General features: G+C 72.2%; 59 protein-coding genes (2 of these 59 running past the window's edge). 38 read left to right on the top strand and 21 right to left on the bottom strand.

Annotated features, from left to right (window positions below):
* From F0U47_RS16805 to nagB, 7 genes are all read left to right on the top strand, one after another.
* A protein-coding gene (locus tag F0U47_RS16805) for an extracellular solute-binding protein (RefSeq protein WP_149751613.1) crosses the window boundary here: on the top strand, positions 1-447 show its 3' end. It extends 828 nt beyond the left edge of the window; 447 of the gene's 1,275 nt are visible here — the last part of the coding sequence; its start codon lies off the left edge, out of view; the stop codon is at positions 445-447.
* Between the two features lie 77 nt (positions 448-524).
* On the top strand, positions 525-1,427 hold the full coding sequence (locus F0U47_RS16810; RefSeq protein WP_149751614.1) for a carbohydrate ABC transporter permease: 903 nt from the start codon (positions 525-527) through the stop codon (positions 1,425-1,427).
* Positions 1,427-2,272 carry a carbohydrate ABC transporter permease gene (locus F0U47_RS16815; protein WP_149751615.1) on the top strand — a complete coding sequence of 282 codons (846 nt, stop codon included), beginning with the start codon at positions 1,427-1,429 and terminating at the stop codon, positions 2,270-2,272. The genes F0U47_RS16810 and F0U47_RS16815 overlap by 1 nt, the downstream gene beginning before the upstream one ends.
* A complete protein-coding gene (locus F0U47_RS16820) occupies positions 2,269-3,651 on the top strand; it encodes a glycoside hydrolase family 3 N-terminal domain-containing protein (protein ID WP_149751616.1) in 1,383 nt (460 codons plus the stop codon). The genes F0U47_RS16815 and F0U47_RS16820 overlap by 4 nt, the downstream gene beginning before the upstream one ends.
* Positions 3,639-4,559 carry an ROK family protein gene (locus tag F0U47_RS16825; protein ID WP_149751617.1) on the top strand — a complete coding sequence of 307 codons (921 nt, stop codon included), beginning with the start codon at positions 3,639-3,641 and terminating at the stop codon, positions 4,557-4,559. Before F0U47_RS16820 ends, F0U47_RS16825 begins: the two co-directional genes overlap by 13 nt.
* Complete coding sequence (gene nagA / locus F0U47_RS16830; protein ID WP_149751618.1) at positions 4,556-5,674, top strand: N-acetylglucosamine-6-phosphate deacetylase; 1,119 nt, start codon at positions 4,556-4,558, stop codon at positions 5,672-5,674. The genes F0U47_RS16825 and nagA overlap by 4 nt, the downstream gene beginning before the upstream one ends.
* Positions 5,674-6,459 carry a glucosamine-6-phosphate deaminase gene (gene nagB, locus F0U47_RS16835; protein WP_149751619.1) on the top strand — a complete coding sequence of 262 codons (786 nt, stop codon included), beginning with the start codon at positions 5,674-5,676 and terminating at the stop codon, positions 6,457-6,459. Before nagA ends, nagB begins: the two co-directional genes overlap by 1 nt.
* A gap of 7 nt (positions 6,460-6,466) precedes the next feature.
* Here nagB and F0U47_RS16840 read toward each other — a convergent pair whose 3' ends face one another.
* On the bottom strand, positions 6,467-7,138 hold the full coding sequence (locus F0U47_RS16840) for a hypothetical protein (RefSeq protein WP_149751620.1): 672 nt from the start codon (positions 7,136-7,138) through the stop codon (positions 6,467-6,469).
* 193 nt (positions 7,139-7,331) lie between these two features.
* Here F0U47_RS16840 and F0U47_RS16845 point away from each other — a divergent pair, with 193 nt between their 5' ends.
* Both F0U47_RS16845 and F0U47_RS16850 read left to right on the top strand, forming a co-directional pair.
* Complete coding sequence (locus tag F0U47_RS16845; protein WP_149751621.1) at positions 7,332-7,862, top strand: CsbD family protein; 531 nt, start codon at positions 7,332-7,334, stop codon at positions 7,860-7,862.
* An 8-nt stretch (positions 7,863-7,870) separates the two neighbouring features.
* Positions 7,871-8,527 (top strand): hypothetical protein, encoded by a 657-nt coding sequence (locus F0U47_RS16850; protein WP_149751622.1) that lies wholly within the window; start codon positions 7,871-7,873, stop codon positions 8,525-8,527.
* Positions 8,528-8,554: 27 nt separating this feature from the next.
* On the opposite strand, the gene F0U47_RS16855 is transcribed toward F0U47_RS16850, so the two are convergent.
* Positions 8,555-9,340: an exodeoxyribonuclease III gene (locus tag F0U47_RS16855; RefSeq protein ID WP_149751623.1), complete on the bottom strand. Its 786-nt coding sequence runs from the start codon at positions 9,338-9,340 to the stop codon at positions 8,555-8,557.
* A gap of 135 nt (positions 9,341-9,475) precedes the next feature.
* Between F0U47_RS16855 and F0U47_RS16860 the strand changes: the two genes are divergently transcribed.
* Positions 9,476-10,291: a M57 family metalloprotease gene (locus F0U47_RS16860; RefSeq protein WP_149751624.1), complete on the top strand. Its 816-nt coding sequence runs from the start codon at positions 9,476-9,478 to the stop codon at positions 10,289-10,291.
* A gap of 66 nt (positions 10,292-10,357) precedes the next feature.
* Here F0U47_RS16860 and F0U47_RS16865 read toward each other — a convergent pair whose 3' ends face one another.
* Positions 10,358-10,768 (bottom strand): VOC family protein, encoded by a 411-nt coding sequence (locus F0U47_RS16865; protein WP_149751625.1) that lies wholly within the window; start codon positions 10,766-10,768, stop codon positions 10,358-10,360.
* A 95-nt stretch (positions 10,769-10,863) separates the two neighbouring features.
* Here F0U47_RS16865 and F0U47_RS16870 point away from each other — a divergent pair, with 95 nt between their 5' ends.
* Positions 10,864-11,085, top strand: a complete 222-nt coding sequence (locus F0U47_RS16870; protein ID WP_149751626.1) for a hypothetical protein — start codon at positions 10,864-10,866, stop codon at positions 11,083-11,085.
* Positions 11,086-11,149: 64 nt separating this feature from the next.
* Positions 11,150-12,223, top strand: a complete 1,074-nt coding sequence (ychF, locus tag F0U47_RS16875) for a redox-regulated ATPase YchF (protein WP_149751627.1) — start codon at positions 11,150-11,152, stop codon at positions 12,221-12,223.
* Between the two features lie 34 nt (positions 12,224-12,257).
* Here ychF and F0U47_RS16880 read toward each other — a convergent pair whose 3' ends face one another.
* The 3 genes from F0U47_RS16880 to F0U47_RS16890 are packed head-to-tail and all read right to left on the bottom strand — an operon-like array spanning position 12,258 to position 15,533.
* Positions 12,258-13,223, bottom strand: a complete 966-nt coding sequence (locus F0U47_RS16880; protein ID WP_149751628.1) for an ABC transporter ATP-binding protein — start codon at positions 13,221-13,223, stop codon at positions 12,258-12,260.
* Entirely contained in the window at positions 13,223-14,278 is a 1,056-nt protein-coding gene (locus tag F0U47_RS16885) for an ABC transporter permease (RefSeq protein WP_149751629.1), read from the bottom strand. The genes F0U47_RS16880 and F0U47_RS16885 overlap by 1 nt, the downstream gene beginning before the upstream one ends.
* A 22-nt stretch (positions 14,279-14,300) precedes the next feature.
* Entirely contained in the window at positions 14,301-15,533 is a 1,233-nt protein-coding gene (locus F0U47_RS16890; protein WP_149751630.1) for a TolB family protein, read from the bottom strand.
* Between the two features lie 195 nt (positions 15,534-15,728).
* Here F0U47_RS16890 and F0U47_RS16895 point away from each other — a divergent pair, with 195 nt between their 5' ends.
* From F0U47_RS16895 to F0U47_RS16905, 4 genes are all read left to right on the top strand, one after another.
* Entirely contained in the window at positions 15,729-16,655 is a 927-nt protein-coding gene (locus F0U47_RS16895) for an EamA family transporter (protein ID WP_149751631.1), read from the top strand.
* 91 nt (positions 16,656-16,746) lie between these two features.
* Positions 16,747-17,439 (top strand): GAF and ANTAR domain-containing protein, encoded by a 693-nt coding sequence (locus F0U47_RS16900; protein WP_149751632.1) that lies wholly within the window; start codon positions 16,747-16,749, stop codon positions 17,437-17,439.
* Positions 17,440-17,555: 116 nt separating this feature from the next.
* On the top strand, positions 17,556-17,723 hold the full coding sequence (locus tag F0U47_RS21320; RefSeq protein ID WP_188111393.1) for a hypothetical protein: 168 nt from the start codon (positions 17,556-17,558) through the stop codon (positions 17,721-17,723).
* A gap of 112 nt (positions 17,724-17,835) precedes the next feature.
* The gene (locus F0U47_RS16905) at positions 17,836-20,550 is read left to right on the top strand and encodes an FG-GAP-like repeat-containing protein (RefSeq protein ID WP_149751633.1); all 2,715 of its coding nucleotides are present in this window, start codon (positions 17,836-17,838) and stop codon (positions 20,548-20,550) included.
* 4 nt (positions 20,551-20,554) lie between these two features.
* Here the strand turns inward: F0U47_RS16905 and F0U47_RS16910 are convergent, their stop codons facing one another.
* The gene (locus tag F0U47_RS16910) at positions 20,555-20,911 is read right to left on the bottom strand and encodes a nuclear transport factor 2 family protein (RefSeq protein ID WP_188111394.1); all 357 of its coding nucleotides are present in this window, start codon (positions 20,909-20,911) and stop codon (positions 20,555-20,557) included.
* Between the two features lie 62 nt (positions 20,912-20,973).
* Positions 20,974-21,453: an SRPBCC family protein gene (locus tag F0U47_RS16915; protein WP_149751635.1), complete on the bottom strand. Its 480-nt coding sequence runs from the start codon at positions 21,451-21,453 to the stop codon at positions 20,974-20,976.
* 116 nt (positions 21,454-21,569) lie between these two features.
* Between F0U47_RS16915 and F0U47_RS16920 the strand changes: the two genes are divergently transcribed.
* From F0U47_RS16920 to F0U47_RS16950, 7 genes are all read left to right on the top strand, one after another.
* Entirely contained in the window at positions 21,570-23,753 is a 2,184-nt protein-coding gene (locus F0U47_RS16920; protein WP_149751636.1) for a malate synthase G, read from the top strand.
* 43 nt (positions 23,754-23,796) lie between these two features.
* Positions 23,797-25,608 carry a CocE/NonD family hydrolase gene (locus F0U47_RS16925; RefSeq protein ID WP_149751637.1) on the top strand — a complete coding sequence of 604 codons (1,812 nt, stop codon included), beginning with the start codon at positions 23,797-23,799 and terminating at the stop codon, positions 25,606-25,608.
* Positions 25,609-25,629: 21 nt separating this feature from the next.
* On the top strand, positions 25,630-26,082 hold the full coding sequence (locus F0U47_RS16930) for a methyltransferase family protein (protein WP_149751638.1): 453 nt from the start codon (positions 25,630-25,632) through the stop codon (positions 26,080-26,082).
* A gap of 255 nt (positions 26,083-26,337) precedes the next feature.
* Complete coding sequence (locus F0U47_RS16935; protein ID WP_149751639.1) at positions 26,338-27,720, top strand: xanthine dehydrogenase small subunit; 1,383 nt, start codon at positions 26,338-26,340, stop codon at positions 27,718-27,720.
* Entirely contained in the window at positions 27,717-29,960 is a 2,244-nt protein-coding gene (gene xdhB / locus F0U47_RS16940; RefSeq protein ID WP_149751640.1) for a xanthine dehydrogenase molybdopterin binding subunit, read from the top strand. Before F0U47_RS16935 ends, xdhB begins: the two co-directional genes overlap by 4 nt.
* Positions 29,960-30,802, top strand: coding sequence for a xanthine dehydrogenase accessory protein XdhC (gene xdhC / locus F0U47_RS16945; RefSeq protein WP_149751641.1), 843 nt, complete (start codon positions 29,960-29,962; stop codon positions 30,800-30,802). Before xdhB ends, xdhC begins: the two co-directional genes overlap by 1 nt.
* Positions 30,799-31,656 (top strand): thioesterase family protein, encoded by an 858-nt coding sequence (locus F0U47_RS16950; protein ID WP_246159673.1) that lies wholly within the window; start codon positions 30,799-30,801, stop codon positions 31,654-31,656. Before xdhC ends, F0U47_RS16950 begins: the two co-directional genes overlap by 4 nt.
* Positions 31,657-31,666: 10 nt before the next feature.
* Here F0U47_RS16950 and F0U47_RS16955 read toward each other — a convergent pair whose 3' ends face one another.
* From F0U47_RS16955 to F0U47_RS16980, 6 genes are all read right to left on the bottom strand, one after another.
* Positions 31,667-32,143, bottom strand: a complete 477-nt coding sequence (locus F0U47_RS16955; RefSeq protein WP_149751642.1) for a nucleoside deaminase — start codon at positions 32,141-32,143, stop codon at positions 31,667-31,669.
* The gene (locus tag F0U47_RS16960; RefSeq protein ID WP_149751643.1) at positions 32,143-32,949 is read right to left on the bottom strand and encodes a MurR/RpiR family transcriptional regulator; all 807 of its coding nucleotides are present in this window, start codon (positions 32,947-32,949) and stop codon (positions 32,143-32,145) included. Before F0U47_RS16960 ends, F0U47_RS16955 begins: the two co-directional genes overlap by 1 nt.
* A 43-nt stretch (positions 32,950-32,992) precedes the next feature.
* Positions 32,993-33,901 (bottom strand): factor-independent urate hydroxylase, encoded by a 909-nt coding sequence (gene pucL / locus F0U47_RS16965; RefSeq protein ID WP_149751644.1) that lies wholly within the window; start codon positions 33,899-33,901, stop codon positions 32,993-32,995.
* A complete protein-coding gene (uraH, locus tag F0U47_RS16970) occupies positions 33,901-34,218 on the bottom strand; it encodes a hydroxyisourate hydrolase (protein WP_149751645.1) in 318 nt (105 codons plus the stop codon). Before uraH ends, pucL begins: the two co-directional genes overlap by 1 nt.
* Entirely contained in the window at positions 34,215-34,727 is a 513-nt protein-coding gene (gene uraD / locus F0U47_RS16975; protein WP_149751646.1) for a 2-oxo-4-hydroxy-4-carboxy-5-ureidoimidazoline decarboxylase, read from the bottom strand. The genes uraH and uraD overlap by 4 nt, the downstream gene beginning before the upstream one ends.
* 66 nt (positions 34,728-34,793) lie before the next feature.
* Complete coding sequence (locus F0U47_RS16980; RefSeq protein WP_149751647.1) at positions 34,794-35,876, bottom strand: hypothetical protein; 1,083 nt, start codon at positions 35,874-35,876, stop codon at positions 34,794-34,796.
* A 27-nt stretch (positions 35,877-35,903) separates the two neighbouring features.
* On the opposite strand from F0U47_RS16980, the gene F0U47_RS16985 reads away from it, so the two are divergent.
* Positions 35,904-36,176 carry a hypothetical protein gene (locus tag F0U47_RS16985; protein ID WP_149751648.1) on the top strand — a complete coding sequence of 91 codons (273 nt, stop codon included), beginning with the start codon at positions 35,904-35,906 and terminating at the stop codon, positions 36,174-36,176.
* On the opposite strand, the gene F0U47_RS16990 is transcribed toward F0U47_RS16985, so the two are convergent.
* On the bottom strand, positions 36,177-37,283 hold the full coding sequence (locus F0U47_RS16990) for a hypothetical protein (RefSeq protein WP_149751649.1): 1,107 nt from the start codon (positions 37,281-37,283) through the stop codon (positions 36,177-36,179). It lies immediately after the preceding gene.
* A gap of 25 nt (positions 37,284-37,308) precedes the next feature.
* Here F0U47_RS16990 and mshB point away from each other — a divergent pair, with 25 nt between their 5' ends.
* The 6 genes from mshB to F0U47_RS17020 all read left to right on the top strand — a co-directional run bounded on the left by mshB (position 37,309) and on the right by F0U47_RS17020 (position 42,704).
* Positions 37,309-38,229 (top strand): N-acetyl-1-D-myo-inositol-2-amino-2-deoxy-alpha-D-glucopyranoside deacetylase, encoded by a 921-nt coding sequence (gene mshB / locus F0U47_RS16995; protein ID WP_149751650.1) that lies wholly within the window; start codon positions 37,309-37,311, stop codon positions 38,227-38,229.
* Complete coding sequence (locus tag F0U47_RS17000) at positions 38,226-38,600, top strand: hypothetical protein (RefSeq protein WP_149751651.1); 375 nt, start codon at positions 38,226-38,228, stop codon at positions 38,598-38,600. The genes mshB and F0U47_RS17000 overlap by 4 nt, the downstream gene beginning before the upstream one ends.
* A gap of 9 nt (positions 38,601-38,609) precedes the next feature.
* Positions 38,610-40,364 (top strand): VanW family protein, encoded by a 1,755-nt coding sequence (locus F0U47_RS17005; protein WP_149751652.1) that lies wholly within the window; start codon positions 38,610-38,612, stop codon positions 40,362-40,364.
* Between the two features lie 104 nt (positions 40,365-40,468).
* Positions 40,469-41,011, top strand: coding sequence for a 2'-5' RNA ligase family protein (locus F0U47_RS17010; RefSeq protein WP_149751653.1), 543 nt, complete (start codon positions 40,469-40,471; stop codon positions 41,009-41,011).
* Between the two features lie 71 nt (positions 41,012-41,082).
* Complete coding sequence (locus F0U47_RS17015; protein ID WP_149751654.1) at positions 41,083-41,520, top strand: Zn-ribbon domain-containing OB-fold protein; 438 nt, start codon at positions 41,083-41,085, stop codon at positions 41,518-41,520.
* A complete protein-coding gene (locus F0U47_RS17020) occupies positions 41,502-42,704 on the top strand; it encodes a lipid-transfer protein (RefSeq protein WP_246159674.1) in 1,203 nt (400 codons plus the stop codon). The genes F0U47_RS17015 and F0U47_RS17020 overlap by 19 nt, the downstream gene beginning before the upstream one ends.
* Before the next feature lie 107 nt (positions 42,705-42,811).
* On the opposite strand, the gene F0U47_RS17025 is transcribed toward F0U47_RS17020, so the two are convergent.
* A complete protein-coding gene (locus F0U47_RS17025) occupies positions 42,812-43,639 on the bottom strand; it encodes an adenylate/guanylate cyclase domain-containing protein (protein ID WP_149751655.1) in 828 nt (275 codons plus the stop codon).
* 92 nt (positions 43,640-43,731) lie between these two features.
* Between F0U47_RS17025 and F0U47_RS17030 the strand changes: the two genes are divergently transcribed.
* The 5 genes from F0U47_RS17030 to F0U47_RS17050 are packed head-to-tail and all read left to right on the top strand — an operon-like array spanning position 43,732 to position 48,442.
* Positions 43,732-45,141 (top strand): MoxR family ATPase, encoded by a 1,410-nt coding sequence (locus F0U47_RS17030; RefSeq protein ID WP_149751656.1) that lies wholly within the window; start codon positions 43,732-43,734, stop codon positions 45,139-45,141.
* Positions 45,134-45,523, top strand: a complete 390-nt coding sequence (locus F0U47_RS17035; RefSeq protein ID WP_149751657.1) for an OsmC family protein — start codon at positions 45,134-45,136, stop codon at positions 45,521-45,523. Before F0U47_RS17030 ends, F0U47_RS17035 begins: the two co-directional genes overlap by 8 nt.
* Positions 45,520-47,523 carry a vWA domain-containing protein gene (locus tag F0U47_RS17040; protein ID WP_149751658.1) on the top strand — a complete coding sequence of 668 codons (2,004 nt, stop codon included), beginning with the start codon at positions 45,520-45,522 and terminating at the stop codon, positions 47,521-47,523. Before F0U47_RS17035 ends, F0U47_RS17040 begins: the two co-directional genes overlap by 4 nt.
* 25 nt (positions 47,524-47,548) lie before the next feature.
* A complete protein-coding gene (locus tag F0U47_RS17045) occupies positions 47,549-48,004 on the top strand; it encodes a helix-turn-helix transcriptional regulator (protein ID WP_149751659.1) in 456 nt (151 codons plus the stop codon).
* A 9-nt stretch (positions 48,005-48,013) separates the two neighbouring features.
* Positions 48,014-48,442 carry a VOC family protein gene (locus tag F0U47_RS17050; protein WP_149751660.1) on the top strand — a complete coding sequence of 143 codons (429 nt, stop codon included), beginning with the start codon at positions 48,014-48,016 and terminating at the stop codon, positions 48,440-48,442.
* Between the two features lie 7 nt (positions 48,443-48,449).
* On the opposite strand, the gene F0U47_RS17055 is transcribed toward F0U47_RS17050, so the two are convergent.
* A complete protein-coding gene (locus tag F0U47_RS17055) occupies positions 48,450-49,298 on the bottom strand; it encodes a cobalamin-binding protein (protein ID WP_149751661.1) in 849 nt (282 codons plus the stop codon).
* Between the two features lie 19 nt (positions 49,299-49,317).
* On the opposite strand from F0U47_RS17055, the gene F0U47_RS17060 reads away from it, so the two are divergent.
* From F0U47_RS17060 to F0U47_RS17070, 3 genes are read left to right on the top strand one after another with little or no spacing between them, the layout of a single operon-like run.
* Positions 49,318-50,097 carry a TSUP family transporter gene (locus F0U47_RS17060; RefSeq protein ID WP_149751662.1) on the top strand — a complete coding sequence of 260 codons (780 nt, stop codon included), beginning with the start codon at positions 49,318-49,320 and terminating at the stop codon, positions 50,095-50,097.
* A gap of 25 nt (positions 50,098-50,122) precedes the next feature.
* Entirely contained in the window at positions 50,123-50,866 is a 744-nt protein-coding gene (locus F0U47_RS17065; protein ID WP_149751663.1) for a VOC family protein, read from the top strand.
* A gap of 26 nt (positions 50,867-50,892) precedes the next feature.
* Positions 50,893-51,429, top strand: coding sequence for a DinB family protein (locus F0U47_RS17070; RefSeq protein ID WP_188111395.1), 537 nt, complete (start codon positions 50,893-50,895; stop codon positions 51,427-51,429).
* Here the strand turns inward: F0U47_RS17070 and F0U47_RS17075 are convergent, their stop codons facing one another.
* From F0U47_RS17075 to F0U47_RS17090, 4 genes are all read right to left on the bottom strand, one after another.
* The gene (locus F0U47_RS17075; protein WP_149751665.1) at positions 51,430-52,779 is read right to left on the bottom strand and encodes an ABC1 kinase family protein; all 1,350 of its coding nucleotides are present in this window, start codon (positions 52,777-52,779) and stop codon (positions 51,430-51,432) included.
* 137 nt (positions 52,780-52,916) lie between these two features.
* A complete protein-coding gene (locus F0U47_RS17080) occupies positions 52,917-53,144 on the bottom strand; it encodes a YiaA/YiaB family inner membrane protein (RefSeq protein WP_149751666.1) in 228 nt (75 codons plus the stop codon).
* A 70-nt stretch (positions 53,145-53,214) separates the two neighbouring features.
* On the bottom strand, positions 53,215-53,946 hold the full coding sequence (locus F0U47_RS17085; RefSeq protein WP_149751667.1) for a hypothetical protein: 732 nt from the start codon (positions 53,944-53,946) through the stop codon (positions 53,215-53,217).
* Between the two features lie 72 nt (positions 53,947-54,018).
* Positions 54,019-54,415 carry the final stretch of a YihY/virulence factor BrkB family protein gene (locus tag F0U47_RS17090; RefSeq protein ID WP_149751668.1) on the bottom strand. Its footprint extends 575 nt past the window's final position, so 397 of the gene's 972 nt are visible here — the last part of the coding sequence; the start codon falls outside the window, past its right edge; the stop codon is at positions 54,019-54,021.

Genomic DNA, 54,415 nt, shown 5'->3' on the forward strand with positions numbered 1-54,415 from the left:
GTCATGGGCCTGCTGACCGACCCCGAGGCCGGTTGCCCGGACCTCGCGGAGAAGGTCGGCGTCTTCGCGCTGCCGGGCTCCGACGGTGAGCCGGCGCCGGTGCTGCTCGGCGGCTCGGACATCGCGGTCGCCGCGCAGACGCCCAACCAGGACCTGGCGCGGGACATCGTGGCGCTCATGCTGAGCGACGAGTACCAGGGGATCCTCGCCGAGAACGGCCTGACTCCCGCACGGCAGTCGCTGACGTCGCTCCTCGGCGACGACGAGTTCGCCCAGGCCACCATCGAGGCAGCCTCGAACGCCAAGCTCACCCCGGCCGCCGCGAACTGGGCGACCGTCGAGGGCACCCGGATCCTGGAGGACCTCTTCAGCCAGATCGCCCAGGGCGGCGACGTCGAGGAGCTCGCGGCCGAGGCCGACGAGCGGATCACCGCAGAGCTCAACTGAGCCAGTACGACGACAGCGGGGCGGTGCGTTCGCGCCGCCCCGCTGTGCGCCGAGCCACGAGGGAAGGAGAATCACGCATGGCCCGTCGTCGTACGGCCCGGCAGCCAGCGCTGCCGACCGTCCTGGTGCTGCCTGCCGCGGCGCTCCTCCTGCTCGCGCTCGGCTACCCGCTCGCCCGCCAGGTGGTGCTGTCGCTGCAGGAGTTCGGCCTCGCGCAGCAGTTCGGCCGGCCGCCCGAGTGGGTCGGGCTCGGCAACTACCGCGCCCTGGTCGGCGACTCGTACCTCTGGGCAGTTGTGCTCCGGACGGTCGCGTTCTGCTTCGTCAACGCCGCACTCACCATGGGCATCGGCGTCGGCATCGCGCTCCTGATGACGCGGATGAGCCGGTGGGTCCGGATCGCCGTCCAGAGCGGGCTGCTGCTCACCTGGGCGACGCCGGTGGTGGCCGCGATGATCGTGTGGCAGTTCCTCTTCGACACCCAGTACGGCGTGGTGAACTCCCTGCTCACGACCCTCGGCGCCGACTACGACGGCCACGCGTGGCTGGCCGAGCCGCTGTCGTTCTTCACGGTGGCCACCATGGTCGTGGTCTGGATGAGCGTGCCGTTCGTGGTGTTCACGACCTACGCCGCACTCACCCAGGTCTCCGACGACGTGGTGGAGGCGGCCGAGATCGACGGCGCCGGTGCGTGGCAGCGGTTCGTCCACGTGGTGCTGCCGACGGTCCGGCCGGTCCTGCTCGTCGTCCTGCTGCTGCAGGTGATCTGGGACCTGCGGGTGTTCACCCAGATCTACACGCTCCAGAAGGCGGGCGGCATCACCCGTGACACCAACCTGCTCGGCACCTACATCTACACGCTCGGCATCAAGGGCGGCGACTTCGGCACCGCGGCCGCAGCCGCGATGTTCATGCTCCTGCTCACCGTGGTGCTGACGGCGCCCTACATCCGGATCATGTTCCGCCAGGAGGAGACCTGATGGCCGCCCGCGCCCCCCGCCTGCCGGCACGGCTGGTCGCCAACGCGGTCGGCCTCCTCATCCTGCTCGTGACCGTGTTCCCGGTCTACTGGATGATCAGCCGGTCGTTCCTGCCCCGCAACCGGATCCGCAGCGACGAGCAGACGTGGCTCCCGGTCGACGGCACGTTGGGCAACTACGACCGGATCCTCACCGGCGACGGGTTCCGCAACGCGCTGGTCACCAGCCTCTCGGTCACGCTGCTGACCGTTGCCGTGGCGCTGCTCTTCGCGTTCCTCGCCGCCGTCGCGGTCAGCCGGTTCCGGTTCCGCGGGCGCACGTCGTTCATCCTCACCCTGCTGCTGATCCAGATGATCCCGGCCGAGGGTCTCTTCATCAGCCAGTACAAGATGCTCGAGGGCGTGAACCTCCTGAACTCGGTGCTCGGCCTCACGTTCGTGTACGTCGCCAGCGTGCTGCCGTTCACCGTCTGGACCCTGCGCGGGTTCGTCGACGGGGTGCCGCGCGAGCTCGAGGAGGCGGCGATGATGGACGGCTGCTCGCGGGTGCAGGCGTTCTTCACGGTGACCCTGCCGCTGCTGGCGCCGGGACTCGTCGCGACCGGGCTGTTCGGGTTCATCCAGGCGTGGAACGAGTTCACCCTCGCCCTCGTCGTGATGACCGACCCGGCGAAGGAGACCCTCCCGGTGTGGCTGGTCGGGTTCTCCGAGTCGCGGAGCCGGGGCGTCGACTGGGGCGCGATCATGGCCGCGTCCACGCTGATCACCCTCCCCGTCATCGTCTTCTTCCTGATCGTCCAGCGGCGGATGGTCGCCGGGCTGACCGCAGGCGCGGTGAAGGGATGAGCCTCGAGTCGCTCGCGCTCCGCGTCCTGCTGCCGTCGTTCCGCGGGCCCGACCTGCCACCGGAGTGGGCCGGCCTGCTCGAGGAAGGGCTGGGCGGGGTGTGCCTGTTCGGCTCGAACGTGACCGGCGACCTCGGCGACGCCCGCGCACTGACGGATGCCGTACGACGCGCTCGGGCCGATGCGCTGGTCGCGGTCGACGAGGAGGGCGGCGACGTCACCCGGCTGCACGTCCGCACCGGGAGCCCCGTGCTCGGGGCGGCGCAGCTCGGCGGGGTCGACGACCTCGACCTGACGGCGGCCGCGGGGCGCGCCGTCGCGGCGGACCTGGCCGCGGCGGGGATCGACCTCGACCTCGGCCCGGTCGCGGACGTCAACAGCAACCCCGACAACCCGGTGATCGGGACCCGCAGCTTCGGGTCCGACCCCGGCCTCGTGGGTCGGCACGTGTCGGCCTGGGTCGGCGGTCTCCAGGACGGCGGCGTCGCGGCCTGCGTCAAGCACTTCCCGGGCCACGGTGGCACCGGGCAGGACAGCCACCTCACGGTGCCCGTGCTCGAGGCGCCTGCCGCGACCATCCGCGAGCGCGACCTGCCGCCGTTCGCGGCGGCCGTCGAAGCGGGCGTGACGGCCGTGATGACCTCCCACATCGCGGTGCCGGCACTCGATCCCGACCTGCCCGCGACCTTCAGCCGGCCGATCCTCTCGATGCTGCGCGCCGACCTCGGGTTCGCCGGCGCGATCGTCAGCGACGCCCTCGACATGGCCGGGGCGTCGGCGGGCCGCGGGATCCCCGAGGCCGCGGTGCTCGCGCTGCTCGCCGGTGCCGACCTGCTGTGCGTCGGCCCGGACAAGGACGCGCGGCTGGTCCGCGAGATCCAGGCGGCGATCGTCGACGCGGTCCGCGCAGGGCGGCTGCTCGAGGAGCGGCTCGCGGACGCGGCCGGGCGGGTGGCGGAGATCCGGAGGGGCTCAGTCGTCAGCGGCCTCGCGCCTCCGCCGCCGGACCGTGCGCTGGTCCGCAGGGCGCTCGTGGTCGAGGGATCTCTCCCGGACCTCGCAGGCGCGCAGGTCGTCAGCATCGGCACGCCGGCCAACATCGCGGTCGGCGAGGGCGCGTGGGGCATCCGGCCGGACGTCGTGGTCGCCCCCGGCGACCCGCTGCCGGCCGGCCCGCTCGTCGTACAGGTCCGGGACGCGCACCGCCACCCGGAGGTGGGCGGGACGCTCGCGACGTTGTCGACCGCTGCGCTGGTCGTCGAGTGGGGCTGGCCGGGACCGTGGGACCGCGCCACGGCGCGGATCTGCACCCGGGGCAGCTCGCAGCCGATGGTGGCTGCGGTGGAGGAGATCGTGCGGAAGGCGGGATGGCACAGGTGACGGCGGCGGAGGCCCGGGTCGGGCTCGACATCGGGGCGACCAAGATCCACGGCGTCGCCGCCACCGCCGACGGGGCGGTGCTCGCCGAGGTCCTGGCGACCACCCCGACCGGCGGCGACGACGTGGTCACCGCCGCGGCCGGCGTCGTCGACGACCTGCGGACCCGGCTCGGCGAGGCGCTCGACGGTGTCGTCGGCGTCGGCGTCCCCGGTCTCGTCGACGCCGCCCGCGGTGCCGTGAAGCACGCGGTGAACCTCGGCGTCGACGACTGGTTCCCCATCGCTGCCCGGCTCGCGGACCGCACCGGCACCCGGGTCGTCGTCGACAACGACGTCAACGCGGCGGCGCTCGGCGCTGCGCAGGTGACCGGCCACCCCGACCTCGTCTACCTCAGCCTCGGCACCGGCCTCGCAGCCGCGTCCATCCTCGACGGCCGGCTGCGCCGCGGGTTCCGCAGCGCGGCCGGGGAGATCGGCCACGTCCCGGTCGACCCGCGCGGCCGACGCTGCCAGTGCGGCCAGGTGGGCTGCCTGGAGACCGAGGCCTCGGGCTCCGCGGTCGCGGAGGCGTGGCCCGTCTCGGGTGTCCCGCCGGCGCAGGCGCTGTTCGACGCCGCCGCGGCGGGCGACCTGCGCGCGGTCGGGATCCGCGACCACTTCGCCGCCCGCGTCGCGGACGCGGTCCGGCTGGTCTGCCTCACGGTCGACCCGGAGTACGTCGTCCTCGGCGGGGGTGTCGCCCAGGTCGGCGAGCGGCTGCAGGTCGCGGTCGCGCACGCGCTCGCCGAGCAGGCTGCCACGTCGCCGTTCCTGCGGTCGCTCGACCTGCCGGGGCGGGTGCTGCTGGTGCCCGGCGACGTCCCGGTCGCGGCCCTGGGCGCCGCGCTCCTCGCGAGGGCCGAGTCATGAGCTCGCTCGTGGTGCGCGGCGGAACCGCGGCCGACGGGGCGTCGTACGACGTGGCGATCGCGGATGGCCGCGTCGTCGAGCACGCCGACGGACCGGTGTACGACGCCTCCGGGCTGACCGTGCTGCCCGGACTGGTCGACCTCCAGGTCAACGGCGTCGGCGGCATCGACATCACCCTCGAGCCGGAGCGGCTGTGGGAGGCGGCGACGCTGCTGCCGGCGTACGGCGTGGCGGCCTTCCTCCCCACCGTGATCACCGCGGCGCCCGAGGCCAGGGACCGTGCGCTGGCTGCCTTCCGCGCGGGACCGCCGGCCGGTTGGACGGGAGCGGTCCCGCTCGGCCTGCACTTCGAGGGGCCGATGATCACCGGGTCGCGGAAGGGGGCGCACCCGGAGGGGTGGCTGCGGTCGCCGTCCGAGGAGCTCGTCGCGGACTGGTCCCGCGAGGCGGGAGTGGTGATGGCGACGGTCGCCCCCGAGCTCCCCGGCGCCCTGGAGGTGATCTCCTCCCTCGTCGCGCGCGGCGTCGTGGTCGCGATCGGGCACACCGAGGCGACGGCCGGCCAGGTCGCGGCCGCCGCCGACCGGGGCGCCCGCGTGGTCACCCACCTCGGCAACGCCATGCCACCGATGACCGCCCGGGAGCCCGGCGTCTTCGGCGCCGCGCTCGCGGACCGACGACTGGTCGCCGGCGTGATCGCGGACGGTCACCACCTCGACCCGGTCACGCTCGCGGCCGTCTGGCAGGCACTCGGCCCGGCGAGGCTGCTCGCGGTGACGGACTGCACGGCGGCGCTCGGCCTGCCGGTCGGTCCGACGCGGCTGGGCGACCAGCACGTCGTCCTCCGGGACGGGACGGTCCGCCTGTCCGACGGGACCCTCGCCGGCTCGGCGGCCTCGCTGCCGGAGTGCCTGCGGACCCTGCGGGACGCGACGGGTTGCTCGCTGGCGGAGGCGGTGGCGACCTGCACCTCGACCGCCGCGCAGGTGATCGGCGACGAGGAGCGCGGCCGGTTGTCACCGGGCTCGCGGGGCGACCTCACCCTGGTCGACCCTGACCTCCAGGTGGTCGCGACCGTGGTGGGCGGGCGCCTCGTGCACGGGGAGTGGCGCTGATGGAGGTCGTCCCGCTCGAGAGCTCCGACGAGGTCGCCCGGCTCGCGGCCGACACCATCGAGGCCGCGGTCCGCGCACGGCCGGACGCCGTGCTCGGCCTCGCGACCGGGTCGACGCCGCTGCCGACCTACCGGGAGCTGATCCGCCGGCACCAGGCCGGCGAGGGGCCGTCGTACGAGCGGGTGCAGTGCTTCACGCTCGACGAGTACGTCGGCCTGCCGTCCGGGCACCCCGAGAGCTATCGCGCGACGATCGCCCGCGAGCTCACCGACCCGCTCGGGATCGACCCTGCCCGGGTGCACGGCCCGGACCCGACCGGCGCAGGGCTGGCCTCGGCGGGCGACCGCTACGAGGCGGAGCTGGTGGCGGCCGGGGGAGTGGACCTCCAGGTCCTCGGCATCGGCTCCGACGGGCACCTCGCGTTCAACGAGCCCGGATCGTCGCTGGCGTCGCTCACCCGGATCAAGACCCTCACCGAGCAGACCCGCCGCGACAACGCGCGGTTCTTCGGCTCGGTCGACGACGTGCCGCGGCACGTGGTCACCCAGGGCCTCGGCACCATCCTGCGGGCGCGCCACCTGCTGCTCCTCGCGATCGGGGCCGGCAAGGCCGAGGCGCTGGCCGCTGCCGTCGAGGGTCCGCTGACGGCGTCGTGCCCGGCGTCGGTCCTCCAGCTCCACCCCCACGCGTCGGTGCTCGCCGACCCGCCGGCTGCGGCCGCGCTGGCCCGGGTCCGCCACTACCGCGACGTGTACGACGCGAAGCCCGCCTGGCAGCGGTTGTGACGCCGCGTCAGCCGACCGTGCGCAGCACCAGCCTGGCCAGTCGGATCGACGCCCGTCGCGACTGCGGGGCCTCGCCCCACAGGTCCACGCCGATCACCGTCTCCGCCTCGCGCATCCAGATCCGGCGGCTGTAGTAGACGCGCTCGACGCCGGTGTCGTCGTCGGTCCAGCGGTCGTTCATCTTCCAGGCCGCGGGTCGGCCGTCGCCCAGGGACGGCACGTCGGCGGGCCGGCGGATGAAGGTCCCGTCGATGTCGTCGCGGTGGTAGGTGCCGTAGCAGCGCTCGGCGTTGCGCCGGATCGTGCGGATCGCCTGCTTCGCGTCGTCGACGGTCGCGAACTCCTGCACGTGGAACCGCGGGTAGGAGGGGGCGTCGCCGCTCGCCGGGTAGTAGTAGGCCCACGCCCTGACCTCGCCGGCCGGGCCGTCCCGATAGGAGAGGCAGTTGCGCCGGAACACCCAGACCGCGTGGTCGTCCTCGAGGTGGCGGGCGCCGCCGTCGTACTCGGGGAGGATCTCGGCGACCTGGCGGACGCCGGGGAAGTCGGTGGCGTCGACCGAGCGGGGGACAGCTGACCCCGGAGGGATCGGCCCGGTCGTGCACAGGAGCGCGAGCACGGCAGCCGCTGCTGCTGCCCGGGCCGCCTGACGGAACCTGGTCCTCGGTCCTGTGCGCATCGCTGTCTCCGATCGTGTCGCCGCGGTTGTCCGCTATCAACAAGACGCGCGGCGGCGGCTCAGGTTGCGTCCGCGGGGACGTCGAGTCGACGCGCAAGGGATCGGTGCTGTCAAGCGAGCCGGTCACAGCGACTGAGGCACATGTCACACCAGCTCGTTGATCCCTGGGGCGCCGAATGGGCACCGTTGACGAATGACCCACGACAAAGCAGCAGAGGCCCGGGAAGGGTTGTTGGACGGTGTCGCCGGCAAGGCCAAGGAGGTGGCCGGTGCGGTGACCGGCAGGGACGACCTGGTGGAGGAGGGGCAGCTCCAGCAGGCCGAGGCTCGCAACCGGAAGGCCGCCGTTGCCGATGAGGCCATTGCCGACGCGAAGTCGGACGAGGCGGTGCAAGAGATGCAGGAGGCCAACCGCGAGGCCGCGGCGCAGAAGAATGCGGCCCGCGCCCAGGCCGAACGTGCCGAGACGGATGTGCAGCAGCAGCGGGCGAGTGAGCACGCACAGGCCGCGCGCGAAGCGGAGCTGAAGGAGGCCGCGGGTAGCGCCGCGGCCGAGCAGCGAGCAGACGACCTCGCGGACTCGCGGGTCCGCGAGGCCGCCTCCCTTGCAGCCGACGCCGCGTCCACCGAGCAGGAGGCGGCCGCCGAGAGGCTCCGCCTCGAGCGCGAGGCCGCCGCCGCCGACCAGCAGGCCGCGCAGCTGCGCGCCCAGACCGAGAAGTGAGGACCCCCATGACATCGAGGCTCAGCAGCCTGATCGCCCTTCCCTACGAGCTCGCCCGGATGCCTGTCGTCCTGGTCGACGACCGCCTCGCCACACGGCTGTCGGAGGACTCCGTGCCGCGGGTGGCGCTGGACCGCGTCATCGGCTCGGCCGACAAGATCGCCGGTAGCCTGCTTCACAACCAGGACATCGCCCAGCGTGGCGCCGACCGCATCGAACGGTCGAGCAAGCTCGCGACCGCTGCTCGGTTGGAGCAGGAGGCCACCGCCCGCCGCGAGCGGGCCGAGGAGACGCTCGTCTCCGGCCGACAGGAGGCTGCGCAGAAGCGAGAGGCGGCCCGCGACCGCGTCACCTCCGGCCTCGCCGAGGCCGAAGCCGTCGAGGCCCGCGGCAAGCAGGACGCGAAGGCTCGTGCCGCGAGGGAGGCGAAGGCCAAGAAGGCCGCCTCCGACGAGCGGGCCGCGAAGCGCGCGGCCACGATCGAGGAGCGAGAGGATCGGGTGGAATCCGCCGCAGACACGAAGAAGAAGGCGGCCCAGCGCGAAGCCAGGTCCGAGCTCGATGAAGCGCGGGAGAGCAGGAAGTCCGCCGCCGATGCTCGCGCCGACGCGGAGCGCCTGAGCGACCTCACGAAGGCGAAGAAGCAGGAGCGCAAGCGGGACTGAGGGCCGGGGCCTTGCGCCGGTAGCGCCTTACGTCGCGTCCGCGCGGCCTTCGAGATCGACCACGACCGGCGCGTGGTCGGAGGCTCCCTGGCCAGCCCGCTCCTCGCGGTCGATGAAGGCGCCCGTGACCCGCTCCGCGAGGGCCGGCGTCGCGACGACGAAGTCGATCTTCAGGCCGCGGTCCCGCTCGAAGCGCTGCCGGTAGTAGTCCCAGTAGGTGAAGCCCGGCGCGTGCGCGCGGGTCACCTCGAGCCACCCGTCGTCGAGGAACGCCTGGAACGCGGCCCGCTCGGGCGGTGTGACGTGGGTGGACGTGAGGAACCGCGTGACGTCGAAGACGTCGTCGTCGGTGGGGCAGATGTTCCAGTCGCCGACGAGGGCGGTCGGGGTGTCCCGCCAGGCTCGCGCGGCATCGCGGAGGCGCGCCAGCCAGTCGAGCTTGTAGACGTAGTGCGGGTCGCCGGGCTTGCGGCCGTTCGGCACGTACAGGCTCCAGATCCGCACCCCGCCGCAGATGGCGCCGATCGCCCGCGCCTCGGGCGCGACGGGGTCGCCCCAGCCGGGCATGCCGGGGAACCCGACCTCGACGTCGTCCAGGCCGACCCGGCTGATCAGGGCGACGCCGTTCCACTGGTCGACGCCGACGGCCGCGACGTCGTACCCCCGCGCCTCCAGTCCCATCAGCGGCAGCTGGTCCTCGCGCGCCTTCGTCTCCTGCAGCGCCAGCACGTCGATCTCGTGGCGGTCGAGCAGCGCCTCGACCCGGTCGATCCGGGACCGGAGGGAGTTGACGTTCCAGGTCGCGATCCGCACCCGGTCACGCTAGCGGCGCTGCAGATCCGTGCAGCAGCCGGGGGCTGCCGATTTCTGAGGCGGACGATGTATTGCTGCACGGCCGTGTCAGGAGTGTGATTGGCGCGGTTTCGCCCCATTCGAGGAAGGTTTTCAATGAAGCTCTCACGGATCAGCAGGATCTCCATGGGAATCGGTGCCTGCCTGGTCGCTGCGTGCGTCGGTGGCACCGCGGTCGCGACGGACGGCGGCGTGCCGACGTACAAGGAGTTCAAGGCCGACACCTACGTCGACACCGACGGCCAGTACATCGTGAACGGCGACGAGCCGGTCAGCAGCGACGGTGACCTGAAGAAGTTCTACAGCTCGATGGTCGAAACGAAGTCCGGCAAGACCCGCAACGACGGTCTGGTCGTCAACACGGTCTCCGGCCGTGACGACAAGTGGTCGGCCACCCAGGCGCTCAACCTGACCTACTGCGTCAGCACCAGGTTCGGTACGCGACACGCGGACGTCGTGAACGCGATGGCGGGCGGCGCCGGGCTGTGGGAGGCGGCGACCACGAAGGTCAACTTCATCTACGTGCCGTCCCAGAACTCCAGCTGCAACACCCGGAACAACAACATCCTGTTCTCGGTCGAGCCGGTCAGCACGACGCAGTACATCGCCCGGGCGTTCTTCCCGAGCACCTCGAAGCGCTCGCGCAACGTGCTCATCGACGACTCGATCTGGACGTCCGGCAACTGGGAGCCGGTCGACATCCTCGCCCACGAGCTCGGTCACACCCTGGGCTTCCGGCACGAGCACACCCGCCCCGAGTCCGGCACCTGCTTCGAGGACAACAACTGGCGGCCGCTGACGCCCTACGACAACCAGTCGATCATGCACTACCCGCAGTGCAACGGTGGCTCGGACGACCTGGAGTTCCAGGCCTCCGACGCCGCGGGTGTCCGCGCTCTGTACGGATCCTGACGCACTGGTTAGGCGGCGTGCCGCCCGTCCTCCACGCGAGGGGGGCGGCACGCCGCAGTCGCGTCGTCAGCTGCCGATGCGATAGCTGCGTACGCCGGCCGGCGCGTTGCGCTCGGCGGCCGACCGCTCGACGCAGAACTCGTTGCCCTCGGGGTCGGCGAGGGTGACCCAGCCGGAGCCGTCGTCCTCTCGGAAGTCGCCGACAAGGGTGGCTCCGAGCTCGAGCGCCTGCGCCACCGCCTCGTCGCGAGTGCGGTCGGTGGGCTGGAGATCGAGGTGGAGCCGGTTCTTCGCGGTCTTGCCCTCCGGCACGGGGATGAACAGCATCGACGTGCCCTCGTGGGGGAAGTAGGGCGCGACCACGACCTCGGGATCGTCGTCGTAGAAGACGATCCAGCCGGTCATCGCGGCCCAGAACTCGGCCAGCCGCCGGGCGTCGGCGCAGTCGAACGTCATATTTCTCACGGTCATCGCCATGCGCCCACTCTGCCGGTGGGTGCCGACATCGGCCACGGGACTCGGCCGTCGCCGTGGTCGGATCGAGACTGCGGGACGTGGGTACCTGCCTCCCCATGGCTCCCGGAATCGTCCTCCTCATCATCGGCGCGATCTTCACGTTCGCGCTCAAGGCCGAGTCCTCGTGGCTCAACGTGCGCGTGCTGGGCCTGATCCTGATGCTCGGCGGCGTTGCGTTCATCGCCCGCTCGCGGATGAAGCGACGCGAGGTCGTCACCCGCGAAACCGACGGTGCGGAGGTCGAAGAGACGCAGGTGGTCGAGCGCCGGGTCGAGTGACCACGGAGCACGCAGCGGCGCATGATTCACGGGCGCGCCGTACTCCCTCGTAGACTGCCCGCCCGTGGCTCTCACCATCGGCATCGTCGGTCTCCCCAACGCAGGCAAGTCGACGCTTTTCAACGCGTTGACCAAGAACGACGTGTTGGCGGCGAACTACCCGTTCGCCACGATCGAGCCCAACATCGGGGTCGTCGGGGTCCCGGACGACCGGATCCCGAAGCTTGCCGAGATCTACGGCTCGCAGAAGCAGCTGCCGGCGACGGTGCAGTTCGTCGACATCGCCGGCATCGTCCGCGGCGCCTCGCAGGGCGAGGGCCTGGGCAACAAGTTCCTCTCCCACATCCGTGAGTCCGACGCGATCTGCCAGGTGACGCGGGTGTTCCGCGACGAGGACGTCACGCACGTCGACGGCAAGGTCGACCCCGGCAGCGACATCTCCACCATCCAGACCGAGCTGATCCTCGCCGACCTCGAGACGGTCGACAAGGCGATCACGCGGCTGGAGAAGGAGGCACGGAAGGTCAAGGACCTGGCGGCCAACCTCGAGGCCGCGAAGCAGGCGAAGGAGGCGCTGGAGGCCGGCACGCCGATCGTCGCGACCTCGATCGACCGCGCGCTGATCCGGGAGCTGTCGCTCCTGACCGCGAAGCCCTACATCTACGTCTTCAACTGCGACACCGACGAGCTCGCCGACGAGGAGCTCAAAAACCGGATGCGTGAGCTCGTGGCGCCGGCCGAGGCGATCTTCCTCGACGCCAAGCTGGAGTCCGAGCTCGTCGAGCTCGACGACGACGAGGCCCGCGAGCTGCTCGCCGAGGTCGGCATCCCCGAGCCCGGCCTCGACGTCCTGGCCCGGGTCGGCTTCGACACCCTGGGCCTGCAGACCTACCTCACCGCCGGGCCCAAGGAGGTCCGCGCGTGGGAGATCAAGAAGGGCGCCACCGCCCCCGAGGCCGCCGGTGTCATCCACACCGACTTCCAGAAGGGCTTCATCAAGGCCGAGATCATCTCCTACGACGACCTCATCGCGATGGGCTCGGTCCTCAAGGCCCGCGAGGCCGGCAAGGTCCGGATGGAGGGCAAGGACTACGTCATGCAGGACGGCGACGTGGTGGAGTTCCGCTTCAACGTCTGAGTCGAGTGACCGGCCGCGCGGTGAACGCTCCCGGCTACGACTTCGCCAGCGAGAGGGACGGGTGGTCGCGCCGGAAGCGGCGCAGCGTGTAGCCGGTCACCACCGCATCCCCTGCGGCCCGGACCGACGCACTCCGCGGCAGGCGGAGCAAGGGTGCGAGCTCGCCGAAGTAGCGGCCGGGCCCCATGACGTCTACCTGTTCCTCGCGGCCGTCGGACAGCTCTCGGTAGATCTCCACGTAGCCGCTCTTCACGACGTACACCAGATCGCCCGGGTCACCCTGCCGGAAGAGCACCTCGCCGTCGGCGAGTACGACGTCCTCCGGCTCGCGCTCGGCGACGGAGCCGCTGGGCACCAGCTCTACGACCCGGTCGGCGATGTGGGTGATCCGGTCGTCGTGCGTGGCGACGACCACCATCCGACCGGGCTGCGCGAGCTCGCGGATCAGCCGGAGGACTCCCTCGACCTGGATGTGGTCGAGGTGCGCGGTCGGCTCGTCGGCGAGCACCAGCCGCGGCTCGTGGACGAGGGCCCGGGCGATGGCGACCCGTTGCTGCTGGCCGCCGGACATCTTGCTCGGCCGGTGGTTCATCCGTTCCGCGAGCCCCACGCTGGTGAGCAGCTCGGTGGCCCGCCGGTGGGCCTCGGGTCGGCGTAGCCCGGCGAGGGTCATCGGCGCGACCACGTTGCCGAGCGCGGTGAGACTGGGAACCAGGTTGAAGGCCTGGAAGACCACGCCGACGTGCCGGCGGCGGTACTCGGCCAGCTCCTTGGGCCCCATGCCGAGCAGGTCCGTGTCGCCCAGGGTGATGCTCCCCGCCGTCGGCGTGAGCAGTCCGGCCAGGCAGGAGAGGAGCGTGGTCTTGCCGCAGCCACTCGGCCCGAGCAGGACGACCAGCTCGCCGTCCGCGGCACTCATGGACAGGTGGTTCAGCGGGCGGATCGGATAGCCGCCGGAGTCGAACTCGACGGTGAGGTCGCTGACCACGAGGTCGGACATCAGGCCCCTCCGAAGGCGAGCGCCGGATCCGCCTTGACGGCCTGTCGCAGCGCGACCAGCGAGGAGAGGATGCCGACCCCGGTGGCGATCACCGGCATCAGCAGGTACGCCGTACCGGGCACCTCGACGGGGACCTTGTAGAGCGGGCGGAGGAAGCCGGAGACCGCGAACGCGAAGGCAGCGGCCGCCAGGCACACCAGCACCGCCTGGATCGCGACGCCGAGGAACAGCGACACCGACGACGCGCCGACCGCCTTGAGCACGGCGAAGTCCCGCGTTCGCTGGAGCGCGGAGACGTAGATGAGCGCCGCGACGATGATGGTCGCGACCGCCCACATCAGGTAGCGGGACGCATCGACGGAGGACACCGCGTCCTTCATCGGGCCGAGGCTGTCCTCCTCGACCTCCTCGTTCGTCATCAGGGTGAACCCGGCCGGCAATGCCTCAGGCTCTCCCCTCACCACGATCGTGGTCACGATGTCCTCGCCCTGGAAGAGGGCTTCCTGTGCTGCGGGCAGGCTGATCCACGCATTGGGCGTGCCGCCCAGCATCGTCATGCCGGAGACCAGGCCGACCACCTCGAATTCGCGTCCACCCAAGGTGAACGTCTCGCCGATGTCGAGGCCGAGCCGCTCGTCTGCGACCGCCTCGTCGTCCCCACCGACGGGTTCGCCTCGTTCGGGGGCGACCTGGCCCGGCCGCCCCACCTCCGTGCCGATCATCATGATCCGGAGTGGACGATCGAGGTCCTCCGTGAACACCGACTGCAGTGAGATGACCATCCCGCTGGCGTCGTCGACGTCCGCATCTGAGGCGAGCTCGTCGACCGTGGACCCGGGAATGCCGCTGACGGAGGTGAACGGGCCGGACGTGCCGGTCCGGAGCACCCAACCGTCGGCGTCGGCGGACGCCACGGTGCGGTCGATCTCGTTGTGGAAGCCGGCCACCATCCCGGAGAGCAGCAGCGCGAGGGCGAAGGTCAGTCCCGCGCCGACGACGGCGATGAGGAACTGGCGGGACCTCATGCGGAGGTCTGCGAGCGTGATCGCCAGCATGCTGGACCTCCGGGGTACGTCGTCAGCAGGCGAAGACGGCGGTCCTCGTGGTGGCGAGGCTGTCGGCGTCCCCGAGGTAGCGGGCAATCACCCGGCAGGTCGTCGTCGAGGCCGGGTTGGCGAAGCCCGCCGCGTAGTCGCCGTAGGTCGTCAGGGTCGCGTCGACCCGGCCGGCCGGGCGGAAGACGGCTCCGTCGTGGCGCTGGAGGTCGACCCGCACGAGCTGGCCGGGGTTGGCGTTGAAGAGCTCGCCCCGGACAGTGACCCGGGTGTCCGTCACGGTGGGAGTGGCCGTCGCGTACGTCGAAGCGGCGGTGCTCGTGGGCAGTGGCTGCCACGCGGGCGCGACGTCGGAGCCCGGCCCGGTGTTGGGCACGCGCCGGACACTGGTCCCATCGGGGCGCGCCAGGAAGAGGTCCGGGCCGGCGGGGGCGGTGTAGCCGCTGGACGAGAACACCACCCAGTCGCCCTCGGGCGACCAGGCCGGGTTGGTCCCGCCCTTGTCCAGCCCTGCGGCGATCGCGGTCTGCTGGGTGCCGTTGCGGTTCATCGTCCAGATCTGGCCGCTGCGCTCGTAGACCAGGCGCAGCCCGTCGGGCGACCAGTCCGGGTATTTCTCCGTCCCCAGACCGCCTGTCGAGGTCGTCAGCTGTCGCTTGTTGCCGCCGCCCGCGCCCATCATCCAGATGTCGGCGCCGCGAACGTAGGCGATGGTCGTGCCGTCCGGGCTCCACGCCGGGCTGATGCCCGCTCCCTGGATGGCGGGATCGTGGGTCAGGTTCTGCTTGCCGGCCCCGGTCGCGGCGTCCATCACCCAGACGTCGCCCTGGTAGACGTAGGCGATCTTGGTGCCGTCGGGGGACCACGCCGGCTCGGTGCCCGCCTGGCCGGAGTCGGTGCTGTCGGCCAGCGGCGTCAGGTTCCGCAGCCCCGAGCCGTCGGCGTTGACCACCCAGATGTCCAGGTGTGACCCATCGCGCGTGCTGGAGAAGGCCAGCTGGGTCCCGTCCGGCGACCAGGCCGGGTCCTGGTCGCGGGCCGGGTGGTTGGTGAGGTTCGTGCGGCCCGTCCCGTTCGGGGCGATGGTGTAGATGTCGAGACCCTCTTCGTGGGCAGGGTTCTGCGCGACGTACGCGAGCAGCCCTTCGGCTCCGGGGGACGCGCCGACGGCGGGAGATGCCGCGACGAGCGGGCCGGAGGCCGCGCCGAGGAGGACGGCGGCGCCGCCGACGAGGAGCTGGTGGGTGAGTGCCATGGTGATGCCTTTCCTCGGCCATCGATTCTGCGCCACCGTCACACCCCGCGCTCAAGAAACGCTCAACTCGCAGAAAATGCGAGGAACTGCCAGATCCCGTCGACTCCCGGCCAACCCTGCGGGCACCAGCAATATCCGATCGCGCCGGCCAGTTCTGGTCTCGTACGGTCCGACCACACGGACAGGCGGGAAGCGATGGACACTCGGGCAAGGCTGGGGCTGGTCGTCGGAGCACTTGCGGTCGTCTACGTCGTCTGGGGCTCGACGTACCTCGCGATCCGGGTGGTCGTCGAGGAGATGCCGCCGATGTCCGGGATGGGCAGCCGGTTCGTCCTCGCGGGACTGCTGCTCGGCGGGCTGCTGGCGCTGCGCGGGGTCGACCTCCGGGTCACCCGCGCCGAGCTCGCCGGCGCAGCGCTGCTGGGGCTGATGCTGCCGCTGCTCGGCAACGGCCTCGTGGCTGTCGGCGAGGAGCGAGGCGTCCCGAGCGGGGTGGCGGCGCTCCTCGTCGCCGGTGTGCCGCTCTTCGTCACCGCCTACCGCGTCCTCACCGGCGACTGGCCGTCGCTGTGGTCGGTGCTCGGCGTCCTCCTGGGCTTCCTCGGCCTCGCCTGGCTGGTCCTCGGCGGCCGCGACCAAGGGGACGTGCCGCTGGTGGGAGCCGTGATCGTGCTCGCCGCGAGCGCCTTCTGGGCCTTCGGGTCGTGGGTCCAGCCGCGGCTGACGCTTCCCGAGAACGCCTTCGTCCTCGCCGTCCACGAGATGTGGACCGGCGGCGCGATGATGGTCGCGCTCGGCCTCCTGCGGGGCGAGGACCTCGCACCTTCGCGGTACGGCGCGGAGACCTGGCTCGCCTGGGGATACCTGGTGAGCTTCGGGTCGATGCTCGCCTTCAGCGCATACGTCTGGCTCCTCGCCAACGCGCCGATCGGCCTCGTCGCGACGTATGCCTACATCAACCCGGTGGTCGCGGTCTTCCTCGGCTGGCTCATCCTCGCCGAGCCGATCACGAGCGCGGTGCTGGTCGGCGGCCTCGTCATCGTGGTGGCGGTCGCCGTCGTGATCTCGGTGGAGCGCAGACCGGCGCGGCAGGAGGACGAGCCTGCGCTCGAGGTCGTCTGACGACCGTCGGACCTCCACCCTGCGCCGTCGCGATCGCGGGAGTGGGGCCATACCGCCTTGACCACCTCGCCCGACGGTCTAAGTTGATGTGATGGAGCAGCAGCAGAACGTCGTGGACGTCACCCGCCGGCTCGCCGAGGCACTCGTGCCGGGCGACCTCGACTCCACGCTGGCGCAGGTCACCGCGGCTGCCGTCGAAGTCCTCCCGGACGTGGACTACGCCAGCATCACGATCAAGCGTTCGGACGGCCGGCTCGAGACCGTCGCCCCGACCGACGATCTGCTGAAGCCGCTCGACAAGGCCCAGTACGAGCTCCGCGAGGGACCCTGCTACTACGCTGCCACCAAGTCCGTCCACATCACGTCCCCGGACCTCGCAGCGGACCAGCGGTTCCCGAAGTACGCCGCGATCGCGGTGGCGGCCGGGATCCACGCCCAGGCCGGGCTCCAGCTCTTCGACAACGAGGCGTCGCAGGGCGCGCTGAACCTCTACTCGCTGCAGGTCGGCGCCTTCTCCGACCTCGAGCTGCTCGGCCCGTTGTTCGCGCACCAGTCCGCGATGGCCATCGACTACGCCCGCGAGATCGAGAGCGTGCGCGAGGCCGTGCACAGCCGCGGGATCATCGGCCAGGCCGTCGGCATCCTGATGGAGCGCTACCGCCTCGACGACGCGCGGGCCTTCGGCTTCCTGCTGCGCCTGTCCCAGAACGAGAACATCAAGGTGCGCGTGCTGGCGGAGGACCTGGTGGCCCGGTCCACCGCGGAGTACGAGACCGGTCGGTAGCGCGCTCGACGCGCCCCCTAGACTGCCGCACGAACAGCTCAGGAAGCGGGCTGTGCCCGGGGTGACCCATCGGCACGGAGGTCCCGTTGCGAGCGGAGCAGCACGTTCTTGTCCTGGTGGACGACACCGAGGTGTCGGGGCTGCTGTTGAAGTGGGGCCGCGCCGGTGAGCGAGCCCTTGTCACCTACGAGGTCGACGGTCGGGTCGCCACGCTGTGGCTCCGGGCCGACCAGCTGCGTCCCGCGCCCGACGGACCGCTCGCGCCCGAGCCCCTGACGGACTGATCCCGCGGGCGGGAGTAAAGATTCCGGCAACTTGTTGAATCTTCAGCCAACTTCTCGGTTCCTCACGAAGAATGGTGTCACCTCTTCCCCTGCGAACACTCGGACTCCTCTCATGAACCGTCGCTCTTCCCTGCTGCCCGCTGCCGCCCTCGCGGGTGCAGCCCTCCTCGTGCCGACCGGCTCCGCGGAGGCTTCCCGCCCGGGAGACGGCGGCCGATTCGAGACCTGGGTGGGGTACGACGTCGGGCGCTACCCGACGGCGGTCGCGGCGGCCGACCTCGACGGGGACGGGCTGGCCGACGCCGCCTGGGTCCGTGACGACTTCTTCCAGAACTCCATCTCGGTGACCCTGAACCTGGGCGACGGCACTCTCGACACCGCGCAGACCTATCCGACGACCTCGCAGTCCACGGATGTCGCCGCCGCCGACCTCGACGGCGACGGCGACGTCGACCTCGCGGTCTCCGCGCGGGGCGACAGCTACGCCAACAACACCGTGGACCTCTTCCTCAACGACGGGGCCGGCGCGTTCACCCACTCCACGACCACCGGCGGCTCCGGTCCCGAGCAGATCACCGCGGGCGACGTGGACGCCGACGGCGACTCCGACCTGGTGCTGGCGAACTACAACGAGTACCCGGAGTCCACGGTCACCGTGCTGCGCAACAACGGCGACGCGACGTTCGCCGCCGAGGACACCGTCGTGGGCTTCCGGGTGCACGACGTCGTGATCGGCGACCTCACCGGCGACGGCACGACCGACCTCGGGGCCGCGCGGCTCAACGAGGACGTCAACCGCTACGAGCTGCACGTCCTCGAGCAGCGCGCGAACGGCACGTTCGCGCCTGACGCGGCGCCCCAGCGGTTCGACGTCTCGACCAACGGAGGCGTCGGTAGCCCCTCCCTGGCCGTGGGCGACCTTGACGGTGACACCGACCTCGACATCGTCATGGGTGGCGGTGCGACCTTCGAGAACGCGGTGCTGACCAACGACGGCACCGGCGCGTTCGCCGTACGGACCTATGAGGCGCCGATGGTCAGCCCGCGGATCGCCGACCTCGACGGCGACGGCGACGCGGACATCGCCGGCGTCGGCGGCGGTGGCGGGATCCGCGGCACGGCGACGATCCAGCACAACAACGGCGATGGCACGTTCGCCGCCCCCGTCCGGGCGGTGACCGGCAGCAACCCGCTGGGGCTCGACGTCGCCGACCTGCAGGGTGACGGCCGACTCGACCTCCTCGTCGCCGCCCGCGACATCGGCAGCGGTGTCACCCACCGCCAGCGGGCCGACGCGACGTTCGCAGCGCCGGACGCCGGCCAGCTGTTCGCCCCGTCCGTCGGCGTGACCACCGGCGACGTCGACGGGGACGGCGACGTCGATGTCGCCGCCGCGGTCGACGGCGACGCCGGTCGCAGCATCCGGGTGCTGGCCAACGACGGGTCCGGCGGCCTCACCGAGCGGGCGCAGGTGCCCAGCGGGACCGACCCCCGGTCGCTGACCATGGCCGACGTCGACGGTGACGACGACGCCGACCTGACCTGGCTCGCAGGCGCCTACACGACGCAGGTCGTGACCACCGCGCTCAACAACGGCGACGGCACGTTCGCGGCGCCGACCACGCGCAAGGTGTCCACCTGCAGCGACCACGTGAACCTCGGCGACGTCGACGGCGACGGTGACCTCGACCAGGTCGTCGGCAACGAGGGCTACTGCGAGTCGACCTCGGAGGTCGCGCAGGTGTCGGTCAGCCTCAACAACGGCGCCGGTGGGTTCGCCGACGAGCGGCTCGTGCGGCTGGCCCAGTTCACCGGCGACGTCGTGGTCGCCGACATCGACCGGGACGGCACCGCCGACCTGATCGGCGCGTCCGGCCTGGCCACCACCGACGACGTCGCGGTCGCGCTCGGCACCGGCGGGGGAGAGTTCGCCGCCCCCGTCCTCACCACGACCGGCGCGGCGCACCGGGAGGTCGTCGTCCGCGACCTCGACGGCGACGGGGACCTCGACATCGCGTCGAACACGTTCAACGACGGCACGGCGCTGCTGTTCGGCAACCGCACCGCGGGCTTCCCCCAGGTGGAGTTCCTGGCCGGGGAGCAGATCCACGGCTACCGCAACGCGGTGGGCATCGCCGTCGGCGACATCGACGGGGACACCATCCCCGACATCGTCGTGGCGAACGAGAGCGGCAGCGACGTCGGCGTCCACCGCGGCCTCGGTGGCGGCGCGTTCGAGGAGCGGCAGGTCCGCTACGGCATGCGGCCCCGGGTCACCGACGTGGCCCTCGCCGACCTCAACGGCGACGGTGTCCTGGACGTCGTCAGCCCCGCCCAGCTGCCGGGAACCTCCGCGTTCGCGGCACGGAAGACCGCGACCCGTGGCCTGGTGGCTGCAGCCGTCGACCCGACCGGCCTGACCCTGCTGCTGGGCGCCCGGCCGAAGTGCACGATCGTCGGCACCGCCGGCCCCGACCGTCTCGTCGGAACCTCGCGCACGGACGTCATCTGCGGCCGGGGCGGCAACGACACCATCCTCGGCGCCGGCGGCAGCGACGTGCTGCTGGGCCACGGCGGCAACGACGTCGTCTACGGCGGCGAGGGGTACGACGTGCTCCGCGGCGGCGCGGACGCCGACGAGCTGCGGGGCGGCGCGTCCGACGACGCGATGCGCGGGGACGCGGGAACGGACCGGCTGTACGGCGGTCCCGGCTCCGACACGGTGGACCTGCGGGACGCCGGCACCGGCACGGAGACCGGCGTCGCCGGCGGCGGAGTGGACCACTGCCTGGCCAACCGGGTGGACGTCCTGAGCGGCTGCCCCTGATCGATCAGGTGGGCGACTGCTGGTGGAACGCCAGCAGCCAGCGCCCGTCCTCGCGGACGAACACGCTCGTCATCACGGCGGTGTAGGCAGGCGCGCCTTCCCGCTGCGCGGACGCCCGGTAGACGAGGATGGCGCTGTCGTCGGTGAGCTCGACGACCTGCGGCTCGCTGATCTCGAACGACGCCCAGGGGTCGCCGGCCCGCAGCGACTCGACAGCCTCCTCGCGACCCATCACCCCGAAGGGGAAGGCCATCATCGCGTTCGCCGTCAGGTGCTCGTCGTAGTAGTCGGCCCCGGACGGCGTCGTCAGGGCCTGCCATCCCTCGGTCTCCATCCGGACCAGCTCGTCCAGCACGGACACGGTCCCGCTCCCTTCGCACATATCGGCCACGGCACGACGTCCGGTGACCCGATCGGCGCCGCTCAAACGGGAGGGTTCTCCGCGGCGGCCTCGATCCGCTCCAGGGTCTGCCGCATGCCGGCGCGGAGGCTCTGGGTGAACGCGGCCTGGCCGCCCATGAAGCCGTCGGTGAGCTCGAGCGACAGGTCGGAGATGCCGTCGGGCGCCTCCCGGCGCTGGGTGAGGAGCGTGCTGTCGTCGATCGGCTCCAGCAGGAACGACCACACCACCCAGTTCTCGGCGATCCGGAACGCGAGCGCCCGCTCCTCCTCGAAGCGCGTGATCTCGCCGTGGGTGGTCCACTCGAGGTCGCCCTCCCGGTTGCGGTTGGTGAACTCCGCCCCGAGCTCACACCGCTCGAACCCGCGCCGCAGCCGGGTCGACGCGACCTGCGGGCTCCACTCGGGCATCCGGCGCACGTCGCTGACGAGTGCCCACACCCGGGACGGCGGGGCGGAGATCTCGATCCGGTCCTCGAGCAGCGGCTCGTACGTCGTGCCCATCGATCCTCCTCCAGGTATGCGACCGATCGGTCGCAAGACGACGCTACCAGCGTGTCTCCTAGTCTGTCCTCACGTCGTCTCTCGGCCAGGCGCGCGCCTGGCGGAACAGGAATCAGATGTCACCGTCGCCTCACCGGGTCCAGGTCGGAGGGCTCCAGGTCGCCGCCGAGCTCCACGCGTTCGTGCGTGACGAGGCTCTACCGGGCTCCGGCATCGACGAGGACGCGTTCTGGCGTGGCGTCGGGGCGATCTTCGACGAGCTCACCCCGCGCAACCGACAGCTGCTCTCCCGCCGCGACGAGCTCCAGGAGCAGCTCGACGCGTGGCACGAGGCCCATCCCGGCCCGGTCCGCGACCAGACCGGCTACGTCACGATGCTCCGCGAGATCGGGTACCTCGTGGACGAGCCGGCGGACTTCCAGATCGAGACCCGCGACGTCGACGACGAGATCGCGGTCCAGGCCGGCCCCCAGCTCGTCGTACCCGTCCTGAACCCGCGCTTCGCGGCCAACGCCGCCAACGCGCGATGGGGGTCGCTCTACGACGCGCTCTACGGCACGGACGCGCTGCCCGAGGACGACGGGCGCGAGCGCGGGACGTCCTACAACCCAAGACGTGGAGCAGAGGTGATCGCTCGCGCGCGGGCGTTCCTCGACGCGCACTTCCCGCTGGCGGAGGGCAGCCACGCCGACGCCCGGGCCTACTCCGTCGAGGGTGACAGGCTGGTCGTCGCCCTCGGCGGCGGGCGGACCGGGCTCGCGGAGCCCGGCCAGTACGTCGGCCACCGCGGCGACCCGGAGCGTCCCGACGGCGTCCTCCTCGTCCACCACGGGCTGCACGTGGAGATCCAGGTGGACCGCGAGCACCCCATCGGCAAGGACGACGCCGCCGGCGTCAAGGACCTGCTGCTCGAGGCCGCGGTCTCCACGATCATGGACCTCGAGGACTCCGTCGCCGCGGTGGACACCGCCGACAAGGTGGCGGCCTACCGGAACTGGCTCCGGCTCAACCAGGGGACGCTCAGCGTCGACGTCGCGAAGGGCGCGGACTCGTTCACGAGGAGGCTCGCCCCGGACCGGGTGTACGACGGCCCCGCCGGGCAGGTCGTCCTGCCCGGGCGGTCGCTGCTCTTCGTCCGGCAGGTCGGGCACCTGATGACCACCGACGCGGTGCTCGACGCAGCCGGGCAGGAGGTGCCGGAAGGGATCCTCGACGCCGTGGTGACGGCGCTGTGCAGCCTCGTCGACCTCCAGGGCCGGGGCGAGCTGCGCAACTCACGGACGGGCTCGATGTACGCCGTGAAGCCGAAGATGCACGGTCCCGACGAGGTCGCGTTCGCCGACGACCTGTTCGCGCGGGTCGAGGACCTGCTCGGGCTGCGGCGCGGCACCATCAAGCTCGGGATCATGGACGAGGAGCGGCGCACGTCGGCCAACCTCGCCGCCTGCATCCACGCCGCTCGTGGTCGCGTCGCCTTCATCAACACCGGGTTCCTCGACCGGACCGGCGACGAGCTCCACACCTCGATGCTCGGCGGGCCGATGGTCCGCAAGGGCGACATGAGGTCCGAGCCCTGGATCTCGGCCTACGAGGACCGGAACGTCGACATCGGCCTCGCGTGCGGCTTCCGGGGGCGCGCGCAGATCGGCAAGGGCATGTGGGCGATGCCGGACGAGATGGCCGCCATGCTCGAGCAGAAGGTCGGTCATCCCGAGGCGGGCGCGTCGTGCGCCTGGGTGCCGTCCCCGACGGCCGCCACGCTCCACGCGCTGCACTACCACCAGGTCGACGTGGCCGCGCGCCAGCAGGAGCTCGCGGACCGGCCGCGCGCCTCGCTCGAGCAGCTGCTGACGGTGCCGATCGCGGACCCTCCGTCGTGGTCGGACGAGGAGCGCCTCGCCGAGCTCGACAACAACCTCCAGGGCATCCTCGGCTACGTGAAACGGTGGATCGACGACGGCATCGGCTGCTCCAAGGTGCCCGACATCCGCGGCACCGCGCTGATGGAGGACCGCGCGACCTGCCGGATCTCCAGCCAGCACGTCGCCAACTGGCTGCACCACGGCGTCGTCACGCCCGACGAGGTCGAGCAGGCGTTCCGGCGGATGGCCGACGTCGTCGACGAGCAGCAGGCGGCGCCGGGCTACGAGCCGATGGGTCCGTCGTACGACGGCGAGGCGTTCCGCGCGGCCCACGACCTCGTCTTCGAGGGCCGCACGCAGCCGTCGGGCTACACCGAGCCGATCCTGCACCGGCGCCGCCGGGCCAGGAAGCGGGAGCAAGGCGCCGTCCGGGCGTGACCCCCTGACGTAACCACCACCACGTCCGGGTCGTTTGTCCTACATGCGTCACCTGCGGCTGCCCGCCCTCCTCGGACTCCTCCTGGCCCTCCTCGTGCTGGCCCCGACCGGCGCGCGGCCGGCCGGAGCCGCCCCGGCCTACACGGTGACGACGCTGCACTTCAAGGTGGTCGTCGGGCCGAACGACGACCAGGTCTGCGACATCGTCGGCGACGTCTACGTGCCGGCCGGCGCGACCAGCACCGACCGGGTGCCGGCCATCCTCACCACCAACGGGTTCGGCGGGTCGAAGGACGACCAGACGGCGATCGGCAAGGCGTTCGCGAGCCGCGGGTACGTCGTCCTGTCCTACTCCGGCCTCGGGTTCGGCGGCTCGTCCTGCAAGATCACGCTCGACGACCCCGACTGGGACGGCAAGGCCGGCCGCCAGCTGGTGAGCTACCTCGGCGGCGGGCGCGGCATCGCCTACCTCGACGCCGAGCACACCCGGCCCGCGCCGCGGCTCGACGTCGTCGTGCACGACCCGGTCGACCACCGCGGCACCGCGCGGGCCATCGACCCCCGGGTGGGCACGCTCGGCGGCTCGTACGGCGGCGGGTTCCAGTTCGCGACCGCGTCGGTCGACCCGCGGGTCGACACCCTGGTGCCGCTGGTCACCTGGAACGACCTCAGCTACAGCCTCGCCCCCAACAACACCGACCGGACCAGGGGTGTGTCCTCGGCGCACTCGGGGTCGGCGAAGCAGTGGTGGGCGATCGGGTTCTCCCTGCTCGGCCTCACCGGCGACCAGCAGAACGGGCAGGTGCCGCCCGACGCGCTGCCGTGCCCGAACTTCGCCGACTTCGTCTGCCCGGCGCTCGTCACCGCCGGCACCACCGGCTACCTGCAGCCCGGGGACGTCGCCCACCTCCGGCACGCGTCCGTGGCGTCGTACATCCACCGGATCCGGGCGCCCGTCCTCCTCGTCCAGGGCCAGAACGACACCCTCTTCAACCTCAACGAGGCGATCGCGACCTACCAGGCGCTCGAGGCCCAGGGCACCGAGGTGAAGATGATCTGGCAGTCGTGGGGCCACTCCGGCCCGGCGGCGCCCGGCGAGATCGACCTGGGCAACCCGGTGCCCTCCGAGCAGTACGAGACCGGCCGGATCCTCCACTGGCTCGACCACTACCTCAAGGACGCAACCGTCGGCACCGGCCCCGAGTTCGCCTACTTCCGCGACTGGGTGAGCTACACCGGCAACGCCCGGCCGGCCTACGCTGCCAGCGCGCGGTTCCCCGTCGGCACCGGCCAGGTCTACCGGCTGTCCGGCGCCGGCGACCTGGTCTCGGGTACGACGACCGAGCCCGGCTCGCAGTCGTTCCTCACCACCGCCGCCGGCGCACCGACCGGGCTCAACACGCTCGACGTGCTCGGTAGCTACGTCGGCCAGCCGGTCAACGAGGTCACCGACCTGCCGGGGACGTTCGCCGCCTGGCAGACGTCCGAGCTCACGGAGCCGGTGACGGTGGTCGGCAAGCCGACAGCGCGGCTCGAGGTGGAGGCGCCCACGGCCGCAGTCACCCAGGCCGCCGGCGAGGCGGGGATGCTCGTCCTCTACGTGAAGGTCGCCGACGTCGGGCCGGACGGCAAGGCCCGGCTGATCCGCGCGCTCGAGGCGCCGGTGCGGATCCCGGACGTCACCAAGCCGTTCACGGTGGAGATCCCCGCGATCGTGCACCGCTTCGAGCCGGGCCACCGGATCCGCCTGATCGTCGCGGGCGGGTCGGTCAACTACCGCGGTGGCCTGGAGCCGACGCCGGTCACGATCGACTCCGGCCCCCGCCAGACCCTGACCCTGCCGGTCGTGCGCTAGGCACGGCGGTACGGTCGGGGCGTGCCCGTCGTACCTCCTCCTGCCTACGCCCTCGCCGGCGCCGTCGTCCAACACGTCCTCGCCGGGGACCGCCGCCCCGGGGCGCTGCGGAAGGTCGCCGGTGTCGCGACGGCCGCGGCGAGCCTGGCACTGATCGGCGGCAGCATCCAGCAGTTCCGGGAGCGGCGCACCACGGTCGAGCCGTTCCGGCCCGACCAGGCCAGCGCGCTGGTGACGACCGGCCCCAACGCCCTCACCCGCAACCCGATGTACGCCGGCATGGCCGGCCTGCTGACGGCGCACGCCCTCGTCCGTGGCGGCGTCCTCCCGGCGCTGCCGGTCGCTGCGTTCGTGGCGGTCATCGACCGGCTGCAGATCCGGCCCGAGGAGGCGGCCCTCGCCGCGAAGTTCGGCGAGGACTACGCCGCCTACTGCGACCGGGTGCCGCGCTGGCTGCCCGGCCTGCCGCACTGACGCGGACCGACGAAACCCGCCCAGACACGACGCAACCAATCGCGCCGCCGGAGCGTCATAGGAGATAGTGGTCCGGGCTATCAGCTCGGCCGTAGGAGGTCGCCGTGAGCAGGCAGCGGGAGTCCCGTCATCCGATCTGGACGCAGGTCCAGCACCTTCGACTCGCGGTCGGCCGACTGACCCGCCTTCTCGCGCGCACCTGATCCACCGCCCGGATGGCGTGCCCGGGCGTCCGGCGCGACGTACGGTTTGCCTATGGAGCAGCCGCACGTCACCGTCAACGGTGAGTCGCGCAGCCTGAGCGGCGCCGAGCCACCCACCACGGCCCTCGACTGGCTGCGCGGGCTCGGGCTGACCGGTGCCAAGGAGGGCTGCGCCGAGGGCGAGTGCGGTGCGTGCTCGGTGCTGCTCGCGAGGCCCGGCGTGGAGGCACCCACCGAGTGGACCGCGGTCAACGCCTGCCTCGTGCCGGCAGCCGCGCTCGCCGGCCAGGAGGTCGTCACCGCCGAGGGGCTCGGCGACCCGGACGCCCTCCACCCGGTCCAGCGGGAGCTCGCCGTGCGCGGAGGCTCCCAGTGCGGCTACTGCACGCCCGGCTTCGTCTGCAGCATGGCCGCGGAGTACTACCGGCCCGGCCGCTGCGCCTCCGGTGACTTCGACGAGCACGCGCTGTCGGGAAACCTGTGCCGGTGCACGGGCTACCGCCCGATCCTGGAGGCCGCCGAGGCGCTCGGCGCCCCCGCCGCGGGGGACCACCTGGGGTTCCGCACCACCGCGCCGCCTCCGGAGCCGGTCCCGGTCCGGGTGCCGGGGTTCGTCCGTCCGGACGGGCTCGCGGAGGCCCTCGAGCTGCTGGCGGAGGACGGCGCGGTCCCGATCGCCGGCTCGACCGACCTCGGCGTCGAGGCCAACCTCCGCGGGGCGCGCCCCGGGCTGCTGGTCGCGATCGACCACCTGCCGGAGCTGCGGGTCCTGAACCGCGGCACCGAGCACGTCGACATCGGCGCCGCCCTGTCGCTGACCGAGATCGAGCGCCGGCTGGAGGGCGCCGTACCCCTGCTGGACGCGGTGTTCCCGCAGTTCGCGTCGCGGCTGATCCGCAACGGCGCGACCATCGGCGGCAACCTCGGCACCGCCTCGCCGATCGGCGACCTGCCACCGGCGCTGCTCGCCCTCGACGCGTCGGTCGTGCTGGTGTCGACGGCGGGGGAGCGGACCGTGCCGCTGGTCGACTACTTCACCGGCTACCGCGAGACCGTGCTGCGGCCGGGCGAGCTGATCGCGAGCGTGCGGGTGCCGCTGCCGCTGGCGCCGACGGCGGCGTTCCACAAGATCGCCAAGCGGCGCTACGACGACATCTCGTCGGTGGCGATCGCGTTCGCGCTCGAGATCGTCGACGGCGTCGTGGCCCGGGCCGCGATCGGGCTCGGCGGGGTCGCGGCGACGCCGATCCGTGCCACCGAGGCCGAGCGTGCGCTGGTCGGGCGCAGGTGGGCGACCGACGTCGTGGCCGAGGCCGCGGCGATCCTCGGCCGCACGGGCACTCCGATCGACGACCACCGGGCCAGCGCGGACTACCGCCGGGCGATGCTCGAGACGTCGCTCGACAAGCTCTTCGCCGAGGCGGGTGCGGCATGAGCGTCGGTGAGACCCGCCCGCACGAGTCGGCCGCCCTGCACGTCACGGGACGTGCGCTCTACACCGACGACGTCGCGATCCGCGCGCCTCAGGTCCTCCACGCGCACCCGGTGTGCGCCCCGCACGCGCACGCGATGATCACCCGGCTCGACCCGAAGCCGGCCTACGACGTCCCGGGTGTGGTGCGGGTGCTGACCGCCGACGACGTGCCCGGGGTCAACGACTCCGGCACGAAGCACGACGAGCCGCTCTTCCCCACCGAGGTGATGTTCCACGGCCAGGCGGTCGCGTGGGTGCTGGGCGAGTCGCTGGAGGCGGCGCGGATCGGGGCGGCCGCGGTCGAGGTGGACTACGAGCCGATGCCGTCGATCGTGACCGTCGTCGAGGCGATCGAGGCCGGCAGCTTCCAGGGCGCCCGGCCGCGGCTGGAGCGCGGCGACGTGGAGGCGGGGCTGGCGGGCGCGGCCCACGTGTTCGAGGGCGAGATCGACTTCGCCGGGCAGGAGCACTTCTACCTCGAGACCCACGCGTCACTGGCGACGGTCGACGACGACGGGCGGGTCCACCTGCTGGCGAGCACCCAGCACCCCACGGAGACGCAGGAGATCGTCGCGCACGTGCTCGGCCTGGCCAGCCACGAGGTCACGGTGGAGTGCGTGCGGATGGGTGGCGGGTTCGGCGGCAAGGAGATGCAGCCACACGGGTACGCCGCCGTCGCCGCGCTCGGTGCTCGACTCACGGGTCGACCGGTGCGCGCGCGGCTCAACCGGCAGCAGGACATGACGATGAGCGGGAAGCGGCACGGCTTCCACGCGCGCTGGAAGGTCGGCTTCGACGACGAGGGCCGGCTGCAGGCGCTGGACGCGACGCTGACCTCGGACGGCGGGTGGAGCCTCGACCTGTCCGAGCCGGTGATGTCGCGGGCGCTGTGCCACGTCGACAACGCGTACTGGATCCCGAACGTCCGCGTCGACGGACGCGTCGCGCGGACGCACAAGACGTCGCAGACCGCGTTCCGCGGGTTCGGCGGACCGCAGGGGATGCTCGTGATCGAGGACATCCTCGGCCGGTGCGCGCCCCTGCTCGGGATCGACCCGACCGAGCTGCGACGGAGGAACTTCTACGTCGAGGGGCAGACGACGCCGTACGGCCAGCCGGTGCGGCACGCCGAGCGGCTCGGCCGCGCCTGGGACCAGGTCCTCGACACCTCGGACTTCGCGGCGCGATGCGAGGACATCGCCCGTGCGAACGCTCAGAGCCCCCATCGCAAGCGGGGTCTGGCGATCACGCCGGTGAAGTTCGGCATCTCGTTCAACTTCACGTCGTTCAACCAGGCCGGGGCGCTCGTCCACGTCTACAAGGACGGCTCGGTGCTCATCAACCACGGGGGCACCGAGATGGGACAGGGCCTCCACACGAAGATGCTGCAGGTCGCGGCGACCGCCCTGGGGCTCCCGATCGAGCGGGTGCGGCTCGCGTCGACCCGCACCGACAAGGTGCCCAACACCTCCGCGACCGCGGCCAGCTCCGGCGCCGACCTCAACGGCGCCGCGGTCAAGGACGCGTGCGAGCAGATTCTCGCCCGGCTGGCGCCGGTGCGTGAACGGCTGGTGCCGACGGCGACGTGGGACGAGGTCGTCCGGGCCGCCTACCTCGACCGGGTACAGCTGTGGGCCGCCGGCTTCTACAAGACCGAGGGGCTCTCGTGGGACCAGGTCGCCATGCGCGGCGAGCCGTTCAAGTACTTCGCCTACGGCGTCGCCGCCGCCGAGGTGTCGGTCGACGGGTTCACCGGCGCCTACCAGGTCGAGCGGGTCGACATCGTCCACGACGTCGGCGACAGCCTGTCACCGCTGGTCGACACCGGGCAGATCGAGGGAGGGTTCGTCCAGGGCGTCGGCTGGCTGACCCTCGAGGACCTGCGGTGGGACCTCTCCGACGGACCGTCGCGCGGCCGGCTGGCGACCCAGGCGGCGTCGACCTACAAGCTGCCGAGCCTGTCGGAGATGCCGGCGGACCTGCGCGTCACCCTCCTCGACCGGGCCACCGAGGACGGTGTCGTCTACGGGTCGAAGGCGGTGGGCGAGCCGCCGCTGATGCTGGCGTTCTCGGTGCGCGAGGCGCTGCGGGACGCGGTGGCGGCCTTCCACCCGCCGGGAACCGTGGTGGACCTGGCGTCCCCGGCGACCCCCGAGGCGGTGTTCTGGGCCATCCGGGCCACCGGAGGGAGGCCGGGCTGATGGACTGGCTGCGGGCGTTGCAGGGGTGCCGCGAGCGGCGTACTCCCTGCGTGCTGGTCACCGTCACCGACGTCCGCGGCCACGCGCCGCGCGAGGCCGGGGCGAAGCTGGTCGTCACCGCGGACGAGACGTGGGGCAGCGTCGGCGGCGGCAACCTCGAGGAGGCAGCCGTACGACGCGCCCGCGGCCTGCTGCGGGGGCTGGAGCTGACCGGAGCGGCGGCGCCGGTCACCGAGCGGCACACGCTGTCGGACAAGGTGCCCGTCGAGCACGGCGTGCAGTGCTGCGGCGGCGAGGTCACCCTGCTGCTCGAGCCGATGGGCGTCCGTCCGGCCGTCGCCGTCTTCGGGATGGGGCACGTCGGCTACGAGATCGCCCTGCTGCTGAGCCGGCACGAGCTCGAGCTCCACCTGGTCGACTCCCGCGCCGACCAGCTCGACGGGTCGCGGCTCGCGCCGGTGCAGGCCGGACCTGCCGACGTGCAGGTGCACCGGGTGCCGGTGCTGCCCGAGCTGGTGGTGGCCGAGCTGCCGGCCGGCACGCACGTCCTCGTGCTCACCCACGACCACGCCGAGGACCTCGCGATCCTCGACGCACTGCTCCGCTCGCCGGTGCCCGCGACCATCGGACTGATCGGCTCGGCGGCCAAGTGGACCCGCTTCCGTCGCAAGCTCGCGGAGCTCGGACACGCTCCCGACGTGCTCGACCGGGTCCGCACCCCGATCGGCGATCCGGCGGTGACGGGCGTCGAGGGGAAGACGCCGGCGGCCATTGCGGTGTCCGTCACAGTGGAGCTCCTGGCCCTGATCGGGGCGTCGGAGATCAGTACGCTCGAGCGGTGACCCCCGACCTGACTGCCGAGCTGACAGCCCAGCTGACTACCGGGCCCGGCGCCGTGTCCGAGTTCGACCGCGACATCGCGGTGTCGCGCGAGGGCGACCACTTCTCCGGCGAGCTGAAGGACGGCTGGCGCGTCGGCGGCGGCGTCAACGGCGGGTTCCAGCTGTCGCTGCTCGGCAACGCGATCCGCGCGGCGCTGCCGGACCACCCGGACCCGGTCGCGGTGAGCGCCTACTACATCTCCCCGGCGGTCGCCGGGCCGGCGCGGGTCGACGTACGCCCGCTCCGGACGGGCGGCCGCACCGCCACCGTGGCGGCCGACCTCCGCCAGGGCGACGACGTCAGGCTCAGCGTGCTGGCGACGTACGGCGACCTCGCCGCCTTCCCGTCGGACGACGTGCGCACGACCGCCGAGCCGGTCGTCCTGCCGCCTCGCGACGAGTGCGTGGCCAACACGCTCGCGCCGGAGGAGATCAAGGAGATGGCGCCGTTCACGCAGCGGTTCGAGATGCTCTTCCACCCCGACGAGGTGGGCTGGGCCGTCGGCAAGCCGAGTGGGCGGGGCCAGATCAGCGCGTGGTTCCGGCTCGCCGACGACCGTGAGCCCGACCCGCTGGCGCTGCTGATGGCGGTCGACGCGTTGCCGCCGGTGACGTTCGACCTCGGGCTGCCCGGCTGGGCGCCGACCGTCGAGCTCTCCGCCCACGTCCGGGCCAAGCCGGCTCCGGGCTGGCTGCGGCTGCGGCACCGCACCCGCAACGTCGCCGGCGGGTTCTTCGAGGAGGACTGCGAGGTCTGGGACTCCGCCGACCGGCTGGTCGCGCAGTCCCGCCAGCTCGCCCTCCTCCCGCGCTGACCGAGGTCCGTCAGTAGCGGATCCGGTCGTCCTTGGCGAGCCAGGCCTCGAACGGCGCGAACCCGTTGGGGAGCGGGTGGGGGGAGACCGGCATCGACCACTCGGATCGGGGCGTCGCGAAGAGGTCGTAGAACGCCCGGTCGTCGAAGCCGCCACGGGCGGCGTCGTCGCGGTCGGCGGCGTAGACGACCCGGTCCAGCCGGGCCCAGAGCGAGGCGGAGACGCAGAGAGGGCACGGCTCGCAGGAGGTGTAGAGCGTGCAGCCCGCGAGGCTGAAGTCGCCGAGCACCGAGCAGGCCGAGCGGATCGCGACGACCTCGGCGTGGGCGGTCGGGTCGAGGTCGCGGGTCACCCGGTTCTGGCCGCTGGAGACCAGCTCGTCGCCGCGCACGATGACCGCGGCGAACGGGCCGCCGCCGTGTGCGACGTTCGCGGTGGCGAGCTCGACGACGTGGCCGAGCCAGCTCTCGTCGTCGGTCGTGCCCATCACTCCATCTCTCCCATCCGCTCGTAGGTCTCGGTGATCGACCGCACCCGCTTGCCGCCCGCCCGGCCGCACGCCCCGAGCACGGCATCGGAGAGGACGCTGACCAGCGCCATCGGCGCGGCGTAGCTGTCGAACGCGAGGGAGTGCTGCAGGGGGCACTCGAGCCAGACCGACGCCTGCGACGCGTGGGCGACGGCCGTGGGGTCGCCGACGAGGACCACGGTCGCGCCGGTGGCCCCTGCTTCGGTGAGGAAGTCGCCGAAGAGCTTCGGACGCCGGCGGAAGCCGATGGCCACGATCACGTCCTCCGGGCCGAGGCCCGCCAGCTCCTCGCCCGTCGTCTGGCCGGGGAACGGGCCGACCATCACGTCGCCGCGCGCCTGGACCAGCTGCTCGCGAAGGTGGAGCGCGACCGGGTAGCTGTTGCGCCACCCGACCACGAGCACCCGCCGGGCCAGGGCAAGCAGGCCCGCCACCTCGAGGATCTTGGGGTGCTCGATCGCGCGGAGGATCGCGGCCTGCTCGAGCGCGGCCAACGCCTCGGTGTTGGGAGCCCCGTCGACGCGGCGCGGCTCGCCGGTGCCGCGCAGGGCGCGCAGGTGCTCGCGCACCTCGTCGAAGTCCTCGAACCCGAGGCTGCGGAACAGCCGGCTCATCGTCGCCCGGCTCACCCCGGCCAGGTCGGCGAGCTCGGCCGCGCGGTAGGTGGCCAGGTCGTCGAGGTGCTCGAGCAGGGTCGCGGCCGCGCGCCGCTCCTGCGGCGACAGCGCGTCGTGCCGCTCCGCGATCCGCTCGTCGATCCTCATCGGTGCTCCGCTTTCGTCGTAGGGCGCCGTCAGCTCCACCGGGTCACCCGATGCCCGCCCAGGCGCGCGGCTCGGCCGCCGCTCCGGCCCGGGTCACCGTCGCCGAGATCAGCCCGTAGGGCCGGTCGGCGGCGTGGAACACCTCGCCGGGGTTGTCGAGCCCGAACGGCTCGAGGTCCACGAGGAAGTGGTGCTTGTTGGGGCACTGGATGCGGATCTCGGCGATGTCCGGGCAGGCGTCGAGCGCGGCCGTCGCCATCGCGTGGATGGTCTGCTGCAGCGCCAGGCTGTGGGTCGTCGCGAACGCGCCGAGGAGCGCCGCGCGCACGGCCGCGTAGGCGGTGTCCCAGTCGGTGGCCCAGTCGGTGGCCCCGTCGGTGTCCGCTCCGGCGTAGCGCCAGGTCGCCGTCACGCTGGTCGCGAGGATCCGGTCGTCGGTCTCGGCCAGGGTGGTGAACCTGTCTCGCGGGAAGCCGCGGAACTCGCTCCCGGTGCTCTTGAGCACGACCAGGTCGGTCAGCCCGGCGAGGACGAACCGGACGTCGCCGTACGTCTGCACCCAGGCCGTGCGGGTCTCCTGCCCGCTCCGCACGAACGAGTGGCCGTTGGCGGGCAGCCGCTCCCACGCGTGCTGCTCGGCGGCGAACCAGGTCCCGGTCACCCACGGCTGGGCCGACCAGTGGTCGGCCAGCACCATCAGGAACGCCTCGGGGGAGGTGACGCCGTGCTCGCGAGCCAGCGCGTAGACGGAGTTCTTCTGGGTGTCCGTCGCGTGCACGTGGCTGTTGTCGCCCTCGGTGTAGGCCGTCGCGAAGTCGCCCCGCAGCTGGGTCGTGACGTTGAGGTCGTGGAGCACGTGGAGGTCGCTCGACCGGTCGACCTTGACGATGCGGCACTCGGCCTTGCCGTGCTGGAGGTCGGAGAGGACGTGCTCGGGTCTCGGGTCGGCCATCAGCTGCCTCGGTAGGTCGTGTAGGAGTACGGGCTCAGCAGCAGTGCCACGTGGTAGTGCGGCTGGCCGGCGTCGGTCGCGAAGTCGAGCGTCACGGACGGGTAGAACGTCTCGCGGCCGGCGGCCGCGAACCACTCGCCGGTCGCGAAGGTGATCCGGTGCTCGCCCGGCCCGAGATGGGTCTCGAACCGCACCCGGCCGTCGGCGTCGGTCGCGGCCCGCTCGGAGGAGCCGTCGGCGGCGGTGAGGAGCACGACGACGCCTGCTGCCGGTCGTCCGCGTGCGGCGTCGAGGACGTGGGTCGAACAGGTGCTCATGCCGTCACCGTCGCGTCCTCGACGAGGTCGGTCAACCGGAGCAGCGCGATCTCCGCGAGCTGCTCCTTGGTCACCGCGAGCTCGGTCGCAGGGTCGTTGCCCAGCCGCTGCTCGAGCAGGGCCAGGAGCTCCTCGCCGGACCGGCCCTTCGCGCGGACCAGGTAGATCCGCCCGAACCGCTCCTCGTAGGCGAGGTTGCCCGCCCGCAGCCGCTCGGCCAGGTCGGCGTCGGCCGGGTCCAGCCCGCCCTGCTCCGTGCGCGAGTGGTCGGCCGCGGCGCCGGAGCCCGTCGGTCGCTCGCCGATCCGGGGATGGTCCGCGAGCGCACCCTCGACCTCCGCCGGCGTCCACGTGGCCGCCTGGGCGCGGGCCGTGGCCAGCAGGTGGGCCGGGTCGTCGTACGGACGGCCGACGGTGAGGACGTGGACCCAGGAGTCGATGCCGACGCACGCTCGCAGAGCGGCGGCCGCCTCGTCGTCGGGCAGCGTGTTGAAGTCCTCGATCCGCACGTGTCACCTCTCCTGGTGGACTGAAACTACCGTTGCGCGCGGTCCCGCACGTACCGATCGCCGGTGTCAGTCGCGGGTGGCGCGGAGGAGCCGGGACCGGCTCATCCCGAAGACCCAGCGGAGGCCGGGGTGCTCGCTGAGCGACCAGAGCAGGTCGGTCTGGGGCCAGTAGACGAGGTCTTCCGGACCGGGCGGGGTGGCCCAGCGCTGGGTGCGGAACGCGCCGGGGGTGCCGATGTGGACGTGGCCGTACGTCGTGCGGCCGTGCGACGAGGTGACGAAGTAGGTGCCGTCGACGACGGCGGTGCCCTGCATCCGCGTGAGCCCGTCCTCGCCGTCGAGCACCGGCCGGGAGACGCCGTCCTCGCCGGTCGCCAGCAGGCCGGTCTCCGCATCGGTGGGGAATCGCGCGAGCCGCCGGGTCTGCTTGCTGTTGCCGTACTCTCCGACGACGAGCGACGGCGGGTCGGTGCTGCGGTCGAGGGTCATGAACGAGAAGCGCAGTCGCTCGACGCCCTCCTCGTTGGCGGCCTGGTAGGCGAAGCGGACCGGCAGCACGTAGTCGTGCCCGTAAGTCTCGAGCCCTGCGCCTGCCGGCACCTCGAGCACGTCCTCGACACGGCAGGTGAGGAACCCGCGGCCGGTCCGCGCGATGTGCAGGTAGGGCCCGTGCCACACGACGCCGCCGGCGTGCGCCTTCAGCGGCCGGAAGCCCGGCCGCCCGGCCCCTGAGCCTGTCGAAGGGTCGAGGGTCGGCTCGACGAGCAGCACGTGCCGGTAGCGCTTCGCCTCGAGGTCGATGAAGCTGACCCGCGAGCCGTGGCTGCGCTTGGAGTACCACGACGTGACGATCACGTCGCGCTCGACGTCGGTCCGGACCGACGTACTGATGCCCTGGGGGTACCAGAACAGGTCGCGCCGGTCGCGGCGCTCCCAGGTCAGCGCGCGGTCGACGGCGCGCCCGAGGAGCCGCGGGTGCGGCAGGTAGGTGCGCCGCATGCGGCGGTCCAGGTCGCCGAGCACGCCGGCTATCCCGACCCGACCGCCGCCGTGCTCCTCGAGGAGGCCGGCGAGCGCGTCGATCTCGGCGACGTTCTCCTCGGTGCGGGTGAGGTGCACGCCGAAGGGTGGGGGTGCGGTCTGGTCCACGGCGGTCAAACGTAGATCATGGTCCTCGTGAGGGGCATCTTCTTCAGCGAGGACGACGCGCGAGCGGCGGCGCTGGTGCTCGCCCGCGGCGGCTTCGAGGCGGCCGTCGTCAGGGAGCGCCTGGCGGGTGAGGACGACGACGAGGACCACCCCTGGGCCGTTGTCACCGACGCCCCGATGATCCAGCTGGAGATGCTCGTCGAGACGTACGACGGGTGGCTGGACCTCGACGACGAGGAGACCGCGCCGGAGCCCCTGCCGCTGCCGGAGGAGCCGAAGCGGATCAAGCGCGAGTCCTGATCAGTCGGTGCTCCCGCGCGTGCACGCCCCCGGGCCGCCGCCGGACTGCTCGGCCTGCACCGCACTGGCGGCGCCACCGGCGAAGTCCTCGGCGATGAGCACGAGGTCGCCTGCCCGCTCGAGGTCGAAGTCGCCCAGCTCGGCGAACGGCTGCGCGGTGATCGGGTCGACGCCGTCCTGGACGAGGTCCTCGCGGGCGGCGACGTCGTCCTCCGCTGCGTCGTCACTGTCGTACTGCAGCGCGAGCAGCACCTCGGGATCCTCGCCGTAGACCAGTAGCGCCCGGGCCTCGGGGCGCCCGAGGTCGTCATAGATGGCGCGCTGCCGCTCGTCCAGCCGGCCGCCCAGCGCACAGCCCGCCTCGCCACCGGTCGTCATCAGCGCGAGCTCCGGGTCGCCGTCGGCAGCGTCGAGCAGGTCGTTCATCCGGCCGTCGTCGGCGAGCGAGTCGGCGTCGTCGGTGATCACGTCGGCGACGTCGCGCAGGGGTTCGGGTGAGCTGATGCTGCCCGCGACGATCTGCTCGTCCTCGTCGAGCAGCACGTTGCTCATGACCAGTGGATAGACGCCGCCGTGCTTGCCGGTCTCCGATGCCTCGGAGACGTCGGTCGAGTAGATCGCGAGGTCGCCGTCACCCTGGTCGTCGTACCCCTTGTCCACGAGGTCCTCGGCGAGCGCGTCGAAGTCGACGTCGTCCCCGACCTTCCAGACGAAGGCCGAACCGCCTCCGGGCTCGTCCGGGTCACCCCAGGTGGCCTGGATCTCCCACTGGACGTCGACGTCGTTGAAGGGCGCGTCCCGCATCGCCCGGAGGTGGGGCGACAGCTCGGTGAAGGAGACGGCGTCGTCCGAGTGCTCGAGTGCCGCGCCCAGGTAGTCCTCGACATCACTCTCGCTGAGGTCCCTCGGGTCGAGGTCGTCCGTGCTGATCCGCTCCGCCCACGCCTCCCGGTCGGCGAACCGCACCTGGTAGGTGTCGGCCGGGACGTACTCGAACGCCTCCTCGACGCTCGAACCACGGTCGAACAGGCCGCAGCCGGCGAGTGTGGGAGCGAGGACGACGACGAGCGCCGATGCGGGGCGGAGGACGGGGCGACCGAGACGCATGGGGACCATCATTACCCTGCTCACCATGAGTGACTTCGCGGCCCACCGTCTGCTCCTCGTGCACGCCCATCCCGACGACGAGTCGATCGGCCAGGGAGCCACGATGGCCAAGTACGCCGCCGAGGGCCGCAGCGTGACCCTCGTGACCTGCACCGCCGGCGAGATGGGCGAGATCCTCGTCCCCGACCTCGAGCACCTCGCCGCCGACAAGGAGGACGGCCTCGGCGAGCACCGCAAGGGCGAGCTCGCGGCGGCGATGGCCGAGCTCGGCGTCAGCGACCACCGCTTCCTGGGCGGGTTCGGCACCTACCGCGACTCGGGCATGAAGTGGCACGAGGACGGCCACGCCGTCGCCGCCGACGACATCCACGACAACGCCTTCTGGCACGCCGACCTCACCGAGGCCGCCAACCACCTGGTCCCGGTGATCCGCGAGCTGCGGCCCCAGGTGCTGGTGACCTACGACGAGTTCGGCGGCTACGGCCATCCCGACCACATCCAGGCCCACCGGGTCGCGATGTACGCCGCGCAGCTGGCCGCCGCGCCGTCGTACCGCCGCGACCTGGGGGAGGCCTGGGACATCCCCAAGATCTACTGGTCGGCGATGTCGGAGAGCCGGTTCCGCCACGGGCTGCGGAAGCTGCGAGAAGCGGGGGACACGACGTCGTTCGAGGGGATGGACCCCGACGGCTACCTGCCGCCGTTCTTCGTCCCCGACGAGGACATCACCGCCGAGGTCGACGCGACCGACTACATCGAGCAGAAGATGGCCGCGCTCAAGGCGCACGCGACCCAGATCGCGACCGACGGGCCGTTCTTCGCGCTGTCGAACAACGAGGGCGTCCTCGTCTGGGGCCGCGAGCTCTACCGCCTGGTCAAGGGCGTGGCCGGGCCGACCGGTGACAACGGGTGGGAGGCCGACCTCTTCGCCGGCATCCCCGGGTGACCGGCGCGCTCGCGGCGCGCGCTGCGGTCGCCGTGCTCGCGCTGGTCGGTGGGGCGACCATCGGCTGCGCCGCCGTCGTACTGCACCGGTACTGGTGGGGCCTCCTGCTCGGCGTCGCGGCGACGGCAGCACTGCTGGTGGCGATCCCGGGCGGCTGGTGGCGCCGGCTCCCGTTCGCCCTGGGGTGGGTCGCGGCGGTGTTGGTGCTCACCGGTGAGCGGCCGGAGGGAGACCTGCTCGTGACGCAGACGGCGACCGGCTACCTGCTGCTCGCGGCAGGCCTGGGCGTCCTGCTCGGTGGGGTGGTGGGGCTCCGGCGGCACCCCGCCGCCGACCCCTCGATTAACGATCGGGGCGCATCGACTTCCTAGGATGCTGGTGTGACGTTGTGGGAGGGGCCGGACGCCGGCAAGCCGGAGAAGCGCGAACGCCCGGGGGGCGCGGTCGTGGCGTTCGTCGTCGTGCTGCTCCTCGTCCTGGTCGCCGGAGGCTATGCCGCGGCCCACGCCGTGGCGGGTGACAAGGTCCCCCTCGGCACCAAGGTCTCGGGCGTCGACGTCGGGGGGATGACCCGCGACGAGGCCGTCGCGGAGCTCGAGGAGGCCTTCGCCGACCGCGCCTCCGAGCCGATCCGGGTGGAGGTCAAGGGCGGTCGCTCCGCCGACGTGAGCCCCGGGGAGATCGGGCTCGCGATCGACTACGGCGCGTCCGTGGACGCTGCCGGGGCTGGCGACAGCTGGAGTCCTGCCCGCCAGTGGGACTACTTCACCGGCGGTGACGACGTCGAAGCGGTCGTCGAGGTCGACGAGGGCCAGCTGTCGGCCAAGCTCGCCGAGCTGTCCGCGGGCCTCGGGGTGCCGCCGCAGGACGGTCGCGTCGTGTTCGGCGCGGACGGCGTCGACGTCGTCGACCCGGTCCCGGGTGAGGCCGTCGACCCGGAGGCGGCGCGCGAGGCGATCACCGAGGCGTTCCTGGGTGAGGAGGACACCGTCGAGCTCGCCGTCACCGACGCGGAGCCCGACATCGACGAGGACGACGTCCAGGAGGCGCTGGACAGCTTCGCCAACCCGGCGATGTCCGCAGCCGTCACCCTGGTCTTCGGCGACTCCAGGGTCCGGCTGCAGCCGAAGCAGTACGCCAAGGCGCTCTCGATGGTGCCGGAGGGCGGCGAGCTGGTGCCGAAGATCGACGAGCGGACGGTCACCCGCCTCGTGAAGGGCGCTACGACCGCCGGCAAGCCGGTCGACGCGACCGTGAAGCTCGTCGACGGCAAGCCCAAGGTGATCCCGGCGAAGCCCGGCGTGGAGTTCGAGTCGGACGACGTCGTGGCGGTCTTCACCGCGCTCCTGGCCGCGCGCGGGCGCGAGCGCACCGGCGAGGTCAAGGCCACGGTCCGCGAGGCCGACTTCACCACCAAGGACGCGCGGGACCTCGGGATCAAGCGCAAGGTCTCGGAGTTCACGACCTACTACCCCCACGCGGACTACCGCAACGTCAACATCGGCCGTGCCGCGGAGCTGATCGACGGCACGATCCTCAAGCCCGGTGAGACGTTCTCCCTGAACGACACCGTGGGGGAGCGCACCGCGGAGAACGGGTTCACGATCGGCTACACGATCCAGGACGGCATCCTGAAGCTGGACTACGGCGGCGGTGTCTCGCAGATGGCGACGACGACGTTCAACGCGATGTTCTTCGCCGGCCTCGAGGACGTCGAGCACAAGCCGCACTCGTTCTACATCGACCGCTACCCGGAGGGCCGCGAGGCCACCGTCGCCTGGCCGGACCTCGACCTGAAGTTCCGCAACGACACCGACTACGGCGTCCTCATCCACGCCACGGTCACGCCGAGCACCTACTCGACGCAGGGCGTCGTCACCGTCCAGATGTACTCGACCAAGGTGTGGGACATCGAGTCGCGGACCTCGGAGCGCTACAACTACCGCGCTCCGGCGACCCGCCACCTGACCACGCCCGACTGCGAGGCCTTCACCGGCTACTCGGGCTTCGACGTCGACGTGACCCGCGTCTTCCGGGAGCACGGCGAGGACGAGATCCACCACACCGAGGAGTTCCACACCTCCTACACCCCCGCCGACACGGTGGTGTGCGGCCCGGCCCCGGACGAGGACTGACCGGAAAACGCCCCCGTATCGCCCGGTCCCGGGCGATGATGGAGGCCGCCGGACCCCCTTGGGCCGGCGACCCTGTCATGTCGGTCGAGCCGGGGAGGGCCCTGATGTTGCTCCGTGCGGCGCTCGTGCCTCCCGAGGAGACGCTCGAGGAGCTCTGGGACGCGACGCGTGCGCTGCGGTCGGTGCCCGGTGTGGCGGCGACGCCGCGCGAGGAGCTCGACATCCCGATCACCTCGTTCGGCAGCCTGCTGCCGCCGGACTGCGACCGCCTCGCGCACATGCTGCGCAGGGCGTTCGAGGGGGCGGAGGCGCCGATCGTCTGGTTCGACGGTGCGCGCAGCGAGGAGGACTCGACCGTCACGCTCGGCCTCGCCGGGGACGTCGAGCCACTCGCCGATCTGGCCCGATTCGTGCCGGAGGCCGCCGAGAACATGCGCCTCTACGTCGACCGGCGCCAGTTCCGTCCCCGCATCCAGGTCGCGACGATCGGTCCCGAGTCGTCGCCGACCCTGCTGGCGGCAGCGCTCGACAACCTCGCCGGGTGGAGCGGGAGCCCCTGGGCGGTGCCGGGTCTTTCCCTGGTCCGCACCCGCTGGCTGGGTGGGGAGAAGCGGCCCGAGGAGTACGACCTGATCGCGCTGTCCTGACCGGCGCCCGTCGCGCCCGCCTGCCGTTCCGGTAGAGTGAGAACACGTTCTAGTTTTCACGGAGTGGGTGGATGACGACTTCGACACCGGCAGTGCCGGGGTGGTTCACGACGGGTGACGAGCCGCGGCTGGTGGCCTCGCGCTGCACGTCCTGCGGCACCCTGGTGTTCCCGCCACCCCCGCCCGAGGCCGCGAGCTTCTGCCGGAACCCGGTCTGCGACGGCGAGACGCACGAGCCGGCCGAGCTGTCCCGGGTCGGCCGGGTGTGGTCCTATACGGACGCGCAGTACCAGCCGCCGGCGCCGTACGTCCCGACCACCGACCCGTTCGAGCCGTTCGCGATCGCCGCGGTGGAGCTGCCGGAGGGACTGGTCGTGCTCGGCCAGGTCGCTGCCGGCTATGGCGTGGCCGACCTCGCGGTCGGGGCCGAGGTCGAGCTGGTCGTGGAGACCCTGGACGCCGACGAGAGCGGCGAGCGCACGATCTGGCGATGGAGGCCGACCCGATGAGCAACGCGATCGCCGTCGCCGGCGTGGGGATGCACCCGTGGGGCAAGTGGGGCCGTCCGTTCGTGGAGTACGGCGTGCACGCGGCCCGGGCCGCGCTCACCGACTCCGGCATCCGGTGGAGCGACGTCGACCTGGTGGTGGGCGGCGAGACCGTCCGCAACGGGTACGCCGGCTACGTCGCGGGCTCGACGTTCGCCTCGGCGCTCGGGTGGAACGGCGCGCGGGTCGCGACGTCGTACGCCGCCTGCGCGACGGGTGCCCAGGCCCTGGACACCGCCCGGGCGCGGATCCTCGCCGGCCTGTCCGAGGTGGCACTCGTCGTCGGCGCCGACACCACCCCCAAGGGCTTCCTCGCCCCGAACGCGGGTGAGCGGTGGACCGACCCGGACTGGCTGCGGTTCCGGCTGCTCGGCATGACCAACCCGGCGTACTTCGCGCTCTACGCGCGGCGCCGGATGGACCTGTACGGCGCCACCAGCGAGGACTTCGCGCAGGTCAAGGTGAAGAACGCCCGCCACGGCCTCGAGAACCCCAATGCGCGCTACCGCAAGGAGGTCGCCGTCGCCGACGTCCTCGGCTCGGCGATCGTCTCCGACCCGCTGCACCTCCTCGACATCTGCGCGACCTCCGACGGCGCGGCCGCGGTCGTGCTGACCAGCCTCGACTACGCGCGCCGGCACGGGATCGCCGATCCGGTGCGGGTGGAGGCGGTCTCGACGGTCACGCCGACCTTCCCCAACGCGGTGATCGACATGCCGCTCCTCGCCACCGACCACGCCGCGGGTGGCGCTCCGGAGCGGACGTTCAAGGAGTCGATCGCGCACGCGGCCTACGAAGAGGCGGGGATCGGACCGGACGACGTGGACGTCGCCGAGGTCTACGACCTGTCGACCGCGCTCGAGCTCGACTGGATCGAGGACCTCGGGCTGTGCAAGCGCGGCGAGGCGGAGGTGCTCCTCCGGGCCGGCGACACGACCGTCGGTGGCCGGATCCCCGTCAACCCCTCCGGCGGTCTCGCCTGCTTCGGTGAGGCCGTGCCCGCCCAGGCGCTCGCCCAGGTCTGCGAGCTCGCCTGGCAGCTGCGCGGGCAGGCCACCGGACGCCAGGTCGAGGGTGCGCGGGTCGGGATCACCGCCAACCAGGGGCTGTTCGGGCACGGGTCGTCGGTGGTGCTGGCGCGCTGAGGGCGGGCGTGGAATACCCGGTCTACCGGGTATCCCACGGGTTGTCAGCCATTGCAGAAGCGGACAACCCGATGAATACCCGGTCGACCGGGTATTCCGCGCCCGGCTCAGACCGGCGGGACGACCCGCCAGACGACGTACTCCCCGGGGAGGCCCCTGAGCTCGATCGGCTCGGTGGGGTCGATGAGGTCGACCGCGGCGTCGGCGTCGAGCGACTCCCGGACGGCGTCGCTGGCCAGCACCTCGCCGCCGGACGCGAGGTCTGCTACCCGGGCCGCCAGGGCGACGTTCTCGCCGAAGTAGTCGCCGCCCTTGGCGACGACCTGGCCGGTGTGGATGCCGATCCGCACCCGGACCTTGCCGTGCCGGCGGAGAAGGTCGGAGGGGCGCCGGAGGTCGCTCTGGATCGCGACCGCGGCCCGGCAGGCGGCCTCGGCGTCCCGGAACGCGACCATGAACCCGTCTCCGGCGGTCTTGACGACCTGGCCGCGATACTGCCCGATCCGAGCCCGCAGCACCTGGTCGTGCGCCTCGAGGACCCGCACCCAGGTCTTGTCACCCATCCGGGCGTTGAGCTGGGTGGAGTTCTCGATGTCGGAGAAGAAGAGGGTGACCGTGCCGTCGGGCGCCGCCATGTGGACGATCTCGGCCTGCTCCTCGCCGGCCCACGCCGTGAGGTCCTCGATCGTGCTCTGGATGACGCCGGTGATGCCCTGCTCGCGCACCTTGCTCGCGGTCCGGATCACCCGGCTGATCGCGCGCTCGGTCGGGTTCTGCGCGGGCGGCGGCCGGAGGGCGGTGGCGAGGTCGGCCTCGAGCAGCTCGATCCGCTCGGCGTCGGCTGCCAGCGCGGCCCGCTGGCGGCGTACGACGATGACGAGCGCGACCACGGCGCAGAGCAGGGCCCCGCACAGGACCCCCAGGACGACCGTCACGGCGTCAGCGTAGAGCCAGCGGTCGGTGCGTGAGGGACATCCGACGGTGACGACCACCACGTCGGAGTTGCCGCCGTGAGTAGCGTGTGGGCGTGGCCAACGAACTCGGCGCCCCGACGATCAGCACCCTCGGCGAGCTGCGCTCCTCAGGGCACGTCCAGAAGACGCTCCGCGAGGAGATCCGCGACAACCTGCTCCGCAAGCTGGCGGCGGGGGACGACCCCTGGCCGGGCCTGCACGGCTTCGAGTCGACCGTGGTCCCGCAGCTCGAGCGGGCGCTGCTCGCCGGGCACGACGTGGTGCTCCTCGGTGAGCGCGGCCAGGGCAAGACCCGGCTGCTGCGGACGATCCTCGGCCTGCTCGACGAGTGGACGCCGGTCATCTCCGGGTCCGAGCTCGGCGAGCACCCCTACGAGCCGATCACCGTCGCCTCCCAGTCGGCGGTCGCGGCGCACGGCGACGACCTGCGCATCTCGTGGCGGCACCGCACGGAGCGCTATGCCGAGAAGCTGGCGACCCCTGACACGTCGGTCGCCGACCTGATCGGCGACGTCGACCCGATGAAGGTGGCCGAGGGGCGCTCGCTGGGCGACCCGGAGACGATCCACTTCGGGCTGATCCCGCGGAGCCACAGGGGGATCGTCGCCATCAACGAGCTTCCCGACCTGGCCGAGCGGATCCAGGTCGCGATGCTCAACGTGATGGAGGAGCGCGACATCCAGATCCGCGGCTACGTCCTGCGGCTGCCCCTCGACGTGCTCGTGGTCGCGTCCGCCAACCCGGAGGACTACACCAACCGCGGCCGGATCATCACGCCGCTGAAGGACCGGTTCGGCGCCGAGATCCGCACCCACTACCCGGCCGAGCTCGCCGCGGAGATGGCGGTCATCCGGCAGGAGGCGCACCTCGTCGCCGACGTGCCCGAGCCGCTGCTCGAGGTGCTCGCCCGCTTCACCCGCAACCTGCGCGAGTCGACCGCGGTCGATCAACGCTCGGGCGTCTCGGCGAGGTTCGCGATCGCGGGCGCCGAGACCATCGCGGCGTCCGCGCTCCGGCGGGCGACGGTGCTCGGCGAGGACACCGCCGTCGCCCGCGTGGTCGACCTCGAGACGGCGGTCGACGTGCTCGGCGGCAAGATCGAGTTCGAGTCGGGGGAGGAGGGCCGGGAGGCGGAGATCCTCACCCACCTGCTGCGCACCGCCACCGCCGAGACGGTGCGCCAGCACTTCCGCGGCCTCGACTTCGCGCTCCTCGTGGAGGCCATCGAGGAGGGCGCGACGGTGACGACCGGGTCCGGCGTGTCCGCCCGCGACGTCCTCACCGGGCTTCCCGTGCTCGGCGAGTCCGAGCTCTACGACGACGTGTGCGAGCGGCTGTTCGGCGACGGAGGCGGGAGCACCGACGGCGAGCGGGCCTGCGCGATCGAGCTCGCGCTCGAGGGCCTGTTCCTCGCCCGCAAGATCGGCAAGGACACCGACGGAAGCGAGACCGTCTATGGCTGACCTCTCGCCGTACGGCGTCCGCGCCTCCGCCGGCAGCCTGCGGGCCGCCGACGGCGTCGTCCTGCCGCACGTCTGGACCGAGGAGGGCGTGGCCGCCGGCCCGGTGGCGAACGGTGCCCAGGCGTTCCACCTGTCGGTGGCCCTGTGCGTGCTCAACGACGTCTACCGCGAGGCCGAGCTGCTCGGCATCCCGGTGCAGGGCGTCGCGGTGGTCGCGGACGGAGGCTTCGACGTGACCTGGGCGTCGACGGGCATCAGCTACCAGGCCGAGGTCGACAGCCCGGCCGACCCGTCCGACGTACGCCGCCTCCTCGACGTCGTCGACGAGGTCGCCGAGATCCCGCGGGCCGTGCGCGCCGGCGCCGAGGTGACCCGACGATGAGCCGCTACCGGCGGTACGACGGCGGCGACCCGCTCGCGCCGCCGGTCGACATCGCCGAGGCGCTCGACGCGATCGGCGAGGACGTGATGGCGGGCTACAGCCCGGAGCGGGCGATGCGCGAGTTCCTCCGCAGGGGCGGCCAGGACCGCGACGGGCTCGACGACCTGGCCCGCCGGGTGGCCGAGCGACGGCGCGAGATCCTGCAGCGGCACGACCTCGACGGCACGCTCCAGGAGGTGCGGGAGCTGCTGGAGCGCGCCGTCCTCGAGGAGCGCAAGCAGCTCGCCCGCGACGCGATGATGGACGACGGCGACCGGGCGTTCCGCGAGATGCGGCTGGAGAACCTCCCGACGTCCACTGCGGCGGCGGTCACCGAGCTGTCCGACTACGACTGGCAGTCGCCCGAGGCGCGGCAGGCCTACGAGGAAATCAAGGACCTGCTCGGCCGCGAGCTGCTCGACCAGCGGTTCGCCGGCATGAAGCAGGCCCTCGAGGGCGCCACCGACGAGGACCGGGCCGCGATCCAGGAGATGCTTTCGGACCTCAACGAGCTGCTCGAGAAGCACGCCGCCGGTGAGGACACTCAGCAGGACTTCGACGACTTCATGGCCAAGCACGGCGACTTCTTCCCGGAGAACCCCCAGAACGTCGACGAGCTCATCGACGCGATGGCCGAGCGGGCCGCGGCGGCGCAGCGGATGCTCAACTCGATGAGCGCCGAGCAGCGCGAGGAGCTGATGCGGCTCTCGTCCGAGGCGTTCGGCTCGCCGCAGCTGATGCAGCAGCTCGCCCGGCTCGACGGCAACCTCCAGGCGCTGCGGCCGGGGGAGGACTGGGACGGCTCCGAGCGGTTCCAAGGCGACCAGGGCGTCGGGCTCGGTGACGGCACCGGCATGCTCCAGGACCTCGCCGACCTCGACGCGCTCGCGGACCAGCTCTCGCAGTCGTACGGCGGCGCCCGCCTCGACGACGTCGACCTCGACAAGCTGGCCCGCCAGCTCGGGGACCAGGCGGCCGTCGACGCCCGGCGGCTGCAGGAGCTCGAGCGTGCGCTCCGGAAGTCCGGGGCGCTGGAGCGCGGGTTCGACGGAGAGCTGCGGCTCACGCCGAAGGCGATGCGCCAGCTGGGGAAGGCGCTGCTGCGCGACGTCGCCCAGCGACTGTCCGGCCGACAGGGGCAGCGGGAGCTGCAGCAGGCCGGCGCTGCCGGTGACCTGTCCGGCGCGACCCGCGAGTGGCAGTTCGGCGACACCGAGCCGTGGGACATCCCGCGGACCGTCCTCAACGGCGTGCTCCGCCGCGCGGGGGACCCCTCCGGGGCCTTCCTCTCGATCGGGGACGTGGAGGTGGCCGAGACCGAGGCCCGCACCCAGGCCGCGGTCGCGCTGTGCGTCGACACCAGCTTCTCGATGGCGATGGACGGCCGCTGGGTCCCGATGAAGCGCACGGCGCTCGCCCTGCACACGCTCATCGGCACCCGGTTCCGCGGCGACTCGCTGGAGCTGATCGGGTTCGGCCGGCATGCGGAGCGGATGGACATCGAGGAGCTGACCGCGCTCGACGCCCGGTGGGCGAAGGGCACCAACCTCCACCACGCCCTGCTCCTCGCGAACCGCCACTTCCGCAAGCACCCCAACGCCCAGCCGGTGCTGCTCATCGTCACCGACGGCGAGCCGACCTCCCACCTGGAGCCGGACGGCGAGGTCTTCTTCAGCTACCCACCGCACCCGCTCACGATCGCGCTCGCCGTACGCGAGCTCGACAACGCCCGCCGGCTCGGCGCCCAGACGACCTTCTTCCGACTCGGTGACGACCCCGGCCTCGCCCGGTTCATCGACTCCATGGCCCGCCGCGCCGACGGCACCGTCATCGCCCCCGAGACCGACGACCTCGGCGCTGCCGTGGTGGGCTCGTACCTCGGCTCGCGCGGCCCGCGCGACCGCTCCGGTCCCGGCTCCTACGGCGACTGGTTCGGCGGCCGCGGGTTCTGGGTCGGCTGATCAGCGACCGGTCGATAATGGTGCGGTGAGCACGCCCGTCCAGCGCGCACCCGGCGACGTACTCGTCCACCTGCGCCGCGCTCGCGACCGGATCGACTGCCACTACGCCGAACCGCTCGACCTCGACGACCTCGCGCGCACGGCGGGCATCAGCAAGTTCCACTTCCACCGGCTCTTCACCGCGACGTACGGCCGGACGCCGGCGGCGTACCTCTCCGAGCGGCGGATCGAGCGCGCACAGGACCTGCTGCGGGCCACCAACCTGACCGTGACCGAGGTGTGTCACGCGGTCGGGTTCGCGAGCCTCGGGTCGTTCAGCTCGCGCTTCCGCCAGGTCGTCGGCGAGACGCCGAAGGCGTTCCAGGAGCGGTGGGGTGCGGGTGCGCCGCGGATCCCCGGCTGCTTCGTGCTGATGTGGGGGCTCGCCGAGCGCTCGGAGTCCGCAAGCCAGGAGAAGCAGCGTCCCGCCGGCGACGACTAGCGTCGAGCCATGATCACGAACATCAGCATCGCGAGCGTCTTCGTGAAGGACGTCGACGCCTCCAAGAAGTTCTACGTCGACGTCCTCGGGTTCACCGAGGGCACCGACATCACGCTCGGTGACGGCTACCGCTGGTGCACCGTCGTCCACCCGAGCCAGCCCGAGCTCCAGGTGCACCTCACCGTCCCCGGTCCTCCGCACTCGCCCGAGATGGTGAACGCCATCAACCGCGCGCTCGACGAGGGCGGCATGCACGGCCTCGGTCTGAACGTCGACGACTGCCGCAAGACCGCCGACGAGCTCCGCGACCAGGGGGTGCAGTTCATCCAGGAGCCCGAGGAGCGACCGTACGGCGTCGAGGCGGTCATCCGCGACAACAGCGGCAACTGGATGGTCCTGGTCGAGCCGCGGGACTACACCGCCGCCGACTTCGACTGAGGTCGCGTCAGACGGGGTGCAGGACGGCCGCCAGCTCCTCGATCCCGTCGATGAGGCGCGTGCCGGGGCGGGCCCAGGAGGCGTTGGCGTCGACGGCGTGCACGGGCACGCCGGACGGCAGCAGGCCGCGTCGTACGACGTCGTCGGCGAGCTCTTGCGAGGCCGCCCGGTCGTAGCCGCAAGGGGCCACGACGACCAGGTCGGGTGAGGCGTCGGCGACCGCCTCCCACGTGGTGCGGAACGACTTCTCACCCGCGGTGCCGAGGACGCACGCGCCGCCGGAGAGCTCGATCATCTCGGGGATCCAGTGGCCGGGGGCGAAGGGCGGGTCGGTCCACTCCAGCAGCACCACCCGCGGCCGGGGCCGGTCGGCCACCCGGGCGACCACGGCGTCGAGGCGTGCCCGCTGGGACGCGACGAGTGCCTCGGCCTCCGCGGTCCGTCCGGTGGCCCTGCCCAGCTCCAGGATCGATGCGAGGACCTCCTCCAGGGTGTGGGGGTCGCAGGTGAGCACGTCGGCGTTGCAGCCGAGGTGCGCGAGCGCGTCGTCGACCACGGACACGTCGACCGCGCAGACGGCGCAGAGGTCCTGGGTGACCACCAGGTCGGCGTCGAGGCCTGACAGCGCGCCGGCGTCGAGGTGGTAGAGGTCCTCGCCGCGGCGCATCGCCTCGGCGACGTACGCGTCGATCTCCGGCGGCGCCAGTCCCTCCGGCATCGCCGACGTCGACACGATCCGCCGGTCCCGCGCCTCCAGCGGGAAGTCGCACTCGAACGTCACCCCGACCACCTCGTCGCCCGCTCCGATGGCGAACAGGATCTCGGTGGTGGAGGGCAGCAACGACACGATCCGCACGCCCCCGACAATAGAGGCGATGTCCGACCCCACCGTGACCGTCCTCGTCCTCCTCGGGTTCGCCGCCCTGGCGGCCGGCTTCGTCGACGCCGTGGTGGGAGGCGGCGGGCTGATCCAGCTGCCTGCGCTGCTGATCGGGCTCCCCGGCGCCTCGCCCGTCCAGGTCCTGGCCACCAACAAGGTGGCCTCGATCTGCGGAACGTCGGCGGCCGCAGCGACGTACTACCGCCGGATCCGCCCCGACCCCCGCACCTTCGGGCCGCTCATGGCCTGTGCGCTCGTGGGCTCCTTCGTCGGCGCCTTCGTGGCCTCGCAGATCCCGCGGGAGGCGTTCGAGCCGATCGTCCTCGGGGTGCTCGTCGTGCTGGGTGCGTACGTCGTCCTCCAGCCCGACGTCGGCGAGGAGACGCTGTTGCGGTTCAGCGGGCACCGGCACCTCGTCGCCGCGATGGCGGTCGGGGGGGTGATCGGGTTCTACGACGGCGCGCTCGGCCCCGGCACGGGCAGCTTTCTCGTGTTCGCCCTGGTCGGCCTGCTGGGCTACGACTTCCTCGAGGCGTCGGCGAAGGCGCGGCTCGCGAACTGGGCCACGAACCTCGGCGCGCTCCTGCTCTTCATTCCCACCGGTGCGGTGCTCTGGAAGGTCGGCCTGCTGATGGGCGTCTGCAACCTGGCCGGCGGCTACCTCGGCGCCCGGGCCGCCGTGGAGAGGGGCTCGAAGTTCGTCCGGATGTTCTTCATCCTCGTCGTCTCGGCGTTCATCGTCCGGATCGGCGGCGACGTCCTCGGCGTGTGGTGAAGGTGCCGCGTCGTACGTTGCTCGCATGAGTCCCACCTGGATCACCGCGTTCCTCGACTCCACGCCGGCCGCCTTCGACGACTCCGTCGCCTACTGGTCCGCCCTCACCGGCTACGACCTGAGCCCGCCCCGCGGTGACGCGGGTGAGTTCGCGACGCTGGTGCCCCGCGACGGCGACGCGTTCCTCCGGGTCCAGCGGCTCGCGGAGGGCCCCGACCGGATCCACCTCGACCTCCACGTGCCCGACGCCCGCGCTGCGGCCGACGCGGCGGTCGGACTCGGGGCGACCGAGGTGGCCGACCTCGGCTACGTCGTGCTGCGCTCCCCGGGCGGGTTCACGTTCTGCTACGTCACCCACGAGGCGGCGACCCGGCCGCGACCGGCGACCTGGCCGGGCGGGCACTCGTCGCTCGTCGACCAGGTCTGCCTCGACATCCCGGCGACGTCGTACGACCGCGAGAGCCTGTTCTGGAGCGAGCTCACCGGCTGGGAGGAGCGGGGGTCGACGGTGTCCACGGACTTCCACTCGCTGGTGCGGCCGGCCGGCCAGCCGATCCGGCTGCTGCTCCAGCGCCTGCACGACCCGACCGGCGACGTCCGCGCCCACCTGGACTGGGCGACGAGCGACCGGGCGGCGGAGACCGAGCGTCACGTGGGGCTCGGCGCGACCGTGCGCGACACCCAGAGCCACTGGACGGTCCTCGAGGACCCGACCGGCCGGGTCTACTGCCTCACCGACCGGGATCCCGAAACGGGGGTGCTCCCCTGAGGGGACCCCGCGTAATGTCCGTGCGCATGGACGCCGCATCTCGGACCGACCCCCCGCTGCAGGCCGACGAGGCCACGACCCTGAGGGCCTTCCTCGACTACCACCGCGACACCCTGCGCTGGAAGGTCGACGGGCTGACCCAGGAGCAGCTCGCGGCGACGACCGCGTCGAGCACGATGACCCTGGCCGGTCTTCTCAAGCACCTCGCGCTGGTCGAGTCGAACTGGTTCGAGGTGGTGCTCGCCGGCGAGAAGCTGATGCCGCCGTTCGCCACCGTGGACTGGAAGGAGGACCCGGACTGGGAGTGGCGCACGGCCACCGACGACACGCCCGAGGAGCTGATGGCGCTCTTCGACGACGCGGTCGCCCGGGCCGACCGCGCGATCGACGCGGCCCTCGCGCGCCCCACCGGGATCGAAACGCCGTCGGCGCGCACCACCCGCAGCGGCGACCAGCACTTCAGCCTGCGGTGGATCCTGCTCCACATGATTGAGGAGTACGCGCGCCACAACGGGCACGCCGACCTGCTGCGGGAGTCGATCGACGGGCAGACGGGCGAGTAGTCAGGCCGGCCCGAAGCCCGGCAGGAACTCCTCCATGATCGCCCGGAACGGCGCCTCGGCCTCGAGCTGGCTCATCACGCCGACGCCGCCCAGCCAGGTGCGGTGGATGAGGAGGTACGACGGCGGCAGGTTGAGCTTGATGCTGACCGTGTAGGTCGGATCCTTGGGGTTGTTGAGCCGCTGGAACTGCTCCCGCATCCAGGACCGCGTGAACCGGAACCGCTCGTGCTTGCTGGGCTCCACGAACGGCGACAGGTAGTCCATGAGCAGCTGCGGGTCGAGGTTGATCCGCTCCTTGAGGAAGCCCTCCTCGCGAAGGCCGGCGAGGACCGCCTCGCCGTCGCCGGCCGCGCACCAGCGGACCAGCCGGCCGAGCGGCTCGGGGAGACCGCCCTCGGGGAGCCGGGCCACGGCGCCGTAGTCGAGCACGCCGAGCCGGCCGGGGGAGCCGTCGGCGTTCGGGATGATCCGGTAGTTGCCCGGGTGGGGATCGGCATGGAGCAGACCGGTGCGGGCGGGACCCGAGAAGAGGAACCGGACGTAGAGCTCGCCGTAGTGGTCGCGCTCCTCGGGGGTGCCGCTCGTGATGATCGTCGCCAGCGACGACGGCGTCTCCAGCCACTCGGTGACGAGGACCCGCGGGCCGACCGCGACGACCTCGGGCACGACGATCTCGGCGTCCTCCGCGAACGCCTCGGCGAACACCCGCTGCGCCTCGGCCTCCAGCGGGTAGTCGAGCTCCTCGCGCGCCCGCGCCTGGAGCTCCTCGATGAGCGGCTTGATGTCGACACCCGGGATGACCGGCGCGATGGTGCGGGCCGCCCGGGCGAGCGTCTTCAGGTCGGAGTCGATGGCGGCGCGGGCGTCGGGGTACTGCACCTTCACCGCGACCTCCCGCGAGTGCCCCGTCTCCGGGTCGTGCCAGCGCCCCTTGTGGACCTGCCCGATCGACGCGGCCGCGGCCGGCCCGCCGTCGAGCCACACCAGCTTGGTCTTCCAGTCGGGGCCGAGGTCGGCGGACAGGATGTCGCGCACGGTCTGGGTCGGCATCGGCGGCGCGGAGTCCTGGAGCCGGGTCAGGTGCTCGCGGTACGGCGCCGCCATCTCCTCCGGTAGCGCTGCCTCCAGGATCGACAGGGCCTGGCCGAACTTCATCGCCCCGCCCTTGAGCTCGCCCAGGGTGCGGAACAGCTGCTCGGCGGTCCGCTGCTGGATGTCGCTCATCACCGCCTCGGCGGGCGCGCCGCCGAGGCGCCTGCCGAGGCCAAGGGCGGTGCGCCCGGCGTAGCCCAGCGGGAGGGCGGCGAGTCGTGCGGTGCGCGCGGCTGCGGTGCGGGGCAGGTCGGCCATGCCGTCATTCTCGCCGGTGCGGGCAACCCGACGCGCGGGGGCTCAGTCCACGCACAGGCAGAACGGGTGGCCGGCGGGGTCGAGGACTGCGATCGCCATGCCCCGCACGCTAGACCGGCCCGCCGACAACCGTCGGCTCAGCGGTAGGCGTCGATCCGGATCTCGTGGGACCGGGCCTCCTGCTGGTCGCGGATGCACTTGGCCAGCGCGAAGGACGAGTTCACGAGGAACAGCGCGCCGAGGCAGAGGAACGCGCGGATCCACCCGTCGACGGGGAGGAAGTAGATGCCGCCGATCACGAACAGCATCGCGGCGCCGAACGAGATCGCGGACTGGAGGTAGAAGGCGTAGGTCGTCTTGGTCATGGCACCAGCCTGCTGGCGGCGGCGGGCCGGCTGCATGAGTGCTGGTACTCAACCCAGCTGCGCCGACGACCTAGCTGAGGCACCCGCCTGTGTACTCGCAGGCGTACAAGAACATGACGAGGAAGCCGAGGTACAGCCACGCCACGACGCCCACGGCGAGCCCGGCCGTCGCCAGCGCGCGGACCTGACCCGTCCTGGCCCGGAAGATCGTGAGCAGGAGGCAGCCCAGCGCGATCGTGACGGCGCCGTGCCCGAGCAGGATCAGCGCGTCCTCGGACCAGAGCGTCAGCAGGTAGCCGGCAACGGCCCAGAGCGTGACGGACAGGGGGACCGACGACGCCCGCACGGCCGCGGCCAGGCAGGCAAGCGCGATGCCCAGCTCGACCACCGTCCCGGGGCGGAGGGGGTCGCCGTAGGTGACGTGGGGCAGTGACCACCACAGGTAGACGACGGCGACGAACACGGCGAAGGCGAGCAGGGCGTCGGTGCCGGGGCCGTGCGTCCCGTCCGGCGGTCGGCGCCACCAGGACGGGGCCGGCCCGAGGAACGCCGCGAGGACCAGGGCCAGCAGTCCGCCGGCGACGAGCACGGTCATCAAGACGATGCCGGCGTCGGCCACGCCTTCGCCGAGCGGGTACGTCGTCCGGTAGTGGTGGCTGCCGCGGCGGCTTACCCGGACGTGCTCGCGGGCCAGCACGAAGTGGTGCAGGAGCAGGACCCCCACAGCAGCGGCCAGGAGGCCGAACCCCACGCGCGCCGAGACCCGGGAGCGGGAGGCGGGTGATGACACCGGCGCGGTCATGACGCCAGCGTGCGCCTGCGCGCCTGCCCCCGCCTGAGTCGGCGTACTCAGATCGCCGAGGTCACTCCGGGATCACTCGCGGACCTGATGATGGTCCGGACGGCCCGGGTCGTCGTAAGCCGGCACGGGTTCCCCGGCCCGCAGTGCCTCGAGCTGCGCACAGACGGCAACGCCGTAGAAGAGCGAGATGGAGGAGAGCAGGCTCCACAGGAGCAACGCGAAGACGCCGGCCAGCGGTCCGTAGGTGCTGCCGAATGAGCCGCTGATGTTGATGTACGCCGACAGCCCGGCCGCCGCGGCCATGCTCAGCACCACGGTGAGGCCGGACCCGAGTGCCAGCCACGACAACGCTGGCTGCCGCCGGCGCGGGGCGTGGTCGAAGAGCACCGCGATGGTGACGACCAACGTCATCAGCCCCAGTGGCCATCGGCCCCACTGCCACCAGCGGTGCGTCCTTTCGGACCAGCCG

The organism is Nocardioides antri, assembly GCF_008373765.1.
Classification (GTDB): Bacteria; Actinomycetota; Actinomycetes; order Propionibacteriales; family Nocardioidaceae; genus Nocardioides; species Nocardioides antri.

Coding starts and splice junctions, on each gene's coding strand:
- F0U47_RS16810 (WP_149751614.1), top strand. CDS start 525: ATGGCCCGTCGTCGTACGGCCCGGCAGCCAGCGCTGCCGACCGTCCTG.
- F0U47_RS16815 (WP_149751615.1), top strand. CDS start 1,427: ATGGCCGCCCGCGCCCCCCGCCTGCCGGCACGGCTGGTCGCCAACGCG.
- F0U47_RS16820 (WP_149751616.1), top strand. CDS start 2,269: ATGAGCCTCGAGTCGCTCGCGCTCCGCGTCCTGCTGCCGTCGTTCCGC.
- F0U47_RS16825 (WP_149751617.1), top strand. CDS start 3,639: ATGGCACAGGTGACGGCGGCGGAGGCCCGGGTCGGGCTCGACATCGGG.
- nagA (WP_149751618.1), top strand. CDS start 4,556: ATGAGCTCGCTCGTGGTGCGCGGCGGAACCGCGGCCGACGGGGCGTCG.
- nagB (WP_149751619.1), top strand. CDS start 5,674: ATGGAGGTCGTCCCGCTCGAGAGCTCCGACGAGGTCGCCCGGCTCGCG.
- F0U47_RS16840 (WP_149751620.1), bottom strand. CDS start 7,138: ATGCGCACAGGACCGAGGACCAGGTTCCGTCAGGCGGCCCGGGCAGCA.
- F0U47_RS16845 (WP_149751621.1), top strand. CDS start 7,332: ATGACCCACGACAAAGCAGCAGAGGCCCGGGAAGGGTTGTTGGACGGT.
- F0U47_RS16850 (WP_149751622.1), top strand. CDS start 7,871: ATGACATCGAGGCTCAGCAGCCTGATCGCCCTTCCCTACGAGCTCGCC.
- F0U47_RS16860 (WP_149751624.1), top strand. CDS start 9,476: ATGAAGCTCTCACGGATCAGCAGGATCTCCATGGGAATCGGTGCCTGC.
- F0U47_RS16865 (WP_149751625.1), bottom strand. CDS start 10,768: ATGGCGATGACCGTGAGAAATATGACGTTCGACTGCGCCGACGCCCGG.
- F0U47_RS16870 (WP_149751626.1), top strand. CDS start 10,864: ATGGCTCCCGGAATCGTCCTCCTCATCATCGGCGCGATCTTCACGTTC.
- F0U47_RS16880 (WP_149751628.1), bottom strand. CDS start 13,223: ATGTCCGACCTCGTGGTCAGCGACCTCACCGTCGAGTTCGACTCCGGC.
- F0U47_RS16885 (WP_149751629.1), bottom strand. CDS start 14,278: ATGCTGGCGATCACGCTCGCAGACCTCCGCATGAGGTCCCGCCAGTTC.
- F0U47_RS16890 (WP_149751630.1), bottom strand. CDS start 15,533: ATGGCACTCACCCACCAGCTCCTCGTCGGCGGCGCCGCCGTCCTCCTC.
- F0U47_RS16895 (WP_149751631.1), top strand. CDS start 15,729: ATGGACACTCGGGCAAGGCTGGGGCTGGTCGTCGGAGCACTTGCGGTC.
- F0U47_RS16900 (WP_149751632.1), top strand. CDS start 16,747: ATGGAGCAGCAGCAGAACGTCGTGGACGTCACCCGCCGGCTCGCCGAG.
- F0U47_RS16905 (WP_149751633.1), top strand. CDS start 17,836: ATGAACCGTCGCTCTTCCCTGCTGCCCGCTGCCGCCCTCGCGGGTGCA.
- F0U47_RS16915 (WP_149751635.1), bottom strand. CDS start 21,453: ATGGGCACGACGTACGAGCCGCTGCTCGAGGACCGGATCGAGATCTCC.
- F0U47_RS16920 (WP_149751636.1), top strand. CDS start 21,570: ATGTCACCGTCGCCTCACCGGGTCCAGGTCGGAGGGCTCCAGGTCGCC.
- F0U47_RS16925 (WP_149751637.1), top strand. CDS start 23,797: ATGCGTCACCTGCGGCTGCCCGCCCTCCTCGGACTCCTCCTGGCCCTC.
- F0U47_RS16935 (WP_149751639.1), top strand. CDS start 26,338: ATGGAGCAGCCGCACGTCACCGTCAACGGTGAGTCGCGCAGCCTGAGC.
- xdhB (WP_149751640.1), top strand. CDS start 27,717: ATGAGCGTCGGTGAGACCCGCCCGCACGAGTCGGCCGCCCTGCACGTC.
- xdhC (WP_149751641.1), top strand. CDS start 29,960: ATGGACTGGCTGCGGGCGTTGCAGGGGTGCCGCGAGCGGCGTACTCCC.
- F0U47_RS16955 (WP_149751642.1), bottom strand. CDS start 32,143: ATGGGCACGACCGACGACGAGAGCTGGCTCGGCCACGTCGTCGAGCTC.
- F0U47_RS16960 (WP_149751643.1), bottom strand. CDS start 32,949: ATGAGGATCGACGAGCGGATCGCGGAGCGGCACGACGCGCTGTCGCCG.
- pucL (WP_149751644.1), bottom strand. CDS start 33,901: ATGGCCGACCCGAGACCCGAGCACGTCCTCTCCGACCTCCAGCACGGC.
- uraH (WP_149751645.1), bottom strand. CDS start 34,218: ATGAGCACCTGTTCGACCCACGTCCTCGACGCCGCACGCGGACGACCG.
- F0U47_RS16990 (WP_149751649.1), bottom strand. CDS start 37,283: ATGCGTCTCGGTCGCCCCGTCCTCCGCCCCGCATCGGCGCTCGTCGTC.
- mshB (WP_149751650.1), top strand. CDS start 37,309: ATGAGTGACTTCGCGGCCCACCGTCTGCTCCTCGTGCACGCCCATCCC.
- F0U47_RS17010 (WP_149751653.1), top strand. CDS start 40,469: ATGTTGCTCCGTGCGGCGCTCGTGCCTCCCGAGGAGACGCTCGAGGAG.
- F0U47_RS17015 (WP_149751654.1), top strand. CDS start 41,083: ATGACGACTTCGACACCGGCAGTGCCGGGGTGGTTCACGACGGGTGAC.
- F0U47_RS17020 (WP_246159674.1), top strand. CDS start 41,502: ATGGAGGCCGACCCGATGAGCAACGCGATCGCCGTCGCCGGCGTGGGG.
- F0U47_RS17035 (WP_149751657.1), top strand. CDS start 45,134: ATGGCTGACCTCTCGCCGTACGGCGTCCGCGCCTCCGCCGGCAGCCTG.
- F0U47_RS17040 (WP_149751658.1), top strand. CDS start 45,520: ATGAGCCGCTACCGGCGGTACGACGGCGGCGACCCGCTCGCGCCGCCG.
- F0U47_RS17050 (WP_149751660.1), top strand. CDS start 48,014: ATGATCACGAACATCAGCATCGCGAGCGTCTTCGTGAAGGACGTCGAC.
- F0U47_RS17060 (WP_149751662.1), top strand. CDS start 49,318: ATGTCCGACCCCACCGTGACCGTCCTCGTCCTCCTCGGGTTCGCCGCC.
- F0U47_RS17065 (WP_149751663.1), top strand. CDS start 50,123: ATGAGTCCCACCTGGATCACCGCGTTCCTCGACTCCACGCCGGCCGCC.
- F0U47_RS17070 (WP_188111395.1), top strand. CDS start 50,893: ATGGACGCCGCATCTCGGACCGACCCCCCGCTGCAGGCCGACGAGGCC.
- F0U47_RS17075 (WP_149751665.1), bottom strand. CDS start 52,779: ATGGCCGACCTGCCCCGCACCGCAGCCGCGCGCACCGCACGACTCGCC.
- F0U47_RS17080 (WP_149751666.1), bottom strand. CDS start 53,144: ATGACCAAGACGACCTACGCCTTCTACCTCCAGTCCGCGATCTCGTTC.
- F0U47_RS17085 (WP_149751667.1), bottom strand. CDS start 53,946: ATGACCGCGCCGGTGTCATCACCCGCCTCCCGCTCCCGGGTCTCGGCG.